Below are 54,966 nucleotides of genomic sequence, written 5' to 3'. Positions count from 1 at the left end.
GGCGGCTGTGGGCCGAGTACGCCACCTGGACACTCCCCACGCTGATCATTCACGGTGCGGCGGATAAAATCACCGATCCGTCAGGCAGCCAGCGTTTCTTCGACATGATCGCCAGCCCTGACAAAACGCTGATCCTGCAGGAGGGCGGCTACCACGAACTCCTGAATGACGAGCCGCGCGAGGAAATCCGTGCGGCGCTGCTGGCATGGCTGCTGGAACGGTCCTGAGTTGGGCGGTGGCGCTGCGTTCAACCCCCACCGCCTCTAGAGCATTTGTCCGAATTGCTGCATCAGAAAAAAGACTTTTGCTGCCTCCATTCTCCCAAATGCTCAGCAAAATTCACTCACTCCGTTCGGTCAAAAGCAAACAGCACTTTTGACAAATGCTCTAGGTTCTTCGGTACGCCGGTCTTCAGTGCGCCGCAGCCTTGGCGGGCCGCAGGTGCAGCGCCGCCACGATGATGCCGCCCAGCACCACGCCCACCAGGGCCGAGCCCAGCGTTTCCACCAGCCACTCCACCACCCCTTCCGCAAAGGGAATCGCGTGGCCTGCCGCCAGGGCCAGATCGTGCAGGGTGTGCGCGGGCCAGCTCAGCCCGAATTTGTCCAGCCCGTCGATGATGATGTGGCCGCCCACCCACAGCATGGCCGCCGTGCCGATCACCGACAGGGCCGACATCACCACCGGCATCCCCTTGACCAGACCGCGCCCAATGGACTGGGCCGCTCTGGCCTTGCTGGAGGCCAGCCGCACGCCAAAATCGTCGGTTTTCACGATCAGCCCCACCACGCCGTAGACCAGCGCCGTGATCATCAACGCCACCAGCACCAGGATCAAGGCGCGGGAGAAGAACGCCTGGTCCGCCACCTCGGCCAGCGAGATCGCCATGATTTCCGCCGACAGGATGAAATCGGTGCGGATCGCCCCCGCGACCATCTTTTCCTCGTGGGCAGCGCTGGCCAGTTTGATGACCTGTTCGGTCCCGTCCTCGTGGTGGCCCCAGATCGCCTCGTAGACCTTCTCGGCGCCCTCGAAACACAGGTACGCCCCACCCACCATCAGCAGCGGATTGAGCGCCCACGGCAGAAACTGGCTCAGCAGCAGCGCGGCAGGCAGGATGAACACGATCTTGTTCTTCAGCGAGCCCTTGGCGATGCGCCAGATGATGGGAAGCTCGCGTTCCGGGGTGAAGCCGGTCACGTAGCGGGGCGTCACCGCCGTGTCGTCGATAACCACGCCGACCGCTTTGGCCCCCGCCCGGCCCGCCGCCGCGCCGATGTCGTCGATGGAGGCGGCAGAAAGCTTGGCCAGGGCCGCCACGTCGTCGAGCAGGGCCACCAGGCCGCTCACGGCAGGGGCCTCATGCGCGGCGCTTCGGTGGTGGCGGACAGGAGACAGGCGCTCATCAGTTCGCCGACCTTATCAAGAATGGGGCCGTCCACGGCTGCCGGAAAGACACGCGCTGCCTACACTACCCTTATGGAATCTTTCTGGAACGAACTCAAGCTGATGCAGGGGCTGCTGGTGGCCTTCGTCCTCAGCGGCGCGATTGGCTGGGAACGCGAGCGGTTGCACCGCAGCGCCGGTCTGCGCACGCACATGCTGGTGGGCATGAGCTCGGCGCTGTTTGTGGTGCTGGCCGAGACGCTGGTCAGCACGTTCGGGGGACGGGATTTCGGCGTGCGCTTCGACATGATCGGGCTGCTGGGCGCAGTCGTCAGCGGCATCAGCTTTCTGGGCGCGGGCGTGATCTTCTCGGAACGGGGCCGGGCCAAGGGGCTGACCACGGCGGCGGGCCTGCTGGCGACGGCGGGCGTGGGCGTGGCCTGCGGGCTGCACCTGTACGTGCTGGCCACAGGGGCCACGCTGCTGTTCCTGTTCACGCTGGCGGGGGTGCGGCGACTGGCCGAGAACAAGGACAATCCCATCAGGGAGGAGGAGGAGTAGGCCGTCAGCCCCCGTCCCGTCCGTATTCTCATCCCACTTCTCGGAATATTGTATACAATATCCACATGACCCTTTCCGAGCATCCTGTGCCTGCTGCCTTCGCGCGGCCGGTGCTGGTGCGGGACGGTGTGTACGAACATCTGCGCCGCGCGGTGCTGGACGGTGAGATGGTTCCAGGCGAGCGAATCGGCGAGGTGGAGCTGGGTGAACGGCTGGGCGTGTCGCGCACCCCCATCCGCGAGGCGATCATGCGCCTGACCCAGGACGGCCTGCTGGTGGCCGAGGCCAACAAGGGCGTGCGGGTGCGCACCGTGACGGCCCAGGAGGCGCGCGACACCTACATTGTGCGTGAGGAACTGGACGGCCTGGCCGCCGCGCTGGCCGCCGCCGCCCATACCGCCGACGATGCCCGGACGCTGCGTGACGCCCTGGCCGCCGTGAATGCCTCGCAGTCGCAGGACTACCGCCAGCAGACCCGGCTGGATCTGGCTTTCCACCGCGCCATGGCCGGGGCGGCCCGTAACGCTGCCCTGGGGGATCTGGCCCGCGATCTGGAACAGCGCGTCGCCCTGATCAAACACCAGACCCGCACCTACAACGCCCACCCCGACACGGCGGCCCAGCACGCCGCCATCCTGAAGGCGGTGCTGGACCGGGACGCCGCCGCTGCCCGCGAGGCCGCCCGCCTGCACGTCCGCACCTTCGGGGCGCTGGTGATGCAGGACCTGGGGGCCGCCGGTTGATCCCTTTGTCTTTCCAAACTTTTGCCCCTTTCACCCTTGAGACCCACGCAGGAGCATCTCTATGATTGACCAGATTTACCGCAAGGCCGTCCTGACTGTTTCGGGACAGAAGTTCGTGGAAGACCTCGTCCGCAAGCAGGGCTGGGGCCTGGCGCAGCGCTTCGTGGCCGGGGAAGAGGTGGACGGCGCGATTGCCGCCGTGAAAGAACTCCAGACCGAGGGCATCCTGGGCAACCTGGATCTGCTGGGCGAGTTCGTGGCCTCGCCGGACAAGGCCAACGAGTTCGCCGACAAGGTGCTGCACCTGCTGGACGCCGCGCACGCGGCTGGCGTCATGCCCTACGCCAGCGTCAAGCTGTCCGCCGTGGGCCAGGGCCAGACGGTGGACGGTCAGGATCTGGGATTGATCAATGCCCGTCGCATCGTGGGCAAGGCGAAGGAATACGGCGGCTTCATCTGCCTGGACATGGAAGACCACCCGCGCGTGGATCAGACCTTGGAGCAGTTCCGCATCCTGGCGCAGGAGTTCGGCACGCAGCACGTCGGCACGGTGCTGCAGAGCTACCTCTACCGCACGGAAGAGGACCGCAACAGCCTGGACGATCTGCACCCCAACCTGCGGATCGTCAAGGGCGCGTACCTCGAACCCGAGAGCGTCGCCATGCCCGACAAGGCCGACGTGGACGCCAGCTACCGCAAACTGGTCTACGCCCACATGAAGGCCGGAAATTACGTGAATGTCGCCACCCACGATGAGAACATCATCGAGGATGTCAAGCACTTCGCGCTGGCCCACGGCATCGAGAAGGACGCCTACGAGTTCCAAATGCTCTACGGCGTGCGCCGCGACCTGCAGCGCGAGCTGGCGGCGGCAGGCTACCGCGTGCGTGCCTACATCCCGTATGGCCGCGACTGGTACCCGTACTTCTCGCGCCGGATTGCCGAGCGCCCGGCGAATGTGATGTTCATTCTGAAAGGGATGCTCAAGGGGTGAGCGGCCCGTTGATCGGCGTCACCGGAGCGCCCGGTAACGTCGGCACGCCGCTGGTGGGGGAATTACTGCGGCGCGGCGCGCGGGTGCGCGTGCTGGCCCGCCATCCCGAAAAGGTGCGGCAGGCGTTTGCGGATGCCCCGCCATCCCAGATCGAGTTCGGGACGTTGGAGTTTGGCAAGCGCCGGACGTATCTAAACGCCTTTGATGGGTTGGAAAAGCTGTTCGTGCTGCGCCCGCCCGCCGTGAGTCAGGTCAGCAAGGACATGTTCCCGGCGCTGGACGTGGCGCTGGGGGCCGGGGTGCGGCATTTCGTGCTGCTGTCCCTCCAGGGGGCCGACAGGTTGCCGTTCACGCCGCACGCGCAACTGGAGAAGCACCTGGAGGGCAACGGTGCGGCCCACACCTTTCTGCGTCCCAGCTTCTTCATGCAGAACCTGACCACCACGCACCTGCCGGAGCTGAAGAAGGGCATCATCGCCGTGCCCGCCGGAAACGGGCGCACCAGTTTCGTGGATGCGAACGACGTGGGCGAGGCCGCCGCTGTGGTGCTGACCGAGGGCGGACACGAGAACCGCGCCTACGAGCTGACCGGCCCGGACGCGCTGACCTACCGCGAGGTGGCCGAGATTTTCACCCGCGTCACCGGCCATCTGTACCGCTCCACCGATCCCAGCCCCCTCGCCTTTTACCGCCAGATGCGGGCGCGGGGCGTGGATCGCTCGCAGATTCTGGTGATGGAGGCGATCTACGCCACCGCCCGTCTGGGCCTCGCCAAACACGTCTCGGATGACCTGCCCGCGTTGCTGGGTCGCCCCGCCCACAGCATTGAGGACTTCGCCCGAACCCTTCCCGCACTGCTTCAAGGAGACCACCATGCTTAAGATTCAGGACTACCGCCCCCAGCACTTCATCGACTTCACCAAAGCTGAGAACGTCCAGGCTTACGAGGCCGCCCTCAAGAAAGTGCGTGCCGAGTTGCTGGGCAAGCACTACCCGCTGGTCATCAACGGCGAGCGGGTGGACACTGCCGAGCGGCTGGAATCGGTCAACCCCTGCGACACCTCGGAAGTGGTAGGCACCACGGCCAAGGCGACGATTGAGGACGCCGAACGCGCCCTGGACGGCGCGTGGAAGGCCTTCGAGACGTGGAAGACCTGGGATATGGACGCCCGCGCCCGCATTCTGCTCAAGGCCTCGGCGCTGCTCAAGGCCCGCCGCCTGGAAGCCTGCGCCCTGATGAGCATCGAGGTGGGCAAAAACTACGCCGAGGCCGACGTGGAGGTGGCCGAGGCCATCGACTTCCTGGAGTACTACGCCCGCAGCGCCATGAAGTACGCGGGCTTCGGCTCGTCGGAAACCACCTGGTTCGAGGGCGAGGAGAACGGCCTGATGTCGCTGCCGCTGGGCGTGGGCGTGAGCATCAGCCCGTGGAATTTTCCCTGCGCCATCTTCCTGGGCATGCTGGCCGCACCCATCGTGGCGGGCAACTGCGTGATCGCCAAGCCCGCCGAGGACGCCGGCCTGATCGCCGGATTCGTTGCCGACATCATGTTCGAGGCCGGGCTGCCTGCCGGGGTGCTGCAATTCCTGCCGGGGGTGGGCAAGGACGTGGGTGAGTACCTGACCACGCACGCCAGAACCCGCTTTATTACCTTCACGGGCAGCCGCGCCGTGGGCCTGCACATCAACGAGGTGGCGGCCAAGGTGCAGCCCGGCCAGAAGTGGATCAAGAAAGTCGTGCTGGAACTCGGCGGCAAGGACGGCATGATCGTGGACGAGACTGCCGATCTGGACGTGGCCGTCACTGCCGCCGTGCAGGGGGCCTTCGGCTTCAACGGCCAGAAGTGCAGCGCCATGAGCCGCCTGATCGTGGTGGACAGCGTGTACGACGACGTGGTGAATGGCTTCGTGGAGCGCGCGGGCAAGCTGAAGATGGGCACCGGCGAGGAAAACGCCAACGTCACCGCCGTGGTCAACCAGATGTCCTTCGACAAGGTCAAGGGCTACCTGGAACTCGCGCCGCAGGAGGGCACGGTGCTGCTGGGCGGCCAGGCTCCCGGCGAGTGCGGCGGCAAGACGGGCTACTACGTGCAGCCCACCATCGTCGGCGACGTGAAGCGGGGCGCCCGGCTGGCGCAGGAGGAAATCTTCGGGCCGGTGGTGTCGGTGATCCGCGCCAGGGACTGGCAGGACGCCCTGGACATCGCCAACTCCACCGAGTACGGCCTGACCGGCGGCGTGTGCAGCCGGGATCGTGCGCGGCTGGAGCAGGCCCGCCAGGAGTTCGAGGTGGGCAATCTGTACTTCAACCGCAAGATCACCGGGGCCATCGTGGGCGTGCAGCCTTTCGGCGGCTACAACATGAGCGGCACCGACAGCAAGGCGGGCGGCCCGGACTACCTGGCGAACTTCATGCAGCTCAAGACCGTGACCGAGCGCTGGTAAAGCGCAACGTTCAGCTGGCCCCCTCCATTCTAGAGGGGGCCTTTTACGCTCTGGCGAGCAGCGTGTCCACCATCAAAGCCCCGCCCAGAATCGCCGGAATGCCGCCGCCGGGATGCACGCCCGTGCCCACCTGCCACAGCCGGGGTGTCAGGCGGTAGGGCTGAGGATGAAATGGCCCGCCGCGCCAGACGGGCAGGGCCGCGCCGTAGATCGCGCCGCCGGGGTGGCCGCCCGCCGCGTAGTGTTCGGGGGTTAGGGCCTGCACGTCATCGGCAGAGGCCAGCAGCCCCGGCACCCCCAGCGTCCGTTCCACCCGCTCCACCTGGGCGCGCACCCACGGGTGATCCAGCCCCAGCGGACGCGCGGTAGCAGGGGCGGTCAGCAGCACGGCCAGCCTGCGTCCCTCGGCGTGGACGAGGGCCAGCGTGTCGGGCGGCAAGGCTCCGGCGCGGATGGCCGTGCGGAACGGTTGAAAGTCGGACGGCGGGATGACGGAGGTAGCGGGCAACGGCGCCGCTCTGGGCAACGCCGCGTAGATCGCCACGCCGCTCACCGTCCGTTCCGATGTGGGAGACACGGCGGGCAGGCCACGCAATGCTGCCAGTCGGTGCGGATCCATCGCGCTGACGAGGAGATCATGCTGGGCCAGCTCGCCGCCGTTCAGGGTGAGGGTGGCTCCCTTGATTCCCGTCACCTCCGCGCCTTCCCGCACCTGCACTCCGCGCACCGTAACAAATTCAAGAAGCGCGTTCAGCAGAGCGCCCATTCCCCCGGCAGGCCGGTACACCTCCGCGCCCACCAGCGCCGGGATCAGGGCGTAGAGGGCAGCTGCATCGGCAGGCGAGAGGCCCGCGTTCAGGGCGTGCGTGCGAATGGCGTGGGCCAGCGCGGGCGGCATCCGCTGAGCGCGAATCCAACTCTCGGCGGTCAGGTGTGGGCCGACGACACCGAACAGCGTCCGACTGGCCCGCAGAAAAACCGGATCGGTCAGGCGCGGCGGCGTGGTCAGCAGGGCGACGATAGGGTGGGCGAGCGGCTGAACCTTCGCGCGGTAGGTTTCCCAGGCCGAATGGAGTGGATGCCCCGGCGGCACAGGCAGCGGTACTGCGCCAAAAGGGGTGTGGTGGGTGCCCAGGCCGTCCGTCAACGGCTCCAGCGCCAGCGGGTCAGCCTCTCCCAGCCGCTCCAGATATGCCCGCCACACGCCCGGAAAGGTAAACAGGCTGGGGCCAGTGTCGAAGCTCAGGCCACCCACGATCTCACGCCTGAGCTTGCCGCCCGCACGGTCACGCTCGTAGATGGTGACGCTGTGGCCTCTGCTGGCCAGCAGGGCCGCCAGCGCCAGTCCCGCCAGCCCTCCGCCCAGAATGCCGACGCTCAACCCCGACTTCAGAGGCCCGTCCACAGCCCGCGTGCCAGCAGGTACACCAGCCCCACCCCCGCCACCGCGCCCACAATCCACGGGGTCACGATGCTCAGCGGGTACAGTCGCGCGGCCCGCTCCGGCGTGGGGTCACGCAGCAGCGCCAGCGCCATGCCGCCGCAGGTCAGCCACAGCGCCAGCGCCGTCAGCACCGACACCGGCAGCAGCAGTGCCCCGGCCACTGCGAACCACGTCAGCGCATACCGGGCCGTGCCGCGCACGCCGAGCACCGTTGCCACCGTGTGCGTCCCGGCCTCGCGGTCTGCGGGAATGTCCTGCGCGGCGTCGAAGGCGTGTTTGCCCACCGAGTACGCCATCAGCGCCAGCAGGGGCCACCACGGCACCGGCGTTCCCAGCGCCAGCGCGGGCAGCGCCAGCGGCAGGGCGTAGGCCACGTTGCTCAGACCGTCCAGAAACGGGCGGCCCTTCAATCTCAGCGGCGGCAGGCTGTAGGCTGCGAACAGCACGGCGGACACCGCCAGCAGCAGCGATGCGGCGGGCGGCAGCAGCACGGCCAGTCCCACCAGCGCAGGCAGGTTGAGCGCCAGCGTCATGGTCAGCAGCGGGCCGCCCTCGGCCACGGTCAATCTCGCGCCCTGCCAGCCGCCCTTGCGCGAACTGCGCGCGTCCTCCTCGCGGTCAGACAGGTCGTTTAAGCCGTAGATCAGCAGGTTGAAGGGCAGGGTCAGGTACAGCAGCAGCGCCAGCACGCCGGGGTCTAGCGTGTACAGCCTGCCGGTCAGCCATACGCCCGTGACCAGCGTGCCCACCGTATTGATCCACAGCGCGGGCCGCGACACGGTCAGCAGGCGGCGCAGGGGCAGGGCAGAGGGGGTGGTCAGGACGCGCGTTCGCATTCGCACCCCGCATTGTAGGAGAGGGCAGTGGGGGTGGATGCCCCGGCCCAGGGTCAACGCAGGCAGGAGACCGAGGCGCCTTCATCTCCGCCCCAGCCTCCTGCCCGCTGCTTATGCTTTGCCGCCGCTCAGGCGTTCAGCTTCTCAGCGTAGTCCCGGCGCAGCTTGGCCACCTTGGGCGCGATCACGGCCGCACAGTACGGCTGGCGCGAGTTGTCGTTGTAGTAGTTCTGGTGGTAGTCCTCGGCCACGTGGAACTCGGTGGCGGGTTCCACACTGGTGACAATGGGCTTGCCGAACACGTCCTGCGCGTCCAGATCGGCCATCACCTCACGGGTCTCACGCTCCTGCTCGGGGGTCAGGGGAAACACGGCGCTGCGGTACTGGGTGCCCACGTCCGCGCCCTGACGGTTCATGGAGGTGGGATCGTGGGTGGCGAAGAACAGGCCCAGCAGGTCTTTGTAGCTCACCTGCTGCGGGTCAAAGGTCACGCGAACGGCCTCGGCGTGTCCGGTCTCGCCGCTGCAGACGCTGCGGTAGTCGGGATGGGGGGTGTGGCCGCCGATGTAGCCGCTCTCGATCCTGGTCACGCCGCGCACCTGCTGCATCACGGCCTCGGTGCACCAGAAGCAGCCGCCTGCCAGGATGGCCTGCTGCGGGCCGGTGGATTCGGGGGTGGGAATTTCGCTGGTGGGGGTGGAAGTGGCGTCTGTCATGCCCCATTCTGGCGCGGCGGCCTGCCCTGAACGACATTCAAAGGCACGGTTGACTGTTTAGGGAACGTTGAGGCTGGGGTTCACGGCGGCTGGTCTTCCCTCAGCCTCCGAACAGCAGCCGCACCGACACCAGCAGCACGATGCCGCCGTACATCCACTTGACGAAGGCGCTGCCGCGCAGCATCGCCATGCGTGCGCCCAGCGTGGCGCCCAGAGCGTTGGCGACGCCCATCGGCAGGCCGATCCAGAACACCATCTTGCCGCCGATCAGGAAGAAGACGAACGCGCCCAGGTTGGTGGCCAGGTTGATGAAGCGGGCGTTGCCGCTCGCGCCCACCAGATTGAAGCCTGCCAGTGCGAACAGGAACATCAAAAAAGTGCCGGTGCCGGGGCCGAGAAAGCCGTCGTAGATGCCGATCACGAAGGCGCCGGGCAGCGTCAGCGCCAGCGTGCGGGCGGTCAGACCGGGGTAGTGGTCTTCCAGGCCGAAGCGCTTGTTGACCAGCACCAGTGCGCCCACGCCCAGGATCACCACGCCGATCAGCGTGCGGAAGGCGTCCGGGTTGACGAAATGCACCAGATACGCGCCGAAGGCGCTGCCGATCAGCGCCAGCGGCAGCAGGCGCACGAGCAGCGCCAGTTCCAGATGTCCCTTGCGCCAGTACTGGAAGGTAGAGCTGGCCGAGCCGAAGATGGCGAGCAGCTTGTTGGTGGCCACCACCTGCGCCGGCGACAGTCCCATGAAGAACAGCGTGGGCAGCGTGATGGTGCCGCCGCCGCCCGCCACCGCGTCGATGAATCCAGCCAGAAAGGCGAGGGGCAGACCGTACAGGAGGACTTCGGGGCCGGGCACGGACAGGACTGTAGCAGGTCAGGCAGGCGGCCGAGAACGGCTTGCTCCCAGAATCCGGTTCGCCAGCTCGCGCACCATCCCCGGCGGATCGTGGCGGCCATTGACCGAAACGGTCAGGAGATCGAGGAGCAGGCCGTCGACGGCGTAATGCAGCAGCGCCACCTCCTGTGCGCCGCCAGGCAGGCCCGCCTGAAGGTGAAATTCGGTGTCCAGTGTGTAATTTCGCTCCAGCGTGGCTCTCAGGATCTCGGCCAGTGCGGGACGGCGCACCGCTTCCAGGCGCAGCTCGAACAGGGCCAGGGTCAATTCCGGGTGCCGGGTGGTGCGGGCCACGATGTCCTGGAGGTAGGCGGTGGCCTGTTCCAGTGTGGGCGGCAGGCGGCCGACGCTCCCCAGCACTTCTGGAGCGGGGGCCAGCCGCTCGAAAATGCGGCTGCCCAGCGCCCCCAGCAGGGCGTCACGGCTGCCGAAGTAGTTGGAGGTGGTGCCCTGCGGCACCCTGGCTTCGCGGTCGACGGCCCGGTGGGTCAACCCCCGTGCGCCTTGTGCCGCCAGCACCCGCAAACCGGCATCCGCCAGCTCCTCCCGCCGCGCCAGATTCTGTGCCATAGCCCAGGCTAGCACTGACCACTACAGGTGTAGTAAGATGCAGCCACAGCTGAAGGAATTGACCTGTCGTGATGAGGAGGGTGCCATGCAGGACACGCGGCGCAAACTGGTGTACTTCATCGCCTGCACGCTGGACGGCTTCATCGCCCGGCCTGACGGCAATGCCGATTTTTTCGAGACGACGGAGCCGTACCTGTCCGAACTGGCCGCGACGTTTCCGGAAACCTTCCCCACCCACGTGCGGGCGGCGCTGGGCATCACCGCAGAGGGCCAGCACTTCGACAGCGTGATCATGGGCCGCAGAACCTACGATCCGGCGCTGCAACTGGGCATCGCCAGTCCCTACGCCCACCTGCGGCAGTACGTGTTCAGCCGGAACCTGCCGCCCTCCGCTGATCCGGCGGTCACGGTGCTGGCGGATTCGCCCGTGTCCCTTGTTCAAACCCTGAAGGCTGAAAAGACCGGGCGGGAGATCTGGCTGTGTGGCGGCGGAGAACTGGCCGGACAGCTGCTGCCCGAAATCGACGAGGTGATTCTCAAGCTCAACCCGGTGGCGATTGGCTCAGGGATTCCCCTGTTCGGCAGAGCGGCTGGCCTCCACCACTTTGAACTGATCGGGCATCAGCCTCTGACGGGAGGCGTGATGCTGTTGCATTACCGGGTGCGCGGCGACGCTGGGGTGGCATGACCCTGCCCTGCCGCCTGCGCTAGCCTCCTCCCATGACCGTCCCAGCCCGGCCCGTGGTGGGCCGCTTCGCCCCCAGTCCCACCGGGGCCATGCATCTGGGCAACGCCCGCACGGCGCTGCTGGCGTGGCTGCACACCCGCGCGCAGGGGGGGCGCCACATCCTGCGCTTCGAGGATCTGGACACGGGCCGGGTGCGGGGCTGGGCCTACGACGCCACCCGCCGCGATCTGGAGTGGCTGGGCCTGGACTGGGACGCGGAATACCTGCAATCCGAGCGACTGCCGCTGTACGCCGAGGCCCTGGGCCGCCTGGACACCTACCCCTGCACCTGCACCCGCCGGGAAATTGCCGCCGCCGCCCAGGCCAGTGCCGGAGCGCCGCACGGGGAAGAGGCGGTATATCCGGGACTGTGCCGCGCTGGCCGTGATCCGAATCGGCCCGCATCCCGGCGCTGGCGTGTGCCCGATGAAACGGTCTGTGTGTCCGACGAGCTGACGGGAGCAAACCTCTGCCAGTCGCTGCGCTCAGACGTGGGCGACTTTGTGCTCCAGCGCAACGACGGCGTGTTCGCCTATCACCTCGCCGTGGTGGTGGACGACGCCGAGATGGGCGTGACCGACATCCTGCGCGGCGCAGACCTGTGGATGGCCACGCCGCGTCAGGTGGCTTTGCAGGAAGCGCTTGGTTATCCGACGCCGCGCTACCTGCATGTTCCGTTGATGACCGATTTTCGGGGAGAGCGTCTTGCCAAGCGGGACGGTGCGCCGCCTCTGATGGCCCTGCGGGAAGCTGGAGAATTACCGGGCAAAGTCCTCGCAGAGCTGGCGCGTAGCCTGGGATGGCCTCCCTTCGACGCCGTCCCAGACGCAGTCACGGCGACTGAGCTGATTCCACTCTGGCACCAGTCTGTGCATTTTCATCCAGTGAAATCTTTGTCACAAACTTAGACAGGTTGTCTAAGTTTCCCGCCCACGCCTCGCAGCCGGAATCCTACGCTGAGGCCATGACCCTGACCCTCCCCAGCTATCCGCAGCCGGATGAGCGCGGCCGCTTTGGGCGCTTTGGCGGACGCTACGTGCCCGAGACGCTGATTCCCGCCCTGGACAATCTGGACGCTGCCTACCGCGAGGCCAAGACCGATCCTGCCTTTCTGAACGAACTGGAACGCCTGCTGCGCGAGTTCGTGGGCCGGCCCAGCGGTCTGTACCTGGCCGAGCGCCTGACCCGGCACGCGGGCGGCGCCAAGATCTACCTGAAGCGCGAGGATCAGAACTACACCGGGGCGCACAAGATCAACAACTGTCTGGCGCAGGCGCTGCTGGCCAAACGCATGGGCAAACGCCGTGTGATCGCCGAGACGGGCGCGGGGCAGCACGGCGTCGCCTCGGCCACCGCCGCCGCCCTGCTGGGCCTGGACTGCGTGGTGTACATGGGCGTCGAGGACATGCGCCGCCAGGAACTCAACGTGTTCCGCATGCGCCTGCTGGGCGCCGAAGTCATTCCTGTCACCAGCGGCACCAGCACCCTCAAGGATGCCACCAACGAGGCCATCCGCGATTGGGTGACCAACGTGCGCGACACCTTCTACATCCTGGGCAGCGTGGTGGGGCCGCACCCCTACCCGGCGATGGTGCGCGATTTCCAATCGGTGATCGGCGAGGAAACGAAGTGGCAGCTGGGGGAACTGGAGGGCCGTGAAGTCCCCGACGTCATCATCGCCTGTGTGGGCGGCGGCAGCAACGCCATCGGCATCTTCGCGCCCTACGCCTACCTGCCCGAGGGCCAGCGCCCCCGCCTGATCGGGACGGAAGCGGCCGGGGAGGGCGTGGATACCGGCCGGCACGCCGCCTCCGTCGCGGGCGGCAGAATCGGTGTGCTGCACGGCGCGATGATGTACCTGCTGCACGATCACGAGGGCCAGATCACCCCGCCGCACAGCATCAGCGCGGGGCTGGACTACCCTGGCATCGGCCCCGAACACTGCCTGTACAGCGAGACCGGCGTGGCCGAGTACGTGCCCGTCACCGACGCGCAGGCGCTGGAGGGGCTGCAACTGCTGACCCGACTGGAGGGCATCATTCCCGCCCTGGAAAGCGCGCACGCCATTTACCATGCGGTTCAGCTCGCGCCCAGCATGTCTCCCGATCAAATTATTGTGGTCAACCTGTCCGGGCGCGGCGACAAGGACGTGGCCGAGGTGATGCGCCTGCTGGCCAAGGTGGAGGACGCACCCGGAAACGCCGAGCGTCAGGAGGTGCGGGCATGACCGCTGTTCAGTCCAGGGGCGTGGCCCGCATCCGCGCCGCGTTCGACAACGCCAGGGCCGAGGGCCGCGCCGCCTTCATTCCCTTCATGACCGCCGGATACCCGTCTGCCACAGAGTTTCCCGCGCTGGCCGATGATCTGCTGGCCCGTGCCGACGTGCTGGAAGTGGGGCTGCCCTACAGCGATCCGCTGGGCGACGGCCCCACCATCCAGCGGGCCAGCGAGCAGGCGCTGGCGGACGGCACCAGCACGCGCGGCACCATCGAGCTGGTGCGCGAGCTGCGAACCCGCCACGACACCCCCATCGTGATCATGACCTACGTCAACCCCATCTACGCCGTCGGCCCGCGTGAGTTCATGCGTTTGAGCCAGGAGGCTGGGGTGGACGGGTTGATCCTCCCCGATCTGCCGCCGGATCAGGATCTTGAAATCGCCGATCTGGCCGCCGAGCACGGGCTGGCCGTGACCTTTTTAATCGCGCCCACCAGCACGCCCGAGCGCATCAAGTTGGTGGCCGAGGCCTGCACGGGTTTCCTGTACGCGGTCAGCGTGACCGGCGTGACCGGCGCGCGGGAAGGCACGGCGCTGGGCGAGGTGCCCGCCATGCTGGAACTGGCCCGGCAGCACACCGACGTGCCGATTGCGGTGGGCTTCGGCGTCAAGGACGCCCAGACGGCCCACGAGGTGGCGCTGCTGGCCGACGGCGTGGTGGTGGGCAGCGCCTTTATCAACGCGGTGCACGAGGGCCGGGACGTGCCCGCGCTGGCAAAGAAGCTTGCAGACGGCTGCGTGCGCTGAGGCCTGAGCCGCGCTGCGGACGAGGCGGCGTGTAAGAACGCTGCACGGCTCGGCTTTTTACAGTGGGCGCAGCATGAACCTTCGCCGCCTGCTGCTGCTGTCCCAGGTGCCCTTCTGGGCGCTGCTGGTGGCGGCCTTCGTGTTGCTGTCGTCCACGCTGGATGCCCGCGTTCAGGCCACCGAGCGGGCGGACCAGACCCGTGCCCGGCTGGTGTCGGTGGCCCAGGTGATGCAGCATGTCGTGGACCTGGAAACCGGGCTGCGCGGCTACGTGATCACCGGGGAGCCGCGCTTTCTGGACCCGTACAACGCGGCCCAGGTGGCCCTCCCGCAGGCGCTGGCCGCGCTGGAACTGGGCAGCAGCGATCAGGACGGGAGCCTGGGCCGCATCCGGGCGCTGATCGGCCGCTGGCAGAATGAGGTGGCCGCGCCCGAACTGCTGGCCCGGCAGAGCAGCGCCGCCGCCGCCGCCGCCCTGGTCAAGACCGGCCGTGGCAAGGCCATTCTCGATGAGATCCGCACCCAGGTGGAGCGGTACAGCGCTGGACAGGCCGCCTCGCTAGCTGAGCTGGAAGCGGTGGCCTCGGCCCAGTTGCGCCGCCTGCGCCTGACCCTGCTCGGGGTGGGCGGCGTGGCGCTGCTGGCCAGTCTGCTGGCCACGCTGTTCAGCGCGCACAAACTGTCCAGCAGTTTCGGGCGTTTCACCGCTGCCGTCCGCCGCGTGTCGGAGGGCGAAGACGGCGTTCAGGTCGAGGACCGCGGCTCGGTGGAGATGCATGTGCTGGCGCGTGCCTTTAACCACATGAGCGGCGCATTGACCCTGGCGCAGCAGGAGGCGGCGATGCGCGCCGATGAACTGACGGCCCGCAACGACTGGATGGCCCAGTTGGGGGACTTCGGCGACTGGATGCAGGCGGCCCGCAGCTTGGACGAGGGCGCGCGGATTCTGGAGTGCGCCCTGCCGGAACTGCTGCCCGGCACGCGCGGCACGCTGCTGCAGCACAACGCCTCGCGCAACCTGTTGCTGCCGCTGGCGACCTGGGGCGGGGAAACGGGTGTGGCGACGCCCCCGGACGGCTGCTGGGCGCTGCGCCGGGGCGAGATCGTGTCGCCGGGGGCGGACCGCCTGGCCCCGGCGTGCCTGGGCGGGCCGGGCGGCACGTATACCTGTGTGCCGCTGTTCTCGCACGGCGAGACCCTGGGCATCATGCGCCTGCGCCCGGCGGTGGAGGGCCAGGAACTGCCTGAAGCCCTGCGCGCCCTGCTGCCCGGCATCGTGCGGCAGGTGTCGCTGGCGCTGGCGGGGCTGCGCCTGCAAGACCGGCTGCTGCAGCAGTCCATCCGCGATCCGCTGACCGGGCTGTTCAACCGCCGCCGCCTGGAAGACGAACTGGCCGCGCAGACCGCCCACGCCGCCGCCAGCGGTCAGCCGCTGTCACTGATCGCGCTGGACGTGGACCACTTCAAGCGCCTGAACGACACCTTCGGCCACGACGCCGGGGACGCCGCCCTGGTGCGCCTCAGCGCCGCCCTGCGCGACATGGCCCCGCCCGGCAGCACGCCGGCCCGCCCCGGCGGCGAGGAGTTCTCGCTGCTGCTGCCCGGTTACGATCTGGTTGCCGCCACCGCCCTGGCCGAACGCCTGCGCGCCGAGATCGCCGGCTGGGCGCTGACGCACGCGGGCATTGCGCTGGGGCAGATCACCGTGTCGCTGGGCGTGGCAGGCTACGCCCCCCCGCTCTCTACGCCCGACGCTCTGGTGCGCGCCGCCGACGAGGCCCTGTACAGCGCCAAGCGCCAGGGCCGCAACCGGGTGGTGGAGGCCGCGCCGCTGCACCCCGAAGCGTGGCTGACCCTGACGCCGGGATGAACCGGGGCGGCTGCCTGTACTACGCTGAAACGGATGCCATCCTCTGCCCGCGTCCTGCTGATTCCGCCCGATACCCGTCCGCAGACGCTGGACCTGCCGGTGCAACTGGCCGCCATGACCGGGGCGGAGGTGCGGGTGCCGCCGGCTGATATGTTGCCCGACTTCTCCACGCCTGGAACGCTGGACTGGATGGAGAACTGGGTGCTGCGGGAGGCAGAGGACGCGGACGTCCTGATCGTCTGTCTGGAAACCCTGTGCCTGGGGGGGATGATTCCGGCCCGCCGCGTGTCGGACCCGCTGGAGACAGCGCTGGAGCGGCTGGCGGTGCTGGCCGAGGTCAAGCGCCGGGAGCCGGACCTCCAGATCTACGCCTTCGGCGTCATCGTGCGGGTGGCCCACGACAACGATCCGCACGAGGAAAAACCGTACTACGGCCAGTGGGGGCGTGAACTGCGGGCCTACAGCGCGGCCTTTGACCGCCACGCCCGGCACGGTGACGCCGAGGCCGGGGCGCTGGACGCGGCCCGCGCCGCCCTGCCGCCCGAGGTTCTGGCCGACTGGCTGGGCACCCGCGAACGCAACCGCGCGCTGCATCTGGCCGCGCTGGACCTGCTCGCGTCGGGCGTGCTGACCCACCTGTGCCTGACGCTGGACGACACCACGCCGTATGGCCTGGCCGCCTTTGACCGCCGGCTGCTGGAGGCGCGGGCCGATCAACTGGGAGTCTGGGAGAGGCTGGACGTCTACCCCGGTGCGGACGAGGTGCCCTGCACGCTGCTGGCGCGGGCGCTGGCCCCACAGACGGCGCGGGTCTGGGTGCGCTACAGCGGTATGGGCGGCGCGGGGGCCGAGCTGATCTATGAGGACCGCCTGGCCGGGGAACTGGTGCGGGCGCAGCTGCGGGCCGCCGGCTGCGTGCTGGCCGACACGCCTGCCGAGGCCGGCTTCGTGCTGGCGGTCAACACCCCCGGCACCCGGCAGGCCAACCGGCAGCCGGACTTTGCCACGGTGGACACGCCGCACCGTCACCTTCCCGCCTTTGTGGACGCGCTGCACGCCGATCTGGAGGCCGGGCGCCCCGTCTCGCTGGCCGACATCGCGTACCCCAACGGGACCGAGCGGCGGCTGTGGACCCTGATGCAACCTCTGCCGCTGGGTCGGCTGGCCGGCTTCAGCGCGTGGAACACGGCGGGCAACACGCTGGGCACGGCCATCGCCTTCGGCAAACTCGCGCCGCTGGTGACGGACCGGGCGGCCCACGCGGAGGCGCTGTTCGCCCGCATGGTGGACGACGCGCTGTACCAGTCGTTCGTGCGTGCGGAGGTGCGGGAACGGCTGACCGATCCCAGCCCCTACGATCTGGGCGATCAGCGGGCAGCGGCCGAGGCCTATCTGCGGGAACTGATGACGCCGCGCATCGAGGCCCTGTGGGAGCGGCATTTCGCGATGGAGGGCCTGGGCCTGACCTTGGGCGAGGCGCATCTGGCGTGGCCCAGGCTGTTCACGGGGGTGTTTCCACTGAGGGTGCAGTCGTCCATGACCACTGGACAGACGGATCATCCCGCCTCACCCTGAGTCATTTGTATGATGCGTGGCAGACCCGCGTGTGTAACGTTGGGGGCATGACTGACCGCCTGGCCCTGCCCGCTGCCGCCGCCCTGGCCTTCCTGACCCTGGCGCTGTGGCTGTACCTGCTGCTTTTTCAGGCCGCGGGCGTGCAGGTGGCCAACCGCAGCGGCGCGGTACTCGGCGGCCTGACGGTCTGCCAGAGCGGCGGCGACTGCCTGCACCGCGAGCACCTGTGGCCCCACCAGACCTGGCGCGTGCCGCTGGACCGCGAGGCTGGAGAGCCGGTCCGGTTGACCGTGCAGGAGGCGGGCGGTGGGCGGCCTGCGGCGGCGCACACGCCCAGAATTGCCGGAACCCGCCCGTCTTTCGTGGTGGGTCAGGGCGGACGCATTGAAGTGCAGTGAGGGTCCGCTGCACCCGTGCGGCACAATACTTCCGTGACCGAGTCCCGCCCCCGCTCCCCGCTGTTCTCTCTAGGGGCGCGTAGCGGTAAACGTCCCCCGGCCACCCCGGCGCGGCTGGCGGTGGGGGCCGCGCTGTTCGGCCTGTGCGCGCTGGGCGCGTGGCTGACCATTCCCCGCCCGGACGTGCGCGTGATGAACGCCAGCGGTCAGAGCGTAACGGTCACGGTTCGGGGAGGTGGGGCAGAGGCCACGCAGACACTGGGCGTGGACCGCGTCTGGGCCGTCAATCAGGCCTTCGCGCCGGGCCCGCTGGACTTTCAGGTCAGGCTGCCGGATCGCCCGGAGGTCCGCACCGCCTTGGCCGCGCCTCCCTTCCCGCTGCGCGTGGCGGTGGACCCGGATGGCCACGTCGCCCCCCGGTGATGACCTGGCGTTTGACAGGTTGGCGGGGCGGAATCCCTCTGCCGCGCAGTCCATTTCGGCTGCAGTGGAGCGCCTGACAGCGCCGCTTTGCCAGCGCTGGGCGGCGTGTTAGCCTCAGCCTCAAGCACAAGGAGGCACACATGATGGATACACTTGCGGGCGGGTTTCTGCCCTTCGAGCATGAACCGTACTTCAACTTCGCCCAGCCGGACGTGGCTGAGCGGCAGCGCGCGGCCTTCCAGCAGGTCCGCGAGAAATACGTCGGCCAGCGCTTCCCCCTGTACCTCGGCGGCGAACGGCTGGAGGGCGAGGACACCTTTGCCGTTCACAACCCTGCCGACACGCGCGAGACCGTGTGGCACTTTCCAAAAGCCACGCCGCAGCAGCTTGAACAGGCCATCGACGCCGCGAAGCTCGCCTTCGAGACGTGGCGTTTCAGCGATCCGTTGCAGCGGGCCACCATCTTCAAGCGGGCGGGCGAACTGCTGCGGGCGCGGCGCATGGAATTCAACGCCGTCATGACCCTCGAAAACGGCAAGAACTGGGCCGAGGCCGACGGCGAGGTGGCCGAATCGGTGGACCACTTCGAGGTCTTTGCCCGTGAAACCCTGCGCTGGGCGGCGGGCAAGTCGGTCTATCCGATGCCCGACGAGCACGTCACCACCGTCTACGAGCCTATCGGCGTGGTGGCTTGTATCAGCCCCTGGAACTTTCCCAGTGCGATTCCTCTGGGCATGGCGTTAGGCGCGATTGCCGCAGGCAACACCGTGCTCTGGAAGCCCGCCAGCGAGACGCCGCTGAGCAGCCTGCTGATGGTGGAACTGCTGTATGAGGCGGGGCTGCCCCGGAATGTCATTCAGTTCATCACCGGCACCGACGACGTGCTGGGTGATCCGCTGGTGGACCACAAGGACATCCGCATGGTGGCCTTCACCGGCAGCCGCGAGATCGGGTGCCGCATCTTCGAGCGTGCCGCCAAGGTGCAGCCCGGCCAGAAGTGGCTCAAGCGCGTCATGGCCGAGATGGGCGGCAAGGACCCCACGGTGGTCTGTGCCGATGCCGATCTGGACGCCGCCGCCCTGGGCATCGTGCAGAGTACGTTCGGCTACGCGGGCCAGAAATGCAGCGCATGCAGCCGCGTGATCGCCGAGGACAGCATCTACGACGAACTGCTGGACAAGGTCCGGGCACTGGCCGCCGAGGTGAAAGTGGGCCTGCCCGAGGACAACGCGCCGCTTGGACCGGTGATCAGTGCCGGCAGCGCCGAACGCATCATGAAGTATGTGGAGAACGGCAAAAAGACGGCCCGGCTGGTGCTGGGCGGCGAGCGGGCCGAGCTGGGCGAGTGCGAGGGCGGGTACGTTCAACCGACAATCTTCGCCGACGTGGAAAGCACCGATCCCCTGTTTCAGGAAGAAATCTTCGGCCCGGTCCTGGCTTTTTCCAGGGCGCGCGACTGGCGGCATGCCATCGACCTGGCGAACGACAGCGACTACGGCCTGACCGCCGCCTTCTACAGCCGCGATCCGCACAAGCTGGCCGAGGCCCGCAAGCTGATGCAGGTGGGCAACCTGTACCTGAACCGCAAATGCACCGGGGCGCTCTCTGGTACCCATGCCTTCGGCGGCTATGGCATGAGCGGCACCAACGCCAAGGTAGGCGGCCCCGATTACCTGTTCTGGTTCCTGCAGACCAAGGCCATCGCACAGCGGTACTAGATCTCGGGAAACCCCTGGGGGCAGGCGTCGTCAACGGCGTCTGCCTCTTACGCTGGATGCGTGAGGGGCATTGGCCCGGCGCGGCGCACACGAAAAGCGGACGCCCGAAAGCGCCCGCAAGAGAAAGAAAAGTTGAAGTCCTGATCAAGAGATCAGGGGTTTACCAGCGGCTGCCGCCACCCCGGTTGCCGCCCATACCGCCGTTGCCGCCCATAGGAGCAGGCGCGGCGTTGGTCACGACCACGTTCTTGGCCTGAGGGCCTTTGTTGCCCTGACCGGCTTCGACTTCGAATTCCACTTCGTCGCCTTCGTTGAGCTTGCGGAAACCGCCGCTCTGGATGGCGCTGTAGTGCACGAACACGTCGGGGTTGCCCGGATGCTCGATGAAACCGTAGCCTTTCTCAACGTTAAACCACTTTACTCGTCCTTGAGCCATAACTCTCCTTGCATCTCCAAGTCCGCCGCCCGGTTGGCCGCCCTCTGGGCCGCAACCGCACAATGGCGCGGGGCTTGAGACAGGTGCATTATCGCACGTTCTGGTCCTCAGATGTCGAATTGTGAAGACTGGGCGCTGACCCTGCCGGGTTGATGCGCCGCCCAGCCGCTGTCTGAGCATAGTTCTGGACCGGGTTCAAAGACAGGGTGGCCGGGCGGCCCGTCCCTTGACACTGGCTTTCCCAGCCAGTCCTGGACCGCGTGCTAGCCTGATTGCAATTCGCCCGGTGCGGTGCCGACGCAGCCTGCCGTTCCCACACTTTCCGGGCGCTGGAGGAAGACTGTGCCGCTCTATGCTCTTGACCAGCTTGTTCCCCAGGTGGATGCCACCGCATTTGTGGCCCCCAGCGCTGACCTGATCGGGCAGGTATTCGTGGCGCGGCAGGCCAGCGTGTGGTTCGGCGCGGTGTTGCGCGGCGATATCGAGGCCATCACGGTGGGACCGGGCAGCAATGTGCAGGACGGCGCGGTGCTGCACACGGACGCCGGGCATCCCTGCGTGCTGGCAGAGGGCGTCACGGTGGGCCACCGGGCCCTCGTCCACGGCGCGGTGTGCGGGGCGGGCAGCCTGGTGGGCATGGGCGCGGTGATGCTCAGCGGCTCCAGCCTGGGCGCGGGGGCCATGCTGGGCGCGGGCGCGCTGCTGCCCGAGGGCGTCCACGTGCCAGACGGTATGCTGGCGCTGGGCGTTCCGGCCCGCGTGGTGCGGCCCGCCCCCACGGGGGAACACGCCGCCCGCTACGTCCAGAACGCGGCCCGGTACAATGGGCACCTCCAGGTGATTGAGCCCAGCCCCGTCCAGGCCATGACCGTCAACGTCGAAGAAAATCCGGCCTTCGACGATTGAAATGATCAAACTGGCAAGGCCTGCCCTTGTACCCGCCCCATACACGAGCCAACGCATCCAAGCGTCCCGAAGCCCTGAAGGAACTGGTGGAACATCCGTGACCGACGACTCCAATTCTCCCCTGAACCCACAGCAGCCTGAGCCGCACAGTCCTGATCCGGTTCACCCGGAGCCCGCTCCCGCGGCCCGGCCAGCGCCCTCCAGAGGCACCCCGGCTGGGAAAAGCCCGTCTTCCCGCGCTGCCCAGGAGGCTGACCTGCCCGTTCCCGGCCAGTCGCCGCTCAGGGACGCTCCGACACCCCCAAGTGCCGAAGCTGGTTCAGAGGCCGCCCCAGGAGCTTCGGCCCCGGCAGGCCCCACGATCCGGGTGACCCCTTCCGCGCAGGCCATGACGCCCCAGTCGGCCTCTGAGAAGGCGGCCCCCGCCGCGTCCGGGGCGCCGGCTCCGGCCTCTTCGGCCTCTCCCTCCGAGGAACTGGCCGAGCTGATCCCGGAACTGACGCCCATGTTCCCCGGTGCGTCCCCGTTCCTGGCGCGTTTCCTGCCGCACTCGCCGCCCACCTACGCCGGGCTGAACGAGAGTTTTTGTGACCTGCACGCGTTTCTCAAATACCTGCACGAGCATTCGTGGTACGGCTACCTGTACGCGGTGCTGGGCGACCAGACCGCCTACGTGCTGCTGTTCGAGGGCCGCACCGTGACCGCTGCCGCCGCGAGCGCCACCGGCGAGCAGGCCCTGGGCGAGCTGCTCAACCTGTACGAGCAGGGCGCGTCCCTGAGCGCGCACCCCCTTTCGCCGGCCTACGCCCACGTCCTGAGCGGCATCGGCTCGCGGGCCTGGAAGTTCAACCTGACCGAGGATTTCACCGGCCTGCACGCCCGGCCCACGGGGGCGATCTTCTACGTGCGCGGCGAGATCGTCGCGACGCTGCCCGCCACCCTGCCCTACGAGGGCGCGTTCCCGGCCCCGCTGCGCCCGCAGACGCTGATCCTGCCGCGCAGCTTGGCGGGCTGGGCGCACCACCATTACAACCTGACCCTGCGGGGCCGCGACGGCATGAACGCCATCACCGACGTGTATCAGGTGTTCAGGAGCGAGTACGGTGCGCCGGGCATCGCCTTCCTGCGGGCGCTGGGCGAGAAGCTGACCCCTGCCGAGTACGCCATGCGCTCGGACGCCGCGCTGCACGATCTGGAGCCGATGGTTCACAGCTTCCTGAAGACCGGGTACATCCGCGAGGTCTAGCCGGGAAAAGGCAGACAAGAAGGGCGAGAACGTGGTTTCTCGCCCTTCTTGTCTGCTTGGTCAGTGGGGGACTGGCTGGCCGCTCTGGGCGGTCTTCGGGGGCAGGGGAGCCTCCTCGCCCACATAGGCTTCGCTCAGGTGCCACAGCCGCAGGGCCGCGCCGTCGTCGAGTGCCTGAGGGGCCGGCAGCGCCTCGCGCGACTCCACGAAGTAGCGCCCCGACACCAGAATGGGGTCCGCCGCCAGATGGATGCTGGTCTGCGCGCCCTGCTCAGGGGTGATGCCCAGGCGACTGAACTGCCCGAAAAGCGCGCTGTCCTGCCCGAAGCCGGTGGACACGAAGCCGGGGTGCAGCGTGTTGGCCTGGAGCCAGGATTCGCGCCGCGCCAGCTCCCGCGTGAACAGGATGTTGGCCAGTTTGCTCTGGCCGTAGGCCGCCCAGCCGCCGAAGCCGCGCCGGAACTCGGGATCGTCGAAGCGGATGCGGCCCATGACATGCGCGCCCGAGGACACCGTGACCACTCGTGGGGCGTTGCCCGCCCGCAGCAGCGGCAGCAGTTCGCGCGTCAGCAGAAAGGGGGCCAGGTGGTTGAGCGCCCAGGTCAGTTCCACACCCTCGCGGCTTTCCTGGCGCGTGGTGTAGAAGGCCCCGGCGTTGTTGACCAGCACGTCCAGACTGCCCACCCGGTCCCGGAATTCGGCCGCCACCTGCCGCACCTGCCCCATCTCCGCGAGGTCCGCGAGCAGCGTTCCGGCGGCCCCGATCTCAGCGGCCACCCGCGCGGTCTTTTCGGGGTTGCGGCCCAGCACCGTGACCGCCGCGCCGCGCCGCGCCAGCTCCCGCGCGGTCTCCAGCCCGATGCCGCCCGTCGCGCCCGTGACCAGAACGGAGCGGCCCCTCATGCTCTGCGTGTTGTCTGAAGGTGTCATCGGCCCAGCATACGGGCCGGGGGTGGGGGAGACCGCGTGCGTGGCTGCTGGGCCAGGGTCGGGGTTCGGGGCCGCAGAAAGAAAGGACCCGATCCTTGTGTGATCCGGTCCTTCCGCGCTGTGGACTTCACTCGGCCCACCTTTAAGTTGTGCGCTGTGACACCACAATAGGCCGACAGGTGTCACAGCGTTGTCACCATTGGATGAGAAACTGGCGACTTCCCCTTGTCCGGAGCCACACAGGGCGGGACTGGGGGAGAACAGGGCCACGTCGCCCGGTCCCTGGGGCGGGGTGGCCTCAGATCACCTCGCGGTAGGCCACGCTCTCGCTGCGGTTCTGCAATTCGCTCCGCAAATACTGGAGGCGTGGATGCTCCAGCCGGGGATCGTGCGCCAGGATGTGCTTGGCCAGTTCGCGGGCCTGCTCGATCACCTCCGCGTCGTTGGCGAGATCGGCCAGCCGCAGGTCGGGAATGCCGCTCTGGCGGGTGCCGCGCAGTTCGCCGGGGCCGCGCAGCTTCAGGTCGGCCTCGGCGATCACGAAACCGTCAGTAGAACCCTCGATGATTTTCAGGCGTTTGCGGGTCTTCTGGCTGTGTTCCCCGGCGATCAGCACGCAGTAGCTCTGCTGGCTCCCGCGTCCCACCCGCCCGCGCAACTGGTGCAGCTGCGCCAGCCCGAAGCGCTCGGCGTTCTCGATCACCATGACGGTGGCGTTGGGCACGTCCACCCCCACCTCGATCACGGTCGTCGAGACGAGAATGTCGAACTCGTGGGCGCGGAAGCGTTCCATCACGTGGTCTTTCTCGGCGGCGCTCATCTTGCCGTGCAACAGGTCAATCCGCGCCTCGGGGAGAATGGTCTTCAGATCCTCGGCCAGCTGGGTGGCGGCCAGCAGTTCCAGCGTCTCGCTCTCCTCGATCAGCGCGGTGACCACGAAGGCCTGCTGGCCCTCGCGAATCTGCCGCATCACGAAGCCGTACGCCTGGACACGGTGGGTGTCCTGGAGCAGCTTGGTTTCAATCGGGGTGCGGCCCGGCGGCAGCTCGTCGATGATGCTCAGTTCCAAGTCACCGTAAGCGGTCAGGGCGAGGCTGCGCGGAATCGGGGTGGCGGACATCACCAGCACGTCCGGGCGGCTGGCGAGCAGTCGGCGCCGCTGCTGCACGCCGAAGCGATGTTCCTCGTCCACCACCGCCAGCCCCAGGTTGTCGAAGCGCACGTTCTCCTGAATCAGCGCCTGGGTGCCCACCACCACGTCCACCTCCCCCTCGGCGATGCGGGTCTGCATCTCCAGCTTGTCCTTGGGGGTCATCGCGCCGATCAGCAGGCCCACCCGCACGTCGAGTTGTCCCAGGTAGCCGCGCAGGTTGGCGTAGTGCTGCCGCGCCAGAATCTCGGTGGGGGCCATCAGCGCGCCCTGATAGCCGTCGCGCACCGCCAGATACAGCGCGCAGGCCGCCACCGCGGTCTTGCCCGATCCCACGTCACCCTGGATCAGCCGGGCCATCTGCTGATCGCCGCGCATGTCGTCGGTGATTTCCAGCAACACGCGGCGCTGGGCGTTGGTAAAGCGGAAAGGGAGTGCGGCCTCGAAGCGGTTGATGTCGTCGCCGGTGGCCTGGAAGCGTTTGCCCTGCAACACCGAGTCCTCGCCCTGCAGCAGCATCCGCAACTCTAAGAACAGGTACTCGTCGAAGCGCAGGCGGGAGGTGGCCCGCGTCAGGTGGGTCTCGTCGCTGGGGAAATGCAGGCCCCACAGGGCGTCGGCCAGATCGGTGACGCCATACTTCCTGCGCCAGTGAACCGGCAGGTAATCGTCGAGCGGCGCGGCCCCCAGCGCCCGGAAGGCGGCGCGGCGCAGGAACTCCTGCGAGATGCCTTCCTTGGCGTCGTACACGCCCACGATGCGCCCGGTGCTGAGGCTGTCCTGGGCGTTGTCCAGCGTCTCCAGATGCTCCACGCCCAGCTGCACGCTGCGGCCAAACTTCTTGACCCGCCCGGTCAGCACCAGCGCGGCGCCTTCGCGCAGTTGTTTTTCCACCCACGGCTGGTTGAACCACGTCGCCTTGACCCGTCCGCCCGACGGCGTTTCCAGCGTCACGTCGATGACCAGCATGCCGGGGCGTGGGCTGCGGCGCGACTTGGCGACGACGCGGCCCTCCACCGTCACCTTCTGGCCCTCCTCCACGTCCGACAGATCGGGCAGCGCGCGGCGGTCTTCATGGCGGTGAGGGTAGGCGTGCAGCACGTCGCGGACGGTGTGCAGGCCCAGCGTCTGCAACTTGCGCGCGCCGCCGGGGCCGGTGTCCAGCCGGGCCAGCGGGGCGTCGATGGGCAGGCGTTCGCCGGGGGCCGCCGTGGGCACGGCCTGCTTGGCGGCGGGACGTGGGGCGCGGACAGGTTTGGCTTTCTCTTTCTCGCCGTCTGAGAGGGCCGCCAACGCTGTCTTCAATGCTTCCTCTCGCTCCGTGACCCCCAGGTCGCCGTAGCCCCTCAGCGTCTCCCGGATTTTGGGAAAAGGGTTGCCCAGCGGCGAGGCCAGCAGCTTGTCCACGCCGCCCGCCACCACCCGGTTCTGGCACCCGCCCGCCAGTTCGGCCGCCAGGGGCCGCCTCAGCCGTTCACGCAGTTCTGCCACCGTTGCCACGCCCTCTCACCTCCCCCATGCCGAGCATTCGGGCCGCAGGCTAGCAGAGGTGCGGGCGGGCGTCCGTGAGGCGCTTCGCGGTCAGCCGCCTTCTGGCAGCCGCGCCAGCGCGTGGCGGGCGCGGGCCACCTTGAACTCCTTCTGGGCATCGAATTCGTAGGGTTCGTTCATCAGGAACCAGTACAGGTCATGCAGGGTGGTCAGGGCCAGATAGGCGCGGTAGCGGGTCAGGGTGGCGGGGGCGCGGTCCGGCAAGAAGCCCAGGGCGGCGTCCAGACTCTGGCCGGCGCTGAGCAGGTCCAGGGTGCCGGTCTTGAGCAGCGCCAGGTCCCGCAGCGGATCGTCCCAGTCGGCGCGCGTCCAGTCGATCAGCAGCACCTGTTCCTGGTCCGCGCTGTCCTGATTCGCACTGTCCGGACTCGCCTGGTCCGCGCCGGGCCGGTGGGCGATCAGGATGTTGTCGTGCCACATGTCCAGGTGGCAGAACGCGGCCGGCTGGTCCAGCAGGCCCCGCTCCAGCGGCAGGTCCACCGCCTCGAACAGGTCCGGGAGTGGGTACGCGGCCAGGGCACTGCGAAAACGCATCAGCCGCTCGCGGAGCCGCTCCAGGTTGACGCGGCCTCGCTGCTGGGCATGCAGGTCGGTCACGATCTGGCGCAGGCCGGGCAGGGCGCGCGGCACGTCGCTCGCGCGCAGGGGATGACCCGCGAAGCGGCGCATCACCAGCGCCTCGACCCCGTCGGCCTCGGTGACGCCCAGCAGCCACCCGCCCATGCCCGCCTGAATCATGTTCTGCGCCTCGGTGCGGTGCTGCTGGAGGTGGTTGCGGTACACCTTGACCACGGCCGCGCCGTCCGCAGTGGTGTACACGCGGCTCTGCATGCCCGAATCCATCGGGGTCAGCGGGCCGTAACGGGCCTCCAGCTCCGGGAAGCGTTGTGGACGTGCAGTACCAGCAGAGGTGGGGCGCAGGGTCACGGCCACCTCATCGCGGCGGCCCGCCACTGGGCGCGCACCGCTTGAACTGACCAGGGTTGAGCGGACCGCTCATTTTGCAGATGGCTCGGTGCTGACCTTTTCCATCAGGCCCACCAGACGGGGGTCCAGTCCCTTGCCTGCCTGCCCGCGCAGCCGCTCGAAATCGCCCAGCCGCACGTAGGCGTTGGCGACGGCCAGGATGCGGGCGTACAGCGGGATGTCCTCTCCAGCCAGTTTGTCGGGTTCGCCCTGACCGTCCCAGCGCTCGTGGTGGTGGCGGATGGCCTTCTGCGCCTGGACCATATGCGGCACGCCGTGCAGAAAGTTCGCGCCGACCTGGGCGTGGCCCTTCTCGCCGTGGATCTTGCCCAGATCGTGCAGGGTGGCCGCGAACCACAGCTCTTCGAGTTCCCGCTCCGCCAGCCCCACCGCGCGTCCCAGCTTCACGCTGGCCTCGGCGACGGCCTGTCCGTGGCCCAGCGCATCGAATTCCTGACTCTCCAGGGCTTCCACCACGCCGCTGCTGACCTGCCGCGCGGTCAGGCGCCAGTTCTCGCGGCTTTCCAGCAGGCCCAGCAGCGGCGCCACCGCCGTGGCCCAACGGGTCACCAGTTCCTGCGCGGCCAGCCCGATGTCCTCGGAGGTGTTGCGGTCCAGCACCAGCGCGCCCATGTTCCGGCCCCGGTCATTGACCGGCACCACCAGCGACAGCGCCACGTCCCGCATGCCACAGGTGTCGAGCACGCCGTGCAGTTCGGGCGGGTTGGCCTCGTACAGCTCGCGCGAGCCGTCGCTCAGAACCCGCGTGCGCAGCGCTGCCCAGGGGCCGGACAACGGCGTGCCGACCAGCGCCTTGGGGTAGCCGAACACCGCCGTCACCCGGTCCTGGCCCTGCGCCCGGTGCGTCACGGCGTAACCGCGCAGGTTGCCGCCCAGCAGAAAGCTGGCGTGGCTCAGCGCGCCTTCCAGCACGCCTTCGTGGGTGGGACGCGCCAGCAGTTCGTTCAGGACGCGCACGGCCTCCATATCGCCCGCAGGCGCGCTGGCAGAGGGAACGCGCGCCTCGGCGGACGCGAGCGGGGGCGGCTGGGGGGGGCGGGGGCGTCGGAACACGTTGGGGGCAGTATAGCCGTGTGGATGGCGGCAGGGGGTGGGGTGGCCGGTGGCCTGGACCCCAGGCTCGCCCGCTGACCACCTGATCCCGCCAACTGGCCTTGCAGGTCTGCTGCCCGCCGCTCTTTTCCGGCCCTCTGCCATTCGGCCTAGCCGGTCCTGCGACTTTCGGCGGATGCACGGTTCCCGGCAGCGGCGCACACTGGGGTCACTTTCGGGCGGGGCCTTCCAGAAGCGGGAGCATCGACAACCCGCCTGCAAAGTTGCTGGCCCTCCTGTCCGAGTGAAGACGAGAGGGCTGTTTTGTGGGTGGCCCGGACGCACGCCCCTACATCGGCCCGCCAACGGGCGCGAACCCGTGCGCGCAAACCATTTGCCCGCGCGTCAGCCCGTATGCTGGCCCTGAATGACGTTTACCCCCCGGCCCAGACCCGAAGCCTTCAATCCGGCCCGCGAACTCGCGGTGCGGGTGCTGCTGCGTGTGCTGGCGGGCGAGAGCTTTGCCGCCCCGGCGCTGGACGCGGCCCTGCAGAAAGCCCACCTGCCGGGCCGCGACGCGGGACTGGCCACGCACATCGTGTACGGCACGCTGCGTCATTTTCCCAGCCTGGACACGGCCCTGAGCCCCATGCTGACCGGCGACACCCACCCCAAGGTGCGCACGCTGCTGCTGGCCGGGGCCTTCGAGAAGCTGTACCTGGACACCCCGCCGCACGCGGTGGTCAGCGAGTACGTCAATCTGGCGCGCGGCGCACGGCTGGCCCCGCCGGGACTGGTCAACGCGGTGCTGCGCCGCATTGAGGCGCCTGCACCGTCGCAGGTGACGCGCACCGAACTGCCCGGCTGGCTGGCCGAGACGTACCGCGCTGCGTATGGCGCACAGGCGGAGGCCGTGTTCGCCGACCTGCTGACCCCGCAGCCGCTGTGGCTGAGCGTGTCCGAGGCCGGGTTCCGGTCCCTGGAGGCCGAGGGCAGCCGGCTCAACCCCGGCCCGCAGGGCACGGACCGGGTAGAACTGTCGCGCCCCCTGCGCGAGACCGAGGCGTTTACGCGCGGCTGGGCGCAGCCGATCAACCCTGCGAGTCTGGCCTGCGTGGACGCGCTGGGCGAGGTGCAGGGTGAGCGCGTGCTGGACCTGGCCGGCGGCGCGGGCATCAAGGCCGCCATGCTGGCCGCGCGGGGGGCACAGGTGACCAGCGTGGACCTGCTGCCGCACAAGCACGAGCAGGCCCGCGCCAACCTGGGCCGCCTGGGCCTCCAGGCCGAGTTCCTGACCCACGATCTGACCCAACCCGTCAATTTGCCGCCCGCTGCCCACGTCCTGCTGGACGCGCCCTGCACCGGCAGCGGCACCCTGCGCAGCCACCCTGAGATCAAGTTGCGGCTGACACCGCACGCGGTGGCGGCGGCGGCGGCCCTGCAGGCGCAGATGCTGCCCCACGCCGCCGCGCTGGTGGCCCCCGGCGGCACGCTGGTCTACTCGGTGTGCTCGGTCACGCCGCAGGAGGGGCCGGAAGTGATCGCCGGGTTCCTGGCCGGACATCCCGAATTCGAGGCCGAGGCCGTGCCGGAGGTGGAGGTGCCGCACGTGCCCGCCGGAGACGGCCTGCTGACCGTGCCGGAGGGCGGCATTGACGGCTTCTTCATCGCCCGCCTGCGCCGACGCGCCGATTCTTCCATCGGCTAAGCTGGCTCCATGTTTCCCGCACGCCGGCTGCTGCCCGTCCTGCTGACCCTGAGCGCCGCCGCCCAGGCCCAGACCGCGCCGAACTGCGCTCTGGCCAACGCCGTAGACGACGGGGCGTATGCCACCCTGACCATCGGGCAGTGGAGCGAGGCCGATCAGGACAACGCCTCGGTCAACTGGGCCGAGTGCCGTGCGGCCCGGCTCAGAAAAGAGCTGGCGGCCTTTCCCAAACTCAGGGCGCGGATCGACGGCCTGCGGCAGCAGTACCGCGAGATGAGGGCGCTGGAGGGTCAGCTGGCAGGCATCCGCGCGGGCGGCGGCACGCTGTACAGCCACGCCGTGCCGCGCATGTATCCCCGCCTCGAAGACCAGTTGCAGAGTCTCTCGGCCCTGGCCCGCAGCTCACTGGGCGCGCAGACCGGACAACTGTACGGCCAGAAGATCGCGCAGGCCACCACCGAACACATCGCTTATATCGCCACGCTGCGGGCTTACCAACCCGCGCCCGACGAGCAGTACAGCCTGTACAAACCGCAGGAATGGAAGGCGCTGGTGGACCGCTACGAGGCGCTGGGCCGCGCCATTATGCAGACCCTGGGCAGCCGGGGTGACGCGGCCACGGCGCTGGGCTACAGCATCCTGAACAACACGACATTTGACGCGGGCGCGCTGTACTGAGTGGCAAGTGAAGGGGCCTGTCAGACTGAATATCTGACAGGCCCCTTCACTTCCAGGTCTTATTCCAGGCCCAGCGCGGCGTCCAGCGCCACCTCGATCATCTGATCGAAGGTCTGCTGGCGCTCCTCGGAGGTGGTGACCTCGTGGGTGACCAGATGGTCGCTGATGGTCAGGATGGTCAGTGCCTTCACGCCGTGCTTGGCGGCCAGGGTGTACAGCCCGGCGGCCTCCATCTCCACGGCCAGGATGCCGTAGTCGGCCCAGATCTTGTACTGGTCAAAATCGTCGTGGTAGAAGGTGTCGCTGCTCATGATGTTGCCGACGTGGGTGGTGAAGCCGCGCTCCTGGGCGATCTGGTAGGCGCGCAGCAGCAGCCCGAAGTCCGCGATGGGCGCAAAAGTCTTCTCGCCGAAACGGATGCGGTTGATGTTGCTGTCGGTGCTGGCGGCCTGGGCCAGCACGATGTCGCGGACATGCACGTTTTCCTGGTAGCTGCCTGCGGTGCCGACGCGCACCAGATTCTTGCAGCCGTAGTCGGTGATCAGTTCGCTGACATAGATCATCGAGCTGGCAATGCCCATGCCGGTGCCCTGCACGCTGACGCGCTGGCCCTTGTAAGTGCCGGTAAAGCCCAGCATGCCGCGCACGTTGTTGTGCTGGACGGGGTTTTCGAAGAAGGTCTGGGCGATGTGCTGGGCGCGCAGCGGGTCGCCGGGCAGCAGGACAGTTTCGGCAATCTGGCCGGGTTCGGCGTTCAGGTGAATGCTCATGGGGACACAGGTTAGCAGGGCCGGGCGATCAGGAGGAGGGCGCGGATGCCAGGGTGGCCCGCACGGCGGCCAGGAACCCCTCCGGCTTCAGCGTGCTGCCCTGCGCCAGATCGGGCCGTCCGCCCCCCTTGCCCCCGGTCACAGCCAGCGCCGCCCGCAACACCTCGCCCGCGTGAATGTCCTGCCGTGCGCTGGCGACGCCGCAGCGTCCGCCCTTCGCCAGGGCCACCCGCACCTCCCCGGCGGACACGTCAGTCAGGACCGGCAGCAGCAGGGCCGGGTCATCCAGCTCCAGACAGCGCAGGCCCAGACCGTCGGGGGCCGTAGCCTCCACGAGCAGGTGGGCCAGCCGCTCACGCAGGCCCGCCGTTTCGGCCTTTAACGTCACGGCGTCGCCGCGCAGGGCCTCCACCCGCTCGGTCAGCCGCTCTGGCGGCACGCTGAAGGTCTGGGCCAGGGCGCGGGCCTCGCGGTAGGTGGCGCTCAGGTATTCGCCCGCCTCCTCGCCCGCCATGAACACCACGCGGGTCACGCCGCCCCGGATGCGCTCGGTGCGCAGAACCACCACCGGGGCGGCCAGACTGGCCTGCGGAACGTGCGTGCCGCCGCAGGCGCTGACGTCGAAGGGCAGGCCGTCCTCGCCCCGGAAGATCACCAGCCGCACCTGTCCGCGCACCTTGGTTTCCCGGCGCAGCGGGTAATTTGCCAGTTCTTCCTCAGCCACCGTGGGCGTGTCCAGCGTCAGGCGCTGCCGCGCCAGCGTTTCGCGCAGCAGGGTCTCGGCGGCGCGCACGCCGGCTTCCGTGGGGGCGCCGCGCAGGTCCAGGGTGCATTCGGGATTCGTCATGTTGACGGCGTCCACGGCGAAGGCCGGGTTGACGCGCACGAAGGCCTGGGCCAGCAGGTGTTCGCCGCTGTGCCGCGCCATGTGCCGCCAGCGCCGCGCCGCGTCCACCTCGCCCGTCAGTGCCGTGCCGACGCTGGGGAGGGGGCCGTCCAGCGTGTGCCAGATCTGTCCCGTCGCCTTGTCCTTGCGGGTGTCGGTCACGCGGGCCTGGCCGCCCGGCCAGCGCAGGACACCGTGATCGGCGCTCTGCCCGCCGCCCGCCGGGTAGAAGGCGGTGGCATCCAGCGCGACTTCCTGGCCCTGGCTGGCGCTGACCGTGGCCGCAAAGGTCAGCTGCACCGGATCGTGGTGGTACAGCGCGCGGGTCAAGGCTGGCCGCCCTCCACCGCGCGGGTGAACTTGATGAGGTCCAGCAGCCCCGCCGTGTCGAAGGGATTGGCCGCCTGGTAGGGGCCGACAAACACGCTGGGCGTGCCGTTCAGGCCCAGGCGTTCGGCCTCGGCCAGCCCGGCGTCCACGGCCGCCTGGCCGCCGCGCGTTGCCAGACAGGTGTTGAAGGTGCCGGTGTTCAGGCCCGTCTCGGCAGCCAGGGCCGCAAAGACCTCGTCTGCCTGGCCCGCCAGCCACGACTGATCGCGGAACAGTGCGTCCTTGTAGGCCCAGAATTTGCCCTGCTTCGCGGCGCATTCGCTGGCCTCGGCGGCGGGGCGGGCCAGCGGGTGAATGCTTTCCAGCGGAAACTGGTGGAATTCCACGCGCACGTCGTCCGGCAGGGAGCGCAGCAGGGCAGGCAGCGTCTCGCTCTCGAACTGACGGCAGTACGGGCACTGGAAATCGCTGTAGACGCGCAGCACCACGTCATTCTTGCTGACGCGGCGGGCGGGCAGGGCGTTGGCGGTGGGCGCGAAGGCACCGTCCGGCACGCGGGCTAGCTTGAGGTCCACGGACAGCAACTGGGCGTCGGCCTTGACCGTGATCGCGAACGGCTCGGCGTCGACCGTCAGCCCCTCCAGCAATTTCTTGCCCACGTCCTCGCGGCCCAGAAAGCCGAGCAAAGGTTCGGCCAGCCCGCTGCCAAAACCGCTGAGCAGCCCGGTCAACTCGGCCGCCCGCGCCGCCGCCTTCTGTGGGTCCACGTTCGACACGGTGATCTTCGCGCCGGTCACGTAGCCGCCCCGGCTCTGGAGGACGGCGCTGGACCCGTCGGCGAAGGTCAGCAGGCCCGCCGCCCCCTGTTTGACGTCGGCCAGCGACGGGCTGTTCAGGAACGGGGCGAGCGGCTGGCCCACCTGCGCCCCGGCGCGGCCCAGGCCCAGGCCGATCAAACCCAGCGCGGCCAGCAGCGGGGCCCGTTTCAGGCGGTTGGTTGCGTTGAATGGCATGCGCCCATGCTACGGCACGTCCGTCCGGGTCAGAAAATCCACCACCGCGTCCCGCATGCCCTGGCTGGTGTAGTGGCCCACCCCGGCGAAGACCTGTTCGTTGAAGTGGTCAGACTGTCCCGCCCGCGCGTACGCGGCGCGCAACGCCTGCGCTGTCGGCACGTGATGCGCGTCCAGCTCAAACGTCGGGTCACTGTCCCCGCTCGCCAGCAGCAGCGGCGTGGGTGGAAAGTCGTCGGCGTGCGTGTTGGGCCGGTGTTCATCCAGAAAGCGCACGAGTTCTGGCCGCCCCACCTCCGGCTCGTGCCACACGCCGGAGGTGATCAGCGCCGCCGCCCGCCCGATTCGCGCCTCGGTGCGGGCCAGCGTCAGTGCCACGTAGCCGCCCATGCTAGAGCCGACGGCGACGGTGGGCACTGGGCTATACAGCTCTACCACTGCGTCCAGCAGGGCCGGGGCCTCGGCCACCGAGCGGCGCACGCTCTCCCAGACATACTCGCGGGCATTCAGGCCGGGTGGGGTGTCGGCCTGCCGCTCGCCGTGCAGCGGGGCATCGGGAATCACCACCGCCGTGCCGCGCGTTGCCAGCGCGGCATACACGCCCAGCTTGCCCTCCTTGGCGGCCCAGGCCCCGTGATGGACGAGGCAGACCGCCTGCACGTCCTGACCTTCCGGGGGCAGTTCCAGCAGGCAGGGAATCCCGGCCAGGACACGGCGTTCGACGCGGTAGGGCAGCCCGTTCGCCGTGGGCGCGGCGTGCGGATCTGAGGGATGGAAGGCGCGGGTCATGCCAACGGTATACGCGAAGCCTGTCCGTCCAGACTGAACTGCCACACATCCGGGTTTCTTAATCCCGCCCAGCCCTCGTAGTCCAGGCCCAGCAGCAGCGCCAGCAGGTTGCCGTGCGTGAAGACGGCGGTGAGACCATGCGGATCCCGCGCGTCGTGAAGGGCGGCCAGGGCGCGGGCTTTGGCTCCCATGCCGGATTCGCCGCCGGGCAGCTTCAGCGCAGGTGCGGCGAAACTTGCCCTCAAGACGGTCTGCCAATGGGGGAGATCGGTGGGGCTCAGGACGCGCTCAGTCAGCCGTCCATCGGTCTCGATCTTCAGGCCCAGCGCCTGTGCGATAGGCCGCGCCGTGTCCACCGCCCGCCGCCACGGACTGCTGACGACGCGGGTGATGGGGTGCTGGGCGAGTTGCGCGGCCAGTCGCTGCGCCTGCATTTGCCCCTCCGCCGTCAGCGGCGCGTCGGGAGCCTGTCCGCTGGCCTTCGCGTGCCGGATCAGCAGAAATTCGCCGCTCACTCCTTCTTCTTTGGTGCGACGTGTTTCCGCAGAATTCGGATCTGCCCCCGGTGGCTGACCTCGTCCTCCATGACGTGAAACCACGCCCAGTGCTGGTTCATGTCGTCGTAGGGCGCAGGCAGGCGCGAGGCCAGCCAGTCGTCGTCTTTGGTGGTGAAGGTGTCCAGCGTGAGCTTGCGAGCGGCGTCCAGCTCGGCCAGCAGGGTGTCCAGGCTCTGCCCGGTGGGAGGCGGCGTGCCCTGCTGGCCCATCGACAGCCCGCCCATGATGGCCCCGTCCATCTCCCCAAAATCGCGGCCCTCGAACGACATCATCTGGTAAACCCGGTCTACCGCCGCGATGTGCGCCAGCAGCATGCCAATGGAGTTGCCGAAGCCCTCGGGCACGGTGTCGACTTGCTCTGTCGTCAGCCCCTCCACCGCCTGCAAGGTGGTCAGGCGGGTGTAGTTCATCATCTCCACCAGTGCGCCGATCTGCGGTGTGTACTGGGATTCGGGCTCGATGCGGTAGGCGCGTTCGGAGTGCAGCGTTGTGGCTCGGCTCATAGGTTTCCTCCCAATCTTCTCAATTCAGTCTGGAGCGCGTCGATCCCCACATCCCGCACGCGTCCGTCATGCTCCCGCGCGGCCCACGCGGCGGCGATTCCGGCGGCCTCGCCCATGCTGTGGCAGTTCTGCTGCACCCGGATGGCCGACTGCGCCTCGAAGGTGCTGCTGGCCGCCCGTCCCGGCACCAGCAGGTTTGAAATGCCGACGGGGACGATGGCGCGGAACGGGATCTCGTGGTAGGCGTCCTTTGCAAAGTACGGCGCGGTGCCGTCGCGCTCGTGCAGCAGCCGTGCGCCACCCTTGACGCTGTGAATATCTACCGGGTAGTGGTTGCGGCAGATGACGTCCGGGAAACGGGCGCAGTCCAGAATGTCGGTCAGCGTCAGCGTGTACTCGCCCACGATGCGCCGCGATTCGCGCACGCCCACCATCGGGGCCACCACGCCGATAAACGCGTTCTCGCACCCCGGCAGGGAGGCCCGGCAGAAGGCGGTCAGGCGGTCAATCGCCTCGCGCCCGTCGGTCTGCGCCGCGCTGAGTTGCCACGGGTCAGCGCCGTCGTGCAGCTCAGGCCGGATGCGCGGGCAGTTGAAGCTGATCTCGCCGGGCCGGCCGGGAACGCTGAAGCCCTGGAAGTAGTCGCCGTCGCGCTCCAGCAACACACCGGCCTCCACCGCCTCCCGAAACAGCGGCTCCAGCGTGCTGTTCTTGCCCCAGACCATCCAGAAGTGCAGGAAGTGCTCGCCGGTCTGGCCCTGCCCGTTCGCGTTCAGGAAGGCGCACAGCCGCGCCGTGTCCACCCCGGCCAGCGTGAAGCGCAGGCTCATGGCCTGATGAATGCCGTCCTCATCGCCTGCGTGGAAGGGCACGCCCGCCCGCGCGGCAAGATCGGCGTCCCCGGTGGCGTCGATGAACACGGCGGCCCGGAGGGCTTGCAGGCCGCCCTTGTTGTGGATGACAAGGGAATGGATGGCTTGTGGCTTGTGGCCTGTGGCTTGTGGGAAAGGATGGGGGGCGGTGAGCGGTACGCGGTGCGCGGTGTCCTTTCCATCAACCATCAACCATCTACCATCAACGTCATCTGCCATCACAGGTTCCACCACATGCGTGTGGTACAGCACCTCGCCGCCTGCCGAGAGCAGCATCTGCTCCAGCACGAATTTCATGCCCTCGGGGTTGAACCAGTTGTCGTTGCCGTTGGGGTCAACCGCGCCGTCACCGCGTGCCAGCAGGCGGGCCTTCAACTCATCCGTCAGCCCCCGGTTCAGGTTTTCGCCTGCCGAGAGGTTTCGCATCAGCGGCGTGACCCAGGCGTTGGTGCCGGTGCCGCCCAGGCTGCCCTGCGCCTCGATCACCAGCACCCGCGCCCCGGCCCGGGCAGCGGCAATTCCGGCGATGGCCCCGGCGGTGCCGCCCCCGGCGACGATCACGTCCCAGGTTTGGGAAAGGGTCTGGTAGGCGAGGGTCACTGGATGCGGACGGTTCCGTAGGATTTGCCGTTCACGATGATCTCGAAGGGATTGGTGCGTGTCGGGGTGCCGGGATCGGTGTAGTCCAGCGTTTTTTCGATATAAACGGGAGGACACGCCAGGGATGGCTCTTGCCTGGCATAAGTGGCCGTTGCACCCAGCCGAAGCTCCGTGGCCGTGCGCGAGAACACGCTGATTCGCTCGTCCGACTGAACACAGGTCTCACTGTAGTGGAGGGTGAGGGTCAGAGAATCCGTGGCGCTGAGGGTGGCCGGGAAGTCCACATCCACCACGCCAAGAACGTCAGGCTCCAGCCAGGCACGGATCGTGGTTTCCTGAGAGCCACAGGCGGTCAACATGACGGCAAAAGTCAGAGCAGCCAGCGTTGTTTTCATGTGTTCATCCCCCTACTGGTACGACGGAATCCGTAGCCCCCATTCACCCCTTCACCGCCCCCTCCAATCCCTTCATGAAGTACTTCTGCCCGAAGGCGAAGACGATCAGGATGGGAATAATCGTGATCACCGCGCCCGCCATCACTGCGCGGCTGTTGGTGCTGAATGTTCCGCTGAGTTCCAGCAGGCCCGCCGACAGCGGCAGCAGGTTCTTGTCGGGCAGCATGATCCGCGCCCACAGGAACGAGTTCCAGTACGCCACGAATTCCAGAATGGCGAACGCCGCAATCGTGGGCGTCGCCAGCGGCAGCATGATCCGCCGCCAGATGGTCAGCTCGGAGGCCCCGTCGATGCGGGCGGCCTCGATCAGCTCCAGCGGAATGCCCAGGTACGCCTGCCGCAGTAGGAACAGGCCCACGATGCTCGCCAGCCCCGGCAGCACCACCGCGAGGTACTGCCGGATGGCGTCGATCACCGGATTGGTCTGCTGCAACAGCCCCAGCTTAATCGTGGTGATGTAGTTGACGATCAGCCCTGACTCGTTGGGCAGCACCATCAGTGCCAGAATCGCGTAGAAGATCAGGTCACGGCCCGGAAAGCGCATCTTCGCCAGCGGATAGGCGGCTAGCGTCGCCAGCGTCACGGTGAGGGTCACGCCCAGCGTGCAGATGATCAGGCTGTTGAGAATCAGCCGCCAGAAGGGGACGGTGGTGCCTTTCCACATCTCGGCGTAGTTGCGCAGGCCCACCGCTTTGGGCAGGATCTTGGCCTCGTAGATGTTGCCCGTCGGCTCGAAGCTGGTAATCAGCGTCCAGTAGAACGGGTACAGCATGATCAGCGCGATCACAGTCAGCACGGCGTAGGCCAGCACATCGGTCAGGCGGCGGCGCTGGATGCGCTTGGCCTTCAGCCGGGCAGCGGTGACGGCAAAGGAATCGGGCTGGGCCGGGGCGGGGCGTGCCTTAAGCATCGGCTTTTCCCCCCCGCGTCAGACGGAAATTGATCAGCCCGAAGATGATGGAAATCACCGCGATGATGATGCCCCCGGCGGCGGCCAGTCCGTACTGAAAGTCCTGAAAGGCCCGCGAATACGTGTAGAACAGCGCCGAGTACGTGCTTCCGGCGGGGCCGCCCTGGGTCATCACGTAGATTTCCTCGAATACCTTGATGGCGCTGATGGTGCTCAGCAGGCTGCACACCAGAATGGTGGGGCGCAGCCCTGGCAGCGTGATGTTCCAGAACACCTGCGGGCGGCTCGCGCCGTCGATGGTGGCCGCCTCCTCCAGCTCCGGGCTGATGCCCTGCAGGCCTGCCAGATACAGCACCATGTAGTAGCCGATCCCTTTCCACAGCGTCACGAACATCACGGCGTACAGCGCGGTGGCCGGGTTGTTCAAAAAACTGCCCTTCTGGGACAGCCCGATCATCCTTAAAATGGTGTTGACGGCCCCGTCCTGCTGGTACATCCAGTTCCAGATCAGGCCCACCACCGCAAAACTGGTGACCACCGGCACGTAGAACGCCGTGCGGAAAAAGCCGATGCCCTTCATAGGCCGGTTGACCAGCAGCGCCACCAGCAGGGCCAAAATCTGAATCACCGGCACGATCAGGATGTACTTGAGGCTGTTGGTCAGGCCAGACCAGAACTGCTCGTCCTGCCACAGCTCCTTAAAGTTGTCCAGGCCCACCCACTGCGGCGGGCTGATGATGTTGTATTTCGTGAAGGCCAGATACGTGCCGAAGATCACCGGCCAGGTGTGGTACACCACCAGCAAGATCAGAAAGGGCAGTAGGAAGGCGTAGGCGATCAGCGTGTTGCGCGCGGTGACTTTCGCCCCGGTGCCGCCGACACGGTGCTGTTCTCGGCGCGACACCCGCCGGGGAGTGGTGGTCATGGGCAAAAGTGTAGCGGCATGACCGTAGGGGAGAGCGCAGCTTTACTGGACGGTGACGGTGCCTGCCTTGCTGCCGTTGACCCAAATCTCAAAAGGATTGGTGCGTTCGGGAAACCCCGGTTCTTCAAAGTACGGGCCAACCCTATCAGTGAAGGTCAGATCACGGGCCGCCGCGTTAGGAACGGCCGGACAGGGCTTTTGCGTTTTACCAATCACCTGAATGCTGAGCTTGCTTGCGTTGCGCTCCACCACGTTCACCTTGCTGAAAAACGTGCAGCCCTGAATGACCTTAAGGCCGATGGTCAAGTCCTCTCTGGCTCCTACGCTGGCGGGCAGGGTTGTTTTGGTAGTCATCACCACTTCTTCGGGGATAGCGACAGGATGACAGGCTGAGAGAGTACAAGCAGACAGAGCCAGCAAGAGGAGCTTGCGCATGGCCGCAGGATACTTCACATGCGTTGAGGCCACAAAAAAGCCCCCACCCACAGGGGGCGGAGGCTGGAACTCTGGATCCTGAACGCTCAGGTCTTAGTGACCGTCGCCGTCCTTGGCTTCGCGCTTGCCTTCGTTGTAATTGGCGTGCGCTTCAGCGTTGTGGACTTCGGCCTTGGCCCGGTCTTCGGTGGCCTTGGCCTTGTCGCCCATGTTGTCCATGGTGCCGCCCACATTGGAGGCCAGATCGTGTCCAGCGGCGCGGGCGCGGTCTGCACCCTCGTTGATCTTGGCCTTGGCGGCGTCCAGCATGTTCCCGGCAGTACTCTTGTCGTCACTCATGTAAATGACCTCCTGAAGTTGGATTCCGGTTAAGGTGCCCCCACCATGCCCTCCCAGTTGCCGAACGCGGTGAGGCGAACCTTCAGAGGGCGATACCGTTCCAAGGGAACTTCCTGATGGTGGCTCTCATCTTGTGTTTTGAACCCGGCCCAAACCCGGACAGTAACAGCCCTCTATTTTCCCAGGCTCACCTCAAGGCGCTAGATTGGAGGTTATGAGCAGCCATATCCAGCGGCCCGAAAAGGGCGAGAAGATCAGCATGCAGGGCGGGAAACTCAGCGTCCCCAACCACCCCGTCATTCCCTTCGTGGAAGGCGACGGCACCGGCCCCGACATCTGGAAGGCCAGCGTCCGCGTGCTGGACGCCGCCGTCGAGAAGGCCTACGGCGATACGCGCAAGATCGAGTGGATGGAAGTCTACGCGGGCGAGAAGAGCGTGCAGGTCTACGGCGAGGGCCAGTGGCTGCCGCAGGAAACCCTGGACGCCTTCGACGAGTACCTGTTCGGCATCAAGGGGCCGCTGACCACGCCCGTCGGCGGCGGCATCCGCAGCATCAACGTGGCGCTGCGCCAGGAACTTGACCTGTACGCCTGCGTGCGTCCGGTGCAGTATTTCGCGGGCGTGCCCAGCCCCCTCAAGCGCCCCGAAGACGTCAACATGACCATCTTCCGCGAGAACACCGAGGACATCTACGCCGGCATCGAGTACATGGCCGGCACGCCCGAGGCCGCCAAGATGCGCGACTTCCTGGTGAACGAGATGGGCGTGACCAAGATCCGTTTCCCCGAAAGCAGCTCGTTCGGCATCAAGCCCGTGTCGAAGGAAGGCACCGAGCGGCTGGTGCGCGCCGCCATCCAGTACGCCATTGACAACGGCCGCAAGAGCGTGGCGCTGGTGCACAAGGGCAACATCATGAAGTTCACCGAGGGCGCGTTCCGCGACTGGGGCTATGAGCTGGCCAAGAAGGAATTTGGCGCCAAGGAAATCGACGGCGGCCCGTGGTGCGAGCTGCCGAACGGCATCGTGATCAAGGACGTGATCGCCGACAACTTCCTGCAGCAGATCCTGTTGCGTCCCACCGAGTACGACGTGATCGCCACCCTGAACCTGAACGGCGACTACATCTCCGACGCGCTGGCCGCGCAGGTGGGCGGCATCGGCATCGCGCCGGGGGCCAACATCAACTACGTGACCGGGCACGCCATCTTCGAGGCCACCCACGGCACCGCGCCCAAGTACGCGGGCAAGAATGTCATCAACCCCAGCTCCGTGATCCTGTCCGGCGAAATGATGCTGCGCTACATGGGCTGGACGGAAGCGGCCGACCTGATCCTGAAGGGTCTGGACGCCACCATTGCCCAGAAAGTCGTGACCTACGACTTCGCCCGCAATATGGACGGCGCCAAGGAAGTCAAGACCAGCGAATTCGCCGACGCGATCATCGGCAACATGAACTGAAGCTCGGTATCAGGGGCTGGGGCCGGGGCGTGCAGCTCGCGGCCCCAGTCTCTTTCGTGATTCTTGGAGCGACAGAGAAAGGCTGGTCCAGGCGAACAATACAGATGCGCCGTCCGGGGCACACCGAATTCACCGTCGTCATCCACCTTTGTCCCCCCGGAAAAGGCCGGACCAGACGGTTCACTCCCGCTGCCGGTCCGTCTGCCCTATTCTTCTGGGATGGCAAGACTGATTCTGGCCGTCATCGGCGTGGTGCTGCTGGCCATCGCGGCGCTCTCGCTGGTGTGGTTGCTGGGGCAACTGCTGGTGGGGCTGGGCGCGTTCGTGGTGGGCACGGCGGCGGTGCTGTGGCGTCTGCTGGGCTTCCTGATCGTGGTGGGGGCGCTGGGCGGGCTGGCGTACTTTCTGGCGAGTGCGTGGCGGCCCTCGTCGCGCGTGGCGGCCGCGCCCGAACCCCTGCGCGTGAAGAAGGCGAAGGTCAAGGCGTGACCCATGCCGACCGCTTTCTGGGCCGCGCGGGCGTATACGCCTCGGCCCGCCCGACGTATCCGGCCGCGCTGGGTCAGTGGCTGGCAGGTCAGGGCCTGCTCTCTGGCCGCGTGGCGGACGTCGGGGCGGGAACGGGCCTGTTCACACGGCTGCTGCTGGCGCAGGGCAGCGGGTCAGCCTTCGCCGTGGACGCTGTGGAACCCAACCCGGAGATGCGCGCCCAACTCGAAACGGCGCTGGAGGCAGAGGTGGCGGGCGGCCGTCTGCGCGTCCATGCCGGCACCTCCGAGGCCACGTCGCTGGCCTCCGCCTCGGTGTCGCTGATCACGGCCGCGCAGGCCGCGCACTGGTTCGATCCGCCGCCCACCGTCCGGGAATTCCGGCGCGTGCTGAGGCCAGACGGGCAGGTCCTGCTGGTCTGGAACGACTGGCGCGGGGTGGACCCAGGGTTGGACGGTGCAGGCTTCAACGCCGCCTACCGCGAAGTCGTGACTGCCTTCAGCCGCGAGGACGGCGAGCTGATCTCGCGGGTGCCGGAGCGGGAGCTGCCCCGATTGATGCCGGGCGGTTTCGAGGTCCAGACCTTCGACAATCCCGTTTCACTGAGTCGCGAGCGCCTGCGTGCCCTGGCCGGCAGCGTCAGTTACCTGCCGTCACCGGACGATTCTGGCTTTGCGGCGGTGGGACGGCAGTTGGACGCGGCGTTTGACGCCCACGCTTCGGACGGTCACGTCACGCTGACCTACCGCACGCACGCCTACCTGGGCCGACTGTAGCGGCCAAGACGCTGGCCTCCCGACGCTGGCAGTGTTACGCTGGAGCCGTAAAGGAGGGCAGACGCCATGACCATCGCCATCGACGATCCCAAACGCACCGGGTACGCCGCCGAGGTGGTGGCGAACGCCTTTCTGGACCTGGCCCGCGCCGAGGGCCGCGCGCTCACGCAGATGCAGGTGCACAAGCTGGTGTACATCGCGCACGGCTACACGCTGGCGCTGCTGGGCCGGCCACTGATGTACAACACGGTGCATGCCTGGCAACGTGGGCCGGTGGTGCGGCGGCTGTGGCAGCACTGGGGCGAACGCGGCCGGGTGCCGATTTCCGAGCCTCTGCCCGTCGCGCCCGGCGAACCTGAGCTGGCCAACGACCCCGAGGCGCTGGAAGTGATCCGCAGCGTCTGGAGTGGGTACGGCGGCATGGAGGGCGGTGAACTCTCGCGCCTGACGCACCGCGCGGGCAGCCCGTGGTCCCAGACCTACGGCCTGCAGGACAACCTGATTCCCGACGAGATCACCCGCGAGTATTACACCAGTCTGGCGCGCAGTGCCTGAACCACAGGGACGGCTCGGCGACGCGCCAGCAGCCTCACCCGCCCCGCCCATACCCGTTCAGTCGGCCATCGAGCGGGCCGTGCAGCAGGGTCTGGAAAGCGAACGCCGCGCCCCCATCTCCAACACCGATCTGGAGAGGATGACCCGCCAATTGCGCTACCGCGAGGCGGTGGACCAGCGGCTGCTGCGGCTGGGTGTGGGGGCCATCGTGTTTATCCTGTCTGCGGGCTGGCTGATCGCCGACGTGACCCTGACCCTGGCGGCCGGCTGGGGTGAGCTGGGCGGGCGGCCCTTCCGGCTGGACAGCAGCGTGCTGGTGGCTTTCCTGACCACCAGCACGGCGACGGTGATCGGGCTGTTCCTGGTCTTCCTGCGCTGGCTGTATCCGCAGACCAATGGGGAAGATCAGCGTGAGCGGGAGCCGGAGGCGGACCGGCGATAAAACAGCCCCCTCCGCCGGACAGGGGAGGGGGCCGGCGGGGGCGGCGCTACTTCAGCAGGTTTCGCGCGATGACCACGCGCTGGATCTCGTTGGTGCCCTCGTAGATCATGTTCAGCTTGACGTCGCGCAGCAGCTTCTCTACCGGGTACTCGCCGACGTAGCCGTAGCCGCCGTGAATCTGGATGCCCTCGTTGGCGGCGCTGAAGGCCATTTCCGAGCAGTACGCCTTGGCAATCGCGCTCTCGAAGCCGTGCGGTTGGCCCTGATCCACCAGCCACGCGGCCTTCTGGTACATCAGGCGGCCCGTTTCGATGCCCATCGCCATCTCGGCCAGCTTGAACTGGATGGCCTGGAATTCGGTGATCGGCTTGCCGAAGGCCTCGCGCTCCTTGGCGTACTTGAGGCTCTCTTCCATCGCGCGGCGGGCAATGCCCACCGAGCCGGCGGCCACCGGAATGCGGGTCTTGTCCAGCGTCTTCATGGCGATCTTGAAGCCGTCGCCCAGGCCGCCCAGCTGGTTTTCCTTGGGCACGCGCACGTCCTCGAACACCAGTTCGCTGGTCAGGCTCGCGCGCTGGCCCATCTTGTGCCCGATCTTGTGGTGGCTGAAGCCGGGGGCGTCTTTGGGCACCACCAGGGCCACGGTGGCGCGGTGGCCGCCCTGCTTGTCGGTGGTGGCGAACACCACGTTGAACTCGGCCACGCCGCCGTTGCTGATCCACATCTTGGTGCCGTTCAGAATCCAGGCGTCGCCGTCGTCGCGTACAGTCGTCGCCATGCCCGCCGCGTCCGAGCCGTTGCCGGGTTCGGACAGGGCAAACGCCGCCAGCCCGGCCTTCTCGGTCAGCGGCCCCAGGAAGCGGGCCTGCTGCTCCTCGGTGCCGCCGATCAGGATCGGGGCGATGCCCAACTCGGAGGCCATCAGCACGGTGTAGATGCCCATGCAGCCGTAGGCCAGTTCCTCGCCGATCAGACATTCGTCGAACATGCCCAGGCCCAGGCCGCCCGCGTGTTCAGGGATGGTGGGGTTCAGCAGTCCCACTTCGAAGGCTTTCTCGACCACCTGCCACGGCAGCTCCTCACGGCGGTCGTACTCGGCGGCAATCGGGATGATCTCCTTGCGGGCAAAGTCGCGGGCAAGTTGCTGCAGCTGGCGCTGTTCGTCGTTCAGGGTGAAATCCATGCGGGACACTCCTTGGGGCAAGAGGCTGGGTGAGGGGTGGGGCAAATTAGACTCGGTTCAATTCTACCAGTTCGCTGCGGCTGACGTGTCCCCACGCCGTCGCCACGTCTGCCTATGCCGATCATGCTTCGCCCGGATGCAGGTTGTCCCGGCACGCTACACGCTCAGTTGCACGATCAGGCGCTCCAGCGTGACCCCGGCGTCCAGCCCGCGTTTCATGGCCAGATCGGCGTCCAGGATGCGGGCCAGATGGGCGCGGATTTTCGCCTCGTTGAGCCGGCGGGCCACGTCCAGCGCCTTCTTGGCCGGGTACGGCTTGACGCCCAGGCGCTGGGCCGCCGCCGCCTCGGTGACCCGGCCTTCCTCCTGCAGCAGCGCCACGCAGCGGGCCACCAGGCTGTACTGCCAGACCACCGCGCCCATCAGCTTGAAGGGATCCTCGCCGGAGGCCAGCAGGCGGCGCAGCTGCCCCACCGCCTCGCCGGGGCGGCCCGCCGTCGCCGCGCCCAGCATGGCAAAGCTGTCGCCGGGGGGCTCGCGGCCCACCACACGCTGCACGGCCTCGCGGGTGTGCGGGCCGTCCAGCAGTGCCAGCTTGGTCAGCTCGCCCGCGATGCCCGCCAGATCGGCCCCGAAGACCTCGGCCAGGTAGGCGGCGGCGTCCCGGTCCAGCGGCAGCCCCTGCTTCCTGGCGTACTGCACCACCCAGCCGGTGACCTCGCCGGGCTTGCTGGGCGCCGCCGAGACGATCTGCTCGCCGCGCGCCTGATACAGCTTGCTGCGCGTGGCCGGGGCCGTCTCGTCCAGCACGGCCACCGTGACCGCCGCGCCCGCCAGCAGTTCCAGCAGCGCCTTGTCGGGTTTGACGCCTTCGAAGTCCACAATTACGCCGCCGTCGCCGAACAGGCCGGGCGACAGGTGCGGCCCCAGGGTCTGGGGGTTGACGTCGTCACCGCCCAGCCGGGGCAGTTCGCGCGGATTCAGGCCCCGCCGGGTCAGGGTCTCGCGCAGGGCTTCTTCCGCCAGGAAGCGGTTGCCGGTAAAGGCCAGCAGGGTCATGGGCCGCAGCCGTCCCCGGCCGTGCCGGAACCCGGACCCTGGGCCGGTGTCCCGTGCTCTGCCAGTGGCAGTCCGCGCAGGGGCGGCAGGCCCAGCGTCTGCCGGGCCAGACACAGGTGGTGCAACATGGCCGCGGCGCTGTGGGGCCGCTGCGCCGGGTCACGGGACAGCGCGCAGCGCAGCAGCGGGTGCAGCGCCTCCGGGCCGGGCAATTCGGCGCGGTTGGTGTGGAGGCCCGCCAGCCAGCCCAGGGCGTCCGCGTAGGGCGGGGTGCCCGCGAGGCAGTCGAACAGCAGCACGCCCACCGAGTACAGGTCGCTGCGGACGTCGCCGCGCATGCCGTAGAACTGCTCCGGGGCCATGAAATGCGGCGTGCCCATGCGGGTGCCGCTGTGGATGTCCAGCGGCACATGCCGGGCATGGCTCATGCCGAAGTCGATGATTCTCACCGCGTTCCAGGAGGCCTGCCCGTCCTGCAGCAGGACATTCTCGGGCTTCAGGTCCTGGTGGGTCACGCCCTGACTGTGCAGGTACAACACGGCGCACAGCAGGCCCGTCACGACCTCGGTGGCCTGCGGCACGTCCAGAACCCCGCGCTCCAGCCGCTCGCGCAGGGTGCCGCCCTCCACGAAGGGAAAGATCAGCTGGGTGGGCGTGGTCGCCAGCAGCGGCACGATCCCCGGATGGTTCAGGGAGGCGGCCACCCGGCCCTCATGGTGAAAGCGGGCGTGTGCGTCGGGATCGTCCACCACCAGGGTTTTCACGAACACCGACCGGCCGTTCCACCGCGCCGACTCGCTCACGACGCCGCCCCGTTCGGCCAGCGGCGTGCGCGATTCCAGCAGCTGAGGGGTGGACAGTTCCTGCACCGCTCCACTGTAGGTTAAATGCTTCACAATGTCAGTAAGATGGGCCGGGGTGCCGGCCCTGAACACCGGCCGCCGGCTAAGCACAGAGCCGTCTGAAGTGCCGCTTAAGCCGCGCCAGGCGCTTCCCCAGTAGACTGCTGTACATGTGTCCTTCCTCTGGTTCCTCTGCCGGTGAGCTGCGTGCCGTCGTCTTCGATTTCGACGGCACGATTCTGGACACCGAGACCCGCGAGTTCCTGCAATGGCAGCAGCTGTACCGCCAGCACGGACGCGAACTGGCGCTGACCGACTGGCAGCGCGGCATCGGCACCTGGGGGGCATTCGATCCGTGGGCCGGGTTGCCGGAAGAGGTTCAGGCCGACCGCGAGAGTGTCCACGCTGAATTGCACGACCGGATTGTGGCCGACATCGGCGAGCAGGACCTGCGGCCCGGCGTGCGGGGGGTGCTGGAGGGGCTGCACGCCGCCGGGTGGCCGCTGGCGCTGGCGACCAGCAGTGACCGCCGCTGGGTGACGCGCTGGCTGGAGCAGCACGGGTTGCTGAACCTGTTCATGGTGCTGTGTACCCGCGACGACGTGCGGCGCGTCAAGCCGGACCCGGAACTGTACGTGCTGGCCGCCCAGCGACTGGGTCTGCGCGCCGGGGACTGTCTGGCGGTGGAGGACAGCCTGAACGGGGGACTGGCCGCTGTGGCCGCTGGAATGCGGCTGGTGGTCGTGCCCAACGACGTGACCCGGACCCAACCCTTTCCCCCCGAGTGGGCCAGACTGAACGACGGCTTCGCGCTTGGACTGGTGGGCCTGCTGGAGGCGGCGGGCGTGCAGGGTGCGGGGAGGGGTTAGCGCAGCGGGTCTGCATCCCCGGCCTGTCAGCGCTTCTCGCTGCTGTGGCCCGGTCTGACGCGCAGCTCGGGGCGGACGTGGTGCGCGGCGTGGTTGGCCGCAATGGCCGCCTGGGCCAGTCCCACCGAGATCAGCTTGAAATCGCCCCCCGACGCTGCCAGATCGCCCACCACGTACACGCCGTCCAGCGCGGTGCGGCCGCCGGGACCGTCCGGGACGTACTCGCCGCGCCAGTCCAGCGGCCAGGATTGGACGGGGGACAGATCGGGCAGGTAGCCGCCCAGGATCAGCACGGTGTCGGCCTGAACTCCCCGCAGACTCCCGCCTGCCTCCAGATCGGCTCCATCCGGCGTGAGCGTGAGGAGTTGAGCGGGGGCCAGCACTTCGAGCTGTCCATGTACCCGCGCAGTTTCCAGCCCACCCAGCGTGGTCGGATCGCCCCGGAACAACGCCCGGCTGTGGGTCAGGGTGACCGTTGCGCCAGCCGCTGCAAGTTCCAGGGCCGCCCTCGCCGCCTGCGGCACGCCACCCACGATCAGCACGCGACGTCCGGCCATCTCGGCGGGATCGGGGAGGTCTGTTCGCACGTCGGGGTGCGCCTCCACGCCGGGAACACGGGCCGCGCGGGGCAACAGCGCACCCAGGCCCGCCGCCAGAATCACCGCACCTGCCGTGAACGTGTCCCGGTCGGTGCCGACGCTCCAGCTGTCACCTGCCCGTTCCAGCGTGCGGGCCACCGTGTTCAGGCGCACATCCACGTCCAGCCTGTCCAGTTGCCTCCTCAAACCCTCAATCACCTGGGCCGCCCGCGCTCCCGGCAACCCCGGTACGTCGTACACGCGTTTGTCGGGATACAGGGCGCTCAGCTGGCCGCCTGCCTCGCCCCGCGCCTCCAGTACCCGCACCCGCAGGCCGCGCCACGCCGCGTAGAAGGCCGCGTGCAGTCCGGCGGGGCCGGCGCCGATCACCAGCAGGTCGGAGGGGTGCACGTTCACCGGCAAAGTATGGCAAAGCGGGCGGAGACGAATGCCCGCCCGCCGCTATCGCTGAAGGTTTATTTCTGCCGGTGCCCCAGCATCTCGTGCTTGTGCACCACCTTGGCGCGCGGGCGGCCCTGGGCCTGGCCCTGCGCCTGCTCGTGGGTGTCCAGCGCCTGCCAGTCGGCGAAGGTGTACACGTCCACGCCACGCTGTTGTAGCAGGGCGTCGATGTCGGCGCGGCGGGCGTGTTCGGCGGCGGGCAGTGCCCCGGCCCCCGCGTCGGCGATCAGCCCGGCCACGGTGTCGGTGGCGTCCTTGCGGTTGGTGCCGATCACGCCGCTGGGGCCGCGCTTGATCCAGCCGGAGGTGTACTCGCCCGCACGGCCCTCCACCCGCCCTTCGGTGTTGGGAATGACGCCGCGTTTCTCGTCGAAGGGCACGTCCGGCAGCGCCACGCCCCGGTAGCCCACCGAGCGCAGCACCAGCTGCACCGGCAGCACCTCGGTTTCCCCGGTGCCCACCGCGTTTCCGCCCGCGTCCAGCGTGTTGCGCTCGATCTTCAGGCCACAGACGTTGCCGTCCTCGTCGCCCAGAATCTCCACCGGAGACACCAGAAAGCGCAGGTGAACGCGGCGCGGCTTGCCTTGCGGCGTGCGGCCCGCGAAGTCGCGGATCACCTCCAGATTCTTCTTGACCACGTTGTCGGTCAGGGCGGCCTCGGCCTCCTCGTCCACCGTGATCTCCTCGGGGCGCACCACCGGCTCGGCATCGGACAGCTCGCCGAACTCGCGCAGCTCCTTGGTGGTGAACTTGGCCTGGACAGGGCCGCGCCGGCCCAGAATCCATACGTCCTTGACCGGGCTGCCGTCCAGCACCTCCAGCGCGTGCGGGGCGATGTCGGATTCGCGCAGTTCGTCCACCGTCTTGAGCAGGATGCGGCTGACGTCCAGCGCCACGTTGCCCACGCCCACCACCGCCACGCCGGTCGCACTCAGCACCATCTCGCGGGCGGCGGCGTCGGGGTGGCCGTTGTACCACGCCACGAATTCGGTGGCGCTCATGGAACCGCTCAGGTCTTCGCCGGGAATGCCCAGGCGGCGGTCCCCGCTGGCCCCCACGGTGTACATGACGGCGTCGTAGTGGGCCTTGAGGTCAGCGTGGGTCAGATCCTTGCCGAACTCCACGTTGCCCAGAAAGCGCACGCGCGGATCGCTGAAGGTCTTTTCGAAGCCCCTGGTCACGCTCTTGATGGTCAGGTGATCCGGGGCGACGCCGTAGCGCACCAGCCCATAGGGGGTGGGCAGGCGGTCGAACACGTCCACCTCGGCGGGAATCTGCGTCTGCTTGATCAGGGCCTCGGCGGCATACACGCCGCTGGGGCCGCTGCCGATCACGGCGACGCGCAGCGGACGTTCAGGGGTAAACGAATGGCTCATGGGCGCGAGTTTAGAGTCTGAGGAGCGGTGGGTGGACAGGAAGGCTGGACGAACTGGCGGTGGGCGCAGGAGCGGTTACAGCGGTCGCCCCGCCCTCCATCCGGGGCGTGACGAAGAAGAAGGCCAGCGCCAGCAGCAGGTATACGCTCAGCAGCAGCACGCCCTCGAACCAGGTGGCCTCGCCGTCCTTGGTCACGGTGGTCACGGTCAGGGCCACCGCCACAATCGCCACGAGTTCCAGCGGACTGGAAAAGACCAGATTCATCGGCTGGCCGATCAGGTAGGAGATGATCACCAGCACCGGGGCGGTGAACAGCGCCACCTGAATGGTCCCGCCCACCACGATGTTGACCGACAGCCCCAGCTGACCGCGCCGCGCAAAGTAGCTGGCAGCCAGATACTCGGCGAAGTTGCCGACCACCGCCAGCACGATGATCCCCAGGAAAAACGGGCTGAGGCCCAGCTGGGCGCTGGTGGCCTCCAGCGCGCCGGACAGCAGCTCGGATTCCACGGCGATCAGGGCCGTGCCGCCCAGCATGACGCCCGCCACCTGCCACAGGGGCCAGGGTGTCTCGCTGTGCTCCGGTCCTGTCTCGCCCTCCTGATCGTTCAGGGCGAATACGTCCTTGTGGGTCACCAGCGTATACACCAGATTCAGGCCGTAGACGGCGATCAACACGACGGCCACGCTCAGGCTGAGGTATTCGTCCAGATTGGTCCGCGCCGCCGCGCTGCCCGCCAGGAAGTCCGGCAGACGTTCGGTGTAGTCGAACAGCGCCGGAATCAGCAGGGCGATCACCACCAGAAACAGCATGGAATTGAGCTGCCCGGCGTTGTCGCGGTTGAATTTCTGCCGGTTGCGCCCAAAACTGCCGATCAGGATGGCGAGGCCCAGCCCCAGCAGGGCGTTGCCGATGATGCTGCCGGTGATCTGCGCCTTGACCACCACCGTGTTGCCGCCCAGCAGCACGAAGATGGCGATGATCAGCTCGGCCAGATTGCCGAAGGTCACGCTGAGAAGGCCGCCGATGGTCTGCCCGGCCCGCGCCGCGATCTGCTCGGTGCCCTTTCGCAACCAGTCGGCCAGCGGAATAATGGCAATGGTGGCCGTGGCAAAGACCCACAGTGGCGGGGCCTGAAAGACCCACTCCAGCAGCAGGCTGATCGGGATAAAGGCCAGCAGCAGATTCATCCACATGGGGCGCAGTGTAGGCGCGTGTGCCGGGGCAGCAGCGAAAAATTGAGATTTGCTTCAGGATGCACGGAACAGCACAACTTTCCCCGGTCCCTGGACGGGAGCTATGAGTGAGGCTGACGCAGGAGGCGCCGGTCCAGCTCCAGCGCCCCCTGCAATTCCTCATGCGTCCGCAGAATGCGTCCGGCCCCGGCCCTGGTCAGCTGGGCGGCGTTGTCGGGGTGAACGTGGCCCCCGGCCAGCAGGCCCCAGGCGGTGGCCCCGGCAGCGACGCCCGCGCTCAGGCCGGTCACGCTGTCCTCGATCACCAGGCAGCGGGCGATGTCCGCGCCCAGCTGTGCGGCGGCGTGGGCGTACAGATCCGGGGCAGGCTTGCCGCGTCCGCCCACATGCGCCGGATCGTAGGCGTGTTCTCCCACCAGCGGGGCCAGCCCCGACGCCTCCAGCTTGCGCTTCAGGCGGCCGCGCTGGCTGTTGCTGGCGACGGCGAAGGGCAGGCCCGCCGCCCACAGCAGGTCCAGCGTGCGGGCCGCACCCTCGATGGCCTGCGTGCTGCCGAAGGCCTCGTAAAGGCGGGCGTCCATCTCGGGAATGAAGGTGTCGGGGCGCGTCCAACCGTACTCGCGCCGCAGCCACTCGAACAGCACCGCGTGCGTGCCGCCCACCGCGTTCGCCATGAAGGTGGGCAGGTCGATGTCCAGCCCATGCTCGGCCAGCAACCCCACCCAGACGGTGTTCGCCTGCAACTCGCTGTCCACCAGCACGCCGTCCAGATCGAAGAGGATGGCCTCAAAGGGAGAACCGGACATCAGGTGTCACTGTCCGGACCGTGTTCCCAGCCGGCCAGGATGTGGATGTGGGTGTGGAAGACCACCTGCCCACCCTTCTCGCCGGAGTTGACCAGCAGGCGGTAGTCGGCGGCGTGCTGCCGGGCCACCTTCACGGCGGTCAGCCACAGCCGGCCCATCTCGGCGGCGTCGGTGATCTCGTCCAGGCGGGCGCTGACCCGTTTGGGAATCACCAGCAGGTGAATCGGCGCCTTGGGTGCAATGTCGCGGATGGCGATGTAGTCGTCGTCCTCGTACACGATGTCGCTGGGAATCTCGCGGGCGATGATGCGCTCGAACAGGGTGGGGGAGGCGGTCATGCGCCCACTCTAGCGAGGTGGCAGGCCTTCATGCGGCGTTCATGTTTGGCCCTCCCCTGATCCACTTGGGAGGGCGCCGCATATACCCGGATGAGTTCCGAGAGACCGAAGGCTTCCACCATCCCTCCCGCGCTCCATCCGCTCAGGACACGCCCCGGCGCGCTGTCCCGTCCCGCCCTCTTGTCCCCAAGGAGCACCGCCATGACCCACAACGACACCGATCAGAACGCCCCCACCACCCTCAACCGCCGCGCCGCCCTGGGCTTTCTGGGCAAGGCGGGCCTGGGCATGGCCGCCCTCGGTTTTGCTGAAAAGACGGGCCTCGCCGCCCCCGCGCTGGCTGCTCCCGCTAAAAACATCGACGGCGACGTGCTGAACTTCGCCCTGAACCTGGAATACCTGGAAGCGGCCTTCTATCTGGCGGCCGTGGGCCGGCTGGGCGAGCTGAAGAAGATCGGCGGCGACGCGGCCATCCGCCTGCCTGCGGGGCTGGACATGGCGCGCGGCATGCAGTTCAAGGACAGCACCGTGCAGGCCATGGCGAACGACATTGCCGAGGACGAACTGTCGCACGTCAAGTTCCTGCACGGCGCGCTGGGCAAAGGCGCCGTGATGCGCCCGGTGATTGACCTCGACGCCGCGTTCAGGGCGGCGGGCAGCGCGGCCAGCGGCGGGGCCATCACCGGCTTCAATCCCTACGCCAACGATCTGTTCTTCCTGCACGGCGCGTTCATCTTCGAGGATGTGGGCGTCACCGCCTACAACGGCGCGGCCACGCTGATCACCAACCCGGCGTACCTTCAGGCCGCCGCCGGCATCCTGGCCGTCGAGGCCTACCACGGCGGCGCGATCCGCACCATGCTGTACCAGCAGCGCCAGATCACGGCGGCGGCGGGGCTATACGTGGGTCAGGTCGTGCAGGCCATCAGCAACCTGCGCGGCAAGGTGGGCGGCGGCAAGGACATGGGCCTGACCGACAACGCCGGCAACGCTGTGTTCGCCCCCGCCGACAAGAATGGCGTGGCCTATGGCCGCAGCACCCGCGAGGTGCTAAACATCGTGTATCTGGCCCCCGGCGCGAGCAAGGGCGGGTTCTACCCTAACGGCCTGAACGGCAGCATCAAGTAAGTCGGGGCTGCGGGTGTGGCGTCTGCCCACCTGCACGTCACGGAAAACCAGATGGCCTGCGCGCAAGCGTGGGCTGTTTTTTGTACGTATGAACCATACTTGGCTCAGCCGGGCAGGCCCAGTTCCGCCGCCGCAATCCGCGCCACCTCCAACGTGGTCCGGGCCAGTTCGTCCTCGCCGTCCTCCAGATGCCACGCGGCGGACAGGCCCGCGTAGGCCAGCGTCCAGCGCAGCACGCGCCCCAGCTCCAGCGTCGCCGTCTTGGAAATGATGTGGGCCTGCCGCACCAGTCGGCCCGGCGCGGCCACCGTCTCCAGATCGGGGTTGCACAGGATGTTGGCGTAATCGAAGCCGCGCTCGCCGAGGATGCCCTTGGGATCGATGAACAGCCAGCCGCGCGCCGGGCGGTGCAGCAGATTCTGATGATGAATATCGCCGTGCAGCACGCCCACCTCTTGCGGGGCGTCCAACAGGGCGTGTGCTGTGGACAGGGCCGTGGCGAAGACGCCGCCCGCCGCCGGGGCCACGGTCTCCAATGACCGGAACCAGCGCCGCAGCATGGGCAGTTCAGGCCAGGGCCGGGCGCGGGGCAACCGGGCCGCTGCCTGACACAGAATTCTCGTCGCCTCGTCGTCCTGCCCGGCGGCGGCCATGTCCAGCAGAGAAGGGCGAACGTCCAACCGCTCCATCAGCAGGGCCGCGCCGTCGTGCGCGTAGACCTGGGCCGCGCCGCGTCCGGCCCACCAGGCCATCACCGCGTTGCCCCGGCGTTCCTCGGGGTCGTGGGCAAGTTTGAGCATGGCCGTCCGTTCCCCGTGTCTGACCGGCAACAGGTCGCTGCTGGGGGTATGGATGGCCTCGCCGTCGGGCTGCAGGTTCCAGCGTGCCAGATGGGGCGCAAAGTTCACAGCCTCAGTCTGCATCTTTCGGGCGACGCGCCGGCCTGCGTGACAGGCCTTACACTCTGTCGGTTATGGATTGGTTTTACGCGATTGTGTACGGCATTGTCGAGGGCATCACCGAATTTCTTCCGATCAGCTCGACAGGCCACCTGATCCTGACCGGCAACCTGCTGG

Annotated in this window: 59 protein-coding genes (2 of these 59 only partly in view); 27 read left to right on the top strand and 32 right to left on the bottom strand. The window is 67.9% G+C overall.

Annotated elements, in window-relative coordinates; genetic code table 11:
• Positions 1-227: the final stretch of an alpha/beta hydrolase gene (locus FHR04_RS07320; protein WP_139402043.1), read on the top strand. Its footprint begins 610 nt before the window's first position; only the last 227 of its 837 coding nucleotides appear in the window; its start codon lies off the left edge, out of view; it ends in the stop codon at positions 225-227.
• Between the two features lie 184 nt (positions 228-411).
• On the opposite strand, the gene FHR04_RS07315 is transcribed toward FHR04_RS07320, so the two are convergent.
• On the bottom strand, positions 412-1,350 hold the full coding sequence (locus FHR04_RS07315) for a DUF808 domain-containing protein (protein ID WP_139402041.1): 939 nt from the start codon (positions 1,348-1,350) through the stop codon (positions 412-414).
• Positions 1,351-1,479: 129 nt separating this feature from the next.
• Here FHR04_RS07315 and FHR04_RS07310 point away from each other — a divergent pair, with 129 nt between their 5' ends.
• The 5 genes from FHR04_RS07310 to pruA all read left to right on the top strand — a co-directional run bounded on the left by FHR04_RS07310 (position 1,480) and on the right by pruA (position 6,129).
• The gene (locus FHR04_RS07310) at positions 1,480-1,947 is read left to right on the top strand and encodes an MgtC/SapB family protein (protein WP_039684768.1); all 468 of its coding nucleotides are present in this window, start codon (positions 1,480-1,482) and stop codon (positions 1,945-1,947) included.
• 65 nt (positions 1,948-2,012) lie between these two features.
• Entirely contained in the window at positions 2,013-2,690 is a 678-nt protein-coding gene (locus tag FHR04_RS07305; RefSeq protein ID WP_139402039.1) for a GntR family transcriptional regulator, read from the top strand.
• Positions 2,691-2,751: 61 nt separating this feature from the next.
• Complete coding sequence (locus FHR04_RS07300; RefSeq protein ID WP_139402037.1) at positions 2,752-3,684, top strand: proline dehydrogenase family protein; 933 nt, start codon at positions 2,752-2,754, stop codon at positions 3,682-3,684.
• Entirely contained in the window at positions 3,681-4,565 is an 885-nt protein-coding gene (locus FHR04_RS07295; protein WP_170213883.1) for an SDR family oxidoreductase, read from the top strand. The genes FHR04_RS07300 and FHR04_RS07295 overlap by 4 nt, the downstream gene beginning before the upstream one ends.
• On the top strand, positions 4,558-6,129 hold the full coding sequence (gene pruA, locus FHR04_RS07290) for an L-glutamate gamma-semialdehyde dehydrogenase (RefSeq protein ID WP_139402033.1): 1,572 nt from the start codon (positions 4,558-4,560) through the stop codon (positions 6,127-6,129). The genes FHR04_RS07295 and pruA overlap by 8 nt, the downstream gene beginning before the upstream one ends.
• A gap of 43 nt (positions 6,130-6,172) precedes the next feature.
• On the opposite strand, the gene FHR04_RS07285 is transcribed toward pruA, so the two are convergent.
• The 5 genes from FHR04_RS07285 to FHR04_RS07265 form a co-directional block, all read right to left on the bottom strand.
• Positions 6,173-7,510 (bottom strand): phytoene desaturase family protein, encoded by a 1,338-nt coding sequence (locus tag FHR04_RS07285; RefSeq protein ID WP_249039021.1) that lies wholly within the window; start codon positions 7,508-7,510, stop codon positions 6,173-6,175.
• A gap of 8 nt (positions 7,511-7,518) precedes the next feature.
• Complete coding sequence (locus FHR04_RS07280; protein WP_139402029.1) at positions 7,519-8,409, bottom strand: UbiA family prenyltransferase; 891 nt, start codon at positions 8,407-8,409, stop codon at positions 7,519-7,521.
• Between the two features lie 128 nt (positions 8,410-8,537).
• Positions 8,538-9,125 carry a peptide-methionine (S)-S-oxide reductase MsrA gene (msrA, locus tag FHR04_RS07275; RefSeq protein WP_052195450.1) on the bottom strand — a complete coding sequence of 196 codons (588 nt, stop codon included), beginning with the start codon at positions 9,123-9,125 and terminating at the stop codon, positions 8,538-8,540.
• A 100-nt stretch (positions 9,126-9,225) separates the two neighbouring features.
• Positions 9,226-9,978 (bottom strand): TSUP family transporter, encoded by a 753-nt coding sequence (locus tag FHR04_RS07270; RefSeq protein ID WP_139402027.1) that lies wholly within the window; start codon positions 9,976-9,978, stop codon positions 9,226-9,228.
• An 18-nt stretch (positions 9,979-9,996) separates the two neighbouring features.
• A complete protein-coding gene (locus FHR04_RS07265) occupies positions 9,997-10,587 on the bottom strand; it encodes a TetR/AcrR family transcriptional regulator (RefSeq protein WP_139402025.1) in 591 nt (196 codons plus the stop codon).
• A gap of 85 nt (positions 10,588-10,672) precedes the next feature.
• On the opposite strand from FHR04_RS07265, the gene FHR04_RS07260 reads away from it, so the two are divergent.
• The 9 genes from FHR04_RS07260 (at position 10,673) to FHR04_RS07220 (ending at position 20,322) form a co-directional block, all read left to right on the top strand.
• Entirely contained in the window at positions 10,673-11,275 is a 603-nt protein-coding gene (locus FHR04_RS07260) for a dihydrofolate reductase family protein (protein ID WP_139402023.1), read from the top strand.
• 32 nt (positions 11,276-11,307) lie between these two features.
• Positions 11,308-12,222, top strand: coding sequence for a tRNA glutamyl-Q(34) synthetase GluQRS (gene gluQRS / locus FHR04_RS07255; RefSeq protein WP_139402021.1), 915 nt, complete (start codon positions 11,308-11,310; stop codon positions 12,220-12,222).
• A 56-nt stretch (positions 12,223-12,278) separates the two neighbouring features.
• Positions 12,279-13,541 carry a tryptophan synthase subunit beta gene (trpB, locus tag FHR04_RS07250; protein WP_139402018.1) on the top strand — a complete coding sequence of 421 codons (1,263 nt, stop codon included), beginning with the start codon at positions 12,279-12,281 and terminating at the stop codon, positions 13,539-13,541.
• A complete protein-coding gene (gene trpA, locus FHR04_RS07245) occupies positions 13,538-14,338 on the top strand; it encodes a tryptophan synthase subunit alpha (RefSeq protein ID WP_139402016.1) in 801 nt (266 codons plus the stop codon). Before trpB ends, trpA begins: the two co-directional genes overlap by 4 nt.
• Before the next feature lie 73 nt (positions 14,339-14,411).
• Positions 14,412-16,208, top strand: coding sequence for a diguanylate cyclase (locus FHR04_RS07240; protein ID WP_139402014.1), 1,797 nt, complete (start codon positions 14,412-14,414; stop codon positions 16,206-16,208).
• A gap of 33 nt (positions 16,209-16,241) precedes the next feature.
• Positions 16,242-17,783: a DUF4127 family protein gene (locus FHR04_RS07235; protein ID WP_139402012.1), complete on the top strand. Its 1,542-nt coding sequence runs from the start codon at positions 16,242-16,244 to the stop codon at positions 17,781-17,783.
• Between the two features lie 47 nt (positions 17,784-17,830).
• Positions 17,831-18,181: a hypothetical protein gene (locus tag FHR04_RS07230; RefSeq protein ID WP_039684740.1), complete on the top strand. Its 351-nt coding sequence runs from the start codon at positions 17,831-17,833 to the stop codon at positions 18,179-18,181.
• Between the two features lie 33 nt (positions 18,182-18,214).
• Positions 18,215-18,604 carry a hypothetical protein gene (locus FHR04_RS07225; RefSeq protein ID WP_139402010.1) on the top strand — a complete coding sequence of 130 codons (390 nt, stop codon included), beginning with the start codon at positions 18,215-18,217 and terminating at the stop codon, positions 18,602-18,604.
• Positions 18,605-18,744: 140 nt separating this feature from the next.
• The gene (locus FHR04_RS07220) at positions 18,745-20,322 is read left to right on the top strand and encodes an L-glutamate gamma-semialdehyde dehydrogenase (RefSeq protein WP_170213882.1); all 1,578 of its coding nucleotides are present in this window, start codon (positions 18,745-18,747) and stop codon (positions 20,320-20,322) included.
• Between the two features lie 160 nt (positions 20,323-20,482).
• Here FHR04_RS07220 and FHR04_RS07215 read toward each other — a convergent pair whose 3' ends face one another.
• Positions 20,483-20,758: a cold-shock protein gene (locus FHR04_RS07215; protein ID WP_039684733.1), complete on the bottom strand. Its 276-nt coding sequence runs from the start codon at positions 20,756-20,758 to the stop codon at positions 20,483-20,485.
• A gap of 342 nt (positions 20,759-21,100) precedes the next feature.
• Between FHR04_RS07215 and FHR04_RS07210 the strand changes: the two genes are divergently transcribed.
• Both FHR04_RS07210 and FHR04_RS07205 read left to right on the top strand, forming a co-directional pair.
• Complete coding sequence (locus FHR04_RS07210; protein WP_139402008.1) at positions 21,101-21,664, top strand: gamma carbonic anhydrase family protein; 564 nt, start codon at positions 21,101-21,103, stop codon at positions 21,662-21,664.
• A 388-nt stretch (positions 21,665-22,052) separates the two neighbouring features.
• A complete protein-coding gene (locus tag FHR04_RS07205; RefSeq protein ID WP_249039020.1) occupies positions 22,053-22,910 on the top strand; it encodes a hypothetical protein in 858 nt (285 codons plus the stop codon).
• Positions 22,911-22,970: 60 nt separating this feature from the next.
• Here FHR04_RS07205 and FHR04_RS07200 read toward each other — a convergent pair whose 3' ends face one another.
• The 4 genes from FHR04_RS07200 to FHR04_RS07185 all read right to left on the bottom strand — a co-directional run bounded on the left by FHR04_RS07200 (position 22,971) and on the right by FHR04_RS07185 (position 28,581).
• On the bottom strand, positions 22,971-23,840 hold the full coding sequence (locus FHR04_RS07200) for an SDR family oxidoreductase (protein WP_211344175.1): 870 nt from the start codon (positions 23,838-23,840) through the stop codon (positions 22,971-22,973).
• A 298-nt stretch (positions 23,841-24,138) separates the two neighbouring features.
• A complete protein-coding gene (recG, locus tag FHR04_RS07195; RefSeq protein WP_139402006.1) occupies positions 24,139-26,490 on the bottom strand; it encodes an ATP-dependent DNA helicase RecG in 2,352 nt (783 codons plus the stop codon).
• An 81-nt stretch (positions 26,491-26,571) separates the two neighbouring features.
• Positions 26,572-27,468 carry a phosphotransferase family protein gene (locus FHR04_RS07190; RefSeq protein WP_249039019.1) on the bottom strand — a complete coding sequence of 299 codons (897 nt, stop codon included), beginning with the start codon at positions 27,466-27,468 and terminating at the stop codon, positions 26,572-26,574.
• Positions 27,469-27,537: 69 nt separating this feature from the next.
• Positions 27,538-28,581 carry an HD-GYP domain-containing protein gene (locus FHR04_RS07185; protein WP_249039018.1) on the bottom strand — a complete coding sequence of 348 codons (1,044 nt, stop codon included), beginning with the start codon at positions 28,579-28,581 and terminating at the stop codon, positions 27,538-27,540.
• 406 nt (positions 28,582-28,987) lie between these two features.
• On the opposite strand from FHR04_RS07185, the gene FHR04_RS07180 reads away from it, so the two are divergent.
• Positions 28,988-30,268 (top strand): RsmB/NOP family class I SAM-dependent RNA methyltransferase, encoded by a 1,281-nt coding sequence (locus tag FHR04_RS07180; protein WP_139402004.1) that lies wholly within the window; start codon positions 28,988-28,990, stop codon positions 30,266-30,268.
• Between the two features lie 9 nt (positions 30,269-30,277).
• A complete protein-coding gene (locus FHR04_RS07175) occupies positions 30,278-30,946 on the top strand; it encodes a hypothetical protein (protein WP_139402002.1) in 669 nt (222 codons plus the stop codon).
• 59 nt (positions 30,947-31,005) lie between these two features.
• Here the strand turns inward: FHR04_RS07175 and deoD are convergent, their stop codons facing one another.
• The 12 genes from deoD to FHR04_RS07115 all read right to left on the bottom strand — a co-directional run bounded on the left by deoD (position 31,006) and on the right by FHR04_RS07115 (position 40,330).
• Entirely contained in the window at positions 31,006-31,716 is a 711-nt protein-coding gene (deoD, locus tag FHR04_RS07170; RefSeq protein ID WP_139402000.1) for a purine-nucleoside phosphorylase, read from the bottom strand.
• A gap of 28 nt (positions 31,717-31,744) precedes the next feature.
• Positions 31,745-32,932 (bottom strand): alanyl-tRNA editing protein, encoded by a 1,188-nt coding sequence (locus tag FHR04_RS07165; protein WP_139401998.1) that lies wholly within the window; start codon positions 32,930-32,932, stop codon positions 31,745-31,747.
• A complete protein-coding gene (locus FHR04_RS07160; RefSeq protein ID WP_139401996.1) occupies positions 32,929-33,945 on the bottom strand; it encodes a DsbA family protein in 1,017 nt (338 codons plus the stop codon). The genes FHR04_RS07165 and FHR04_RS07160 overlap by 4 nt, the downstream gene beginning before the upstream one ends.
• A 9-nt stretch (positions 33,946-33,954) precedes the next feature.
• The gene (locus FHR04_RS07155) at positions 33,955-34,734 is read right to left on the bottom strand and encodes an alpha/beta hydrolase family protein (protein WP_139401995.1); all 780 of its coding nucleotides are present in this window, start codon (positions 34,732-34,734) and stop codon (positions 33,955-33,957) included.
• Positions 34,731-35,249 (bottom strand): histidine phosphatase family protein, encoded by a 519-nt coding sequence (locus FHR04_RS07150; protein ID WP_139401993.1) that lies wholly within the window; start codon positions 35,247-35,249, stop codon positions 34,731-34,733. Before FHR04_RS07150 ends, FHR04_RS07155 begins: the two co-directional genes overlap by 4 nt.
• A complete protein-coding gene (locus FHR04_RS07145; RefSeq protein ID WP_139401991.1) occupies positions 35,246-35,794 on the bottom strand; it encodes a DinB family protein in 549 nt (182 codons plus the stop codon). The genes FHR04_RS07150 and FHR04_RS07145 overlap by 4 nt, the downstream gene beginning before the upstream one ends.
• Entirely contained in the window at positions 35,791-37,266 is a 1,476-nt protein-coding gene (locus FHR04_RS07140) for an FAD-dependent oxidoreductase (RefSeq protein WP_139401989.1), read from the bottom strand. The genes FHR04_RS07145 and FHR04_RS07140 overlap by 4 nt, the downstream gene beginning before the upstream one ends.
• The gene (locus FHR04_RS07135) at positions 37,263-37,661 is read right to left on the bottom strand and encodes a hypothetical protein (protein ID WP_139401988.1); all 399 of its coding nucleotides are present in this window, start codon (positions 37,659-37,661) and stop codon (positions 37,263-37,265) included. Before FHR04_RS07135 ends, FHR04_RS07140 begins: the two co-directional genes overlap by 4 nt.
• 43 nt (positions 37,662-37,704) lie before the next feature.
• On the bottom strand, positions 37,705-38,631 hold the full coding sequence (locus FHR04_RS07130; RefSeq protein ID WP_139401986.1) for a carbohydrate ABC transporter permease: 927 nt from the start codon (positions 38,629-38,631) through the stop codon (positions 37,705-37,707).
• Entirely contained in the window at positions 38,624-39,556 is a 933-nt protein-coding gene (locus FHR04_RS07125) for a carbohydrate ABC transporter permease (protein ID WP_139401984.1), read from the bottom strand. The genes FHR04_RS07130 and FHR04_RS07125 overlap by 8 nt, the downstream gene beginning before the upstream one ends.
• A gap of 42 nt (positions 39,557-39,598) precedes the next feature.
• A complete protein-coding gene (locus tag FHR04_RS07120; protein WP_139401982.1) occupies positions 39,599-39,991 on the bottom strand; it encodes a hypothetical protein in 393 nt (130 codons plus the stop codon).
• Between the two features lie 93 nt (positions 39,992-40,084).
• Positions 40,085-40,330: a hypothetical protein gene (locus tag FHR04_RS07115; RefSeq protein WP_039684704.1), complete on the bottom strand. Its 246-nt coding sequence runs from the start codon at positions 40,328-40,330 to the stop codon at positions 40,085-40,087.
• A gap of 214 nt (positions 40,331-40,544) precedes the next feature.
• Here FHR04_RS07115 and icd point away from each other — a divergent pair, with 214 nt between their 5' ends.
• The 5 genes from icd to FHR04_RS07090 all read left to right on the top strand — a co-directional run bounded on the left by icd (position 40,545) and on the right by FHR04_RS07090 (position 44,051).
• Positions 40,545-41,789 (top strand): NADP-dependent isocitrate dehydrogenase, encoded by a 1,245-nt coding sequence (icd, locus tag FHR04_RS07110; protein WP_139401980.1) that lies wholly within the window; start codon positions 40,545-40,547, stop codon positions 41,787-41,789.
• 219 nt (positions 41,790-42,008) lie between these two features.
• Positions 42,009-42,278 carry a hypothetical protein gene (locus FHR04_RS07105; protein ID WP_052195252.1) on the top strand — a complete coding sequence of 90 codons (270 nt, stop codon included), beginning with the start codon at positions 42,009-42,011 and terminating at the stop codon, positions 42,276-42,278.
• Positions 42,275-43,054 (top strand): class I SAM-dependent methyltransferase, encoded by a 780-nt coding sequence (locus FHR04_RS07100; RefSeq protein WP_139401978.1) that lies wholly within the window; start codon positions 42,275-42,277, stop codon positions 43,052-43,054. The genes FHR04_RS07105 and FHR04_RS07100 overlap by 4 nt, the downstream gene beginning before the upstream one ends.
• 66 nt (positions 43,055-43,120) lie before the next feature.
• Positions 43,121-43,609 carry a Panacea domain-containing protein gene (locus FHR04_RS07095; RefSeq protein WP_139401976.1) on the top strand — a complete coding sequence of 163 codons (489 nt, stop codon included), beginning with the start codon at positions 43,121-43,123 and terminating at the stop codon, positions 43,607-43,609.
• Positions 43,602-44,051 carry a hypothetical protein gene (locus FHR04_RS07090; protein WP_249039017.1) on the top strand — a complete coding sequence of 150 codons (450 nt, stop codon included), beginning with the start codon at positions 43,602-43,604 and terminating at the stop codon, positions 44,049-44,051. Before FHR04_RS07095 ends, FHR04_RS07090 begins: the two co-directional genes overlap by 8 nt.
• 46 nt (positions 44,052-44,097) lie before the next feature.
• On the opposite strand, the gene FHR04_RS07085 is transcribed toward FHR04_RS07090, so the two are convergent.
• The 3 genes from FHR04_RS07085 to FHR04_RS07075 form a co-directional block, all read right to left on the bottom strand.
• The gene (locus FHR04_RS07085) at positions 44,098-45,234 is read right to left on the bottom strand and encodes an acyl-CoA dehydrogenase family protein (RefSeq protein WP_039682626.1); all 1,137 of its coding nucleotides are present in this window, start codon (positions 45,232-45,234) and stop codon (positions 44,098-44,100) included.
• Positions 45,235-45,390: 156 nt separating this feature from the next.
• Positions 45,391-46,293, bottom strand: coding sequence for a DNA polymerase III subunit delta (holA, locus tag FHR04_RS07080; RefSeq protein WP_139401974.1), 903 nt, complete (start codon positions 46,291-46,293; stop codon positions 45,391-45,393).
• Positions 46,290-47,189, bottom strand: a complete 900-nt coding sequence (locus FHR04_RS07075; protein ID WP_249039016.1) for a serine/threonine-protein kinase — start codon at positions 47,187-47,189, stop codon at positions 46,290-46,292. The genes holA and FHR04_RS07075 overlap by 4 nt, the downstream gene beginning before the upstream one ends.
• A gap of 116 nt (positions 47,190-47,305) precedes the next feature.
• Between FHR04_RS07075 and FHR04_RS07070 the strand changes: the two genes are divergently transcribed.
• Positions 47,306-48,004 carry an HAD family hydrolase gene (locus FHR04_RS07070; protein WP_139401972.1) on the top strand — a complete coding sequence of 233 codons (699 nt, stop codon included), beginning with the start codon at positions 47,306-47,308 and terminating at the stop codon, positions 48,002-48,004.
• A gap of 26 nt (positions 48,005-48,030) precedes the next feature.
• On the opposite strand, the gene FHR04_RS07065 is transcribed toward FHR04_RS07070, so the two are convergent.
• The 5 genes from FHR04_RS07065 to FHR04_RS07045 all read right to left on the bottom strand — a co-directional run bounded on the left by FHR04_RS07065 (position 48,031) and on the right by FHR04_RS07045 (position 52,762).
• Positions 48,031-48,999, bottom strand: a complete 969-nt coding sequence (locus tag FHR04_RS07065) for an NAD(P)/FAD-dependent oxidoreductase (protein WP_249039015.1) — start codon at positions 48,997-48,999, stop codon at positions 48,031-48,033.
• Positions 49,000-49,058: 59 nt separating this feature from the next.
• On the bottom strand, positions 49,059-50,420 hold the full coding sequence (locus FHR04_RS07060) for an NAD(P)-binding protein (protein WP_139401970.1): 1,362 nt from the start codon (positions 50,418-50,420) through the stop codon (positions 49,059-49,061).
• A gap of 10 nt (positions 50,421-50,430) precedes the next feature.
• A complete protein-coding gene (gene cax / locus FHR04_RS07055; protein ID WP_139401968.1) occupies positions 50,431-51,618 on the bottom strand; it encodes a calcium/proton exchanger in 1,188 nt (395 codons plus the stop codon).
• Positions 51,619-51,719: 101 nt separating this feature from the next.
• The gene (locus FHR04_RS07050) at positions 51,720-52,424 is read right to left on the bottom strand and encodes an HAD family hydrolase (protein ID WP_139401966.1); all 705 of its coding nucleotides are present in this window, start codon (positions 52,422-52,424) and stop codon (positions 51,720-51,722) included.
• Positions 52,424-52,762, bottom strand: a complete 339-nt coding sequence (locus FHR04_RS07045; RefSeq protein WP_039682636.1) for a histidine triad nucleotide-binding protein — start codon at positions 52,760-52,762, stop codon at positions 52,424-52,426. The genes FHR04_RS07050 and FHR04_RS07045 overlap by 1 nt, the downstream gene beginning before the upstream one ends.
• A gap of 201 nt (positions 52,763-52,963) precedes the next feature.
• Between FHR04_RS07045 and FHR04_RS07040 the strand changes: the two genes are divergently transcribed.
• Entirely contained in the window at positions 52,964-53,890 is a 927-nt protein-coding gene (locus FHR04_RS07040) for a ferritin-like domain-containing protein (protein ID WP_139401964.1), read from the top strand.
• 104 nt (positions 53,891-53,994) lie between these two features.
• On the opposite strand, the gene FHR04_RS07035 is transcribed toward FHR04_RS07040, so the two are convergent.
• Positions 53,995-54,798 carry an aminoglycoside phosphotransferase family protein gene (locus FHR04_RS07035; protein WP_249039014.1) on the bottom strand — a complete coding sequence of 268 codons (804 nt, stop codon included), beginning with the start codon at positions 54,796-54,798 and terminating at the stop codon, positions 53,995-53,997.
• Between the two features lie 65 nt (positions 54,799-54,863).
• On the opposite strand from FHR04_RS07035, the gene FHR04_RS07030 reads away from it, so the two are divergent.
• Positions 54,864-54,966 carry the 5' portion of an undecaprenyl-diphosphate phosphatase gene (locus FHR04_RS07030; protein WP_139401959.1) on the top strand. Its footprint extends 722 nt past the window's final position, so only the first 103 of its 825 coding nucleotides appear in the window; its start codon is at positions 54,864-54,866; its stop codon lies off the right edge, out of view.

Source organism: Deinococcus radiopugnans ATCC 19172, assembly GCF_006335125.1.
Taxonomy (GTDB): Bacteria; Deinococcota; Deinococci; order Deinococcales; family Deinococcaceae; genus Deinococcus; species Deinococcus radiopugnans.
The sequence above is the reverse complement of the archived record's forward strand: the minus strand, read 5'-3'. Positions and strand labels throughout refer to the sequence as shown.

Excerpts from the sequence above, each read along its gene's own strand:
- FHR04_RS07310 (WP_039684768.1), top strand. The coding sequence starts at position 1,480 with ATGGAATCTTTCTGGAACGAACTCAAGCTGATGCAGGGGCTGCTGGTG.
- FHR04_RS07305 (WP_139402039.1), top strand. The coding sequence starts at position 2,013 with ATGACCCTTTCCGAGCATCCTGTGCCTGCTGCCTTCGCGCGGCCGGTG.
- FHR04_RS07300 (WP_139402037.1), top strand. The coding sequence starts at position 2,752 with ATGATTGACCAGATTTACCGCAAGGCCGTCCTGACTGTTTCGGGACAG.
- pruA (WP_139402033.1), top strand. The coding sequence starts at position 4,558 with ATGCTTAAGATTCAGGACTACCGCCCCCAGCACTTCATCGACTTCACC.
- FHR04_RS07280 (WP_139402029.1), bottom strand. The coding sequence starts at position 8,409 with ATGCGAACGCGCGTCCTGACCACCCCCTCTGCCCTGCCCCTGCGCCGC.
- msrA (WP_052195450.1), bottom strand. The coding sequence starts at position 9,125 with ATGACAGACGCCACTTCCACCCCCACCAGCGAAATTCCCACCCCCGAA.
- FHR04_RS07265 (WP_139402025.1), bottom strand. The coding sequence starts at position 10,587 with ATGGCACAGAATCTGGCGCGGCGGGAGGAGCTGGCGGATGCCGGTTTG.
- FHR04_RS07260 (WP_139402023.1), top strand. The coding sequence starts at position 10,673 with ATGCAGGACACGCGGCGCAAACTGGTGTACTTCATCGCCTGCACGCTG.
- gluQRS (WP_139402021.1), top strand. The coding sequence starts at position 11,308 with ATGACCGTCCCAGCCCGGCCCGTGGTGGGCCGCTTCGCCCCCAGTCCC.
- trpB (WP_139402018.1), top strand. The coding sequence starts at position 12,279 with ATGACCCTGACCCTCCCCAGCTATCCGCAGCCGGATGAGCGCGGCCGC.
- trpA (WP_139402016.1), top strand. The coding sequence starts at position 13,538 with ATGACCGCTGTTCAGTCCAGGGGCGTGGCCCGCATCCGCGCCGCGTTC.
- FHR04_RS07240 (WP_139402014.1), top strand. The coding sequence starts at position 14,412 with ATGAACCTTCGCCGCCTGCTGCTGCTGTCCCAGGTGCCCTTCTGGGCG.
- FHR04_RS07235 (WP_139402012.1), top strand. The coding sequence starts at position 16,242 with ATGCCATCCTCTGCCCGCGTCCTGCTGATTCCGCCCGATACCCGTCCG.
- FHR04_RS07230 (WP_039684740.1), top strand. The coding sequence starts at position 17,831 with ATGACTGACCGCCTGGCCCTGCCCGCTGCCGCCGCCCTGGCCTTCCTG.
- FHR04_RS07220 (WP_170213882.1), top strand. The coding sequence starts at position 18,745 with ATGATGGATACACTTGCGGGCGGGTTTCTGCCCTTCGAGCATGAACCG.
- FHR04_RS07215 (WP_039684733.1), bottom strand. The coding sequence starts at position 20,758 with ATGGCTCAAGGACGAGTAAAGTGGTTTAACGTTGAGAAAGGCTACGGT.
- FHR04_RS07205 (WP_249039020.1), top strand. The coding sequence starts at position 22,053 with ATGACGCCCCAGTCGGCCTCTGAGAAGGCGGCCCCCGCCGCGTCCGGG.
- FHR04_RS07200 (WP_211344175.1), bottom strand. The coding sequence starts at position 23,840 with ATGACACCTTCAGACAACACGCAGAGCATGAGGGGCCGCTCCGTTCTG.
- FHR04_RS07180 (WP_139402004.1), top strand. The coding sequence starts at position 28,988 with ATGACGTTTACCCCCCGGCCCAGACCCGAAGCCTTCAATCCGGCCCGC.
- FHR04_RS07175 (WP_139402002.1), top strand. The coding sequence starts at position 30,278 with ATGTTTCCCGCACGCCGGCTGCTGCCCGTCCTGCTGACCCTGAGCGCC.
- deoD (WP_139402000.1), bottom strand. The coding sequence starts at position 31,716 with ATGAGCATTCACCTGAACGCCGAACCCGGCCAGATTGCCGAAACTGTC.
- FHR04_RS07160 (WP_139401996.1), bottom strand. The coding sequence starts at position 33,945 with ATGCCATTCAACGCAACCAACCGCCTGAAACGGGCCCCGCTGCTGGCC.
- FHR04_RS07155 (WP_139401995.1), bottom strand. The coding sequence starts at position 34,734 with ATGACCCGCGCCTTCCATCCCTCAGATCCGCACGCCGCGCCCACGGCG.
- FHR04_RS07145 (WP_139401991.1), bottom strand. The coding sequence starts at position 35,794 with ATGAGCCGAGCCACAACGCTGCACTCCGAACGCGCCTACCGCATCGAG.
- FHR04_RS07135 (WP_139401988.1), bottom strand. The coding sequence starts at position 37,661 with ATGAAAACAACGCTGGCTGCTCTGACTTTTGCCGTCATGTTGACCGCC.
- FHR04_RS07130 (WP_139401986.1), bottom strand. The coding sequence starts at position 38,631 with ATGCTTAAGGCACGCCCCGCCCCGGCCCAGCCCGATTCCTTTGCCGTC.
- FHR04_RS07125 (WP_139401984.1), bottom strand. The coding sequence starts at position 39,556 with ATGACCACCACTCCCCGGCGGGTGTCGCGCCGAGAACAGCACCGTGTC.
- FHR04_RS07120 (WP_139401982.1), bottom strand. The coding sequence starts at position 39,991 with ATGCGCAAGCTCCTCTTGCTGGCTCTGTCTGCTTGTACTCTCTCAGCC.
- FHR04_RS07115 (WP_039684704.1), bottom strand. The coding sequence starts at position 40,330 with ATGAGTGACGACAAGAGTACTGCCGGGAACATGCTGGACGCCGCCAAG.
- icd (WP_139401980.1), top strand. The coding sequence starts at position 40,545 with ATGAGCAGCCATATCCAGCGGCCCGAAAAGGGCGAGAAGATCAGCATG.
- FHR04_RS07105 (WP_052195252.1), top strand. The coding sequence starts at position 42,009 with ATGGCAAGACTGATTCTGGCCGTCATCGGCGTGGTGCTGCTGGCCATC.
- FHR04_RS07095 (WP_139401976.1), top strand. The coding sequence starts at position 43,121 with ATGACCATCGCCATCGACGATCCCAAACGCACCGGGTACGCCGCCGAG.
- FHR04_RS07085 (WP_039682626.1), bottom strand. The coding sequence starts at position 45,234 with ATGGATTTCACCCTGAACGACGAACAGCGCCAGCTGCAGCAACTTGCC.
- holA (WP_139401974.1), bottom strand. The coding sequence starts at position 46,293 with ATGACCCTGCTGGCCTTTACCGGCAACCGCTTCCTGGCGGAAGAAGCC.
- FHR04_RS07070 (WP_139401972.1), top strand. The coding sequence starts at position 47,306 with ATGTGTCCTTCCTCTGGTTCCTCTGCCGGTGAGCTGCGTGCCGTCGTC.
- FHR04_RS07060 (WP_139401970.1), bottom strand. The coding sequence starts at position 50,420 with ATGAGCCATTCGTTTACCCCTGAACGTCCGCTGCGCGTCGCCGTGATC.
- cax (WP_139401968.1), bottom strand. The coding sequence starts at position 51,618 with ATGTGGATGAATCTGCTGCTGGCCTTTATCCCGATCAGCCTGCTGCTG.
- FHR04_RS07050 (WP_139401966.1), bottom strand. The coding sequence starts at position 52,424 with ATGTCCGGTTCTCCCTTTGAGGCCATCCTCTTCGATCTGGACGGCGTG.
- FHR04_RS07045 (WP_039682636.1), bottom strand. The coding sequence starts at position 52,762 with ATGACCGCCTCCCCCACCCTGTTCGAGCGCATCATCGCCCGCGAGATT.
- FHR04_RS07040 (WP_139401964.1), top strand. The coding sequence starts at position 52,964 with ATGACCCACAACGACACCGATCAGAACGCCCCCACCACCCTCAACCGC.